The sequence below is a fragment of the Halobacillus seohaensis genome (assembly GCF_042663045.1).
In the GTDB taxonomy this organism is placed as follows: domain Bacteria; phylum Bacillota; class Bacilli; order Bacillales; family Halobacillaceae; genus Halobacillus_A; species Halobacillus_A seohaensis.
Genome location: NZ_JBHSZV010000013.1, coordinates 230,686 through 288,356 on the forward strand (window position 1 = coordinate 230,686; position 57,671 = coordinate 288,356).

The 57,671-nt window shown below is 37.2% G+C and carries 56 protein-coding genes and 1 pseudogene (2 of these 57 only partly in view); 17 read left to right on the forward strand and 40 right to left on the reverse strand.

Annotation, left to right across the window (positions count from 1 at the left end):
* From coxB to glsA, 6 genes are all read right to left on the reverse strand, one after another.
* Positions 1 to 939, reverse strand: partial view of a cytochrome c oxidase subunit II gene (gene coxB / locus ACFQIC_RS05620; RefSeq protein ID WP_204707935.1) — the 5' portion only. The gene continues 129 nt to the left of window position 1, outside the view; only the first 939 of its 1,068 coding nucleotides appear in the window; its start codon is at positions 937 to 939; the stop codon falls past the left edge of the window.
* A gap of 77 nt (positions 940 to 1,016) precedes the next feature.
* A complete protein-coding gene (gene cyoE, locus ACFQIC_RS05625) occupies positions 1,017 to 1,946 on the reverse strand; it encodes a heme o synthase (RefSeq protein WP_204707936.1) in 930 nt (309 codons plus the stop codon).
* 453 nt (positions 1,947 to 2,399) lie between these two features.
* Positions 2,400 to 5,843, reverse strand: a complete 3,444-nt coding sequence (gene pyc / locus ACFQIC_RS05630) for a pyruvate carboxylase (RefSeq protein WP_204707937.1) — start codon at positions 5,841 to 5,843, stop codon at positions 2,400 to 2,402.
* Positions 5,840 to 7,036, reverse strand: a complete 1,197-nt coding sequence (gene ftsW, locus ACFQIC_RS05635; RefSeq protein WP_204707938.1) for a putative lipid II flippase FtsW — start codon at positions 7,034 to 7,036, stop codon at positions 5,840 to 5,842. Before ftsW ends, pyc begins: the two co-directional genes overlap by 4 nt.
* Positions 7,037 to 7,193: 157 nt before the next feature.
* The gene (locus ACFQIC_RS05640; RefSeq protein WP_373868064.1) at positions 7,194 to 7,475 is read right to left on the reverse strand and encodes an Fpa/YlaN family protein; all 282 of its coding nucleotides are present in this window, start codon (positions 7,473 to 7,475) and stop codon (positions 7,194 to 7,196) included.
* A gap of 85 nt (positions 7,476 to 7,560) precedes the next feature.
* The gene (gene glsA / locus ACFQIC_RS05645) at positions 7,561 to 8,493 is read right to left on the reverse strand and encodes a glutaminase A (RefSeq protein ID WP_204707939.1); all 933 of its coding nucleotides are present in this window, start codon (positions 8,491 to 8,493) and stop codon (positions 7,561 to 7,563) included.
* Between the two features lie 80 nt (positions 8,494 to 8,573).
* Between glsA and ACFQIC_RS05650 the strand changes: the two genes are divergently transcribed.
* Both ACFQIC_RS05650 and ACFQIC_RS05655 read left to right on the forward strand, forming a co-directional pair.
* Positions 8,574 to 9,074: a hypothetical protein gene (locus tag ACFQIC_RS05650; RefSeq protein WP_204707940.1), complete on the forward strand. Its 501-nt coding sequence runs from the start codon at positions 8,574 to 8,576 to the stop codon at positions 9,072 to 9,074.
* Between the two features lie 193 nt (positions 9,075 to 9,267).
* A complete protein-coding gene (locus tag ACFQIC_RS05655) occupies positions 9,268 to 9,852 on the forward strand; it encodes a YhcN/YlaJ family sporulation lipoprotein (protein ID WP_204707941.1) in 585 nt (194 codons plus the stop codon).
* Positions 9,853 to 9,880: 28 nt separating this feature from the next.
* On the opposite strand, the gene ACFQIC_RS05660 is transcribed toward ACFQIC_RS05655, so the two are convergent.
* Positions 9,881 to 10,165 (reverse strand): hypothetical protein, encoded by a 285-nt coding sequence (locus tag ACFQIC_RS05660; RefSeq protein WP_204707942.1) that lies wholly within the window; start codon positions 10,163 to 10,165, stop codon positions 9,881 to 9,883.
* 123 nt (positions 10,166 to 10,288) lie between these two features.
* On the opposite strand from ACFQIC_RS05660, the gene ACFQIC_RS05665 reads away from it, so the two are divergent.
* Positions 10,289 to 10,492 (forward strand): YlaI family protein, encoded by a 204-nt coding sequence (locus tag ACFQIC_RS05665; RefSeq protein ID WP_204707943.1) that lies wholly within the window; start codon positions 10,289 to 10,291, stop codon positions 10,490 to 10,492.
* A gap of 68 nt (positions 10,493 to 10,560) precedes the next feature.
* Here the strand turns inward: ACFQIC_RS05665 and ACFQIC_RS05670 are convergent, their stop codons facing one another.
* Positions 10,561 to 10,941, reverse strand: coding sequence for a YlaH-like family protein (locus ACFQIC_RS05670; RefSeq protein WP_204707944.1), 381 nt, complete (start codon positions 10,939 to 10,941; stop codon positions 10,561 to 10,563).
* 149 nt (positions 10,942 to 11,090) lie between these two features.
* Here ACFQIC_RS05670 and ACFQIC_RS05675 point away from each other — a divergent pair, with 149 nt between their 5' ends.
* Complete coding sequence (locus ACFQIC_RS05675) at positions 11,091 to 11,267, forward strand: DUF5325 family protein (protein WP_204707945.1); 177 nt, start codon at positions 11,091 to 11,093, stop codon at positions 11,265 to 11,267.
* A gap of 36 nt (positions 11,268 to 11,303) precedes the next feature.
* Here ACFQIC_RS05675 and ACFQIC_RS05680 read toward each other — a convergent pair whose 3' ends face one another.
* Both ACFQIC_RS05680 and ACFQIC_RS05685 read right to left on the reverse strand, forming a co-directional pair.
* The gene (locus ACFQIC_RS05680; protein WP_204707946.1) at positions 11,304 to 12,113 is read right to left on the reverse strand and encodes an inositol monophosphatase family protein; all 810 of its coding nucleotides are present in this window, start codon (positions 12,111 to 12,113) and stop codon (positions 11,304 to 11,306) included.
* Positions 12,114 to 12,488: 375 nt separating this feature from the next.
* Entirely contained in the window at positions 12,489 to 12,677 is a 189-nt protein-coding gene (locus tag ACFQIC_RS05685; RefSeq protein ID WP_204707947.1) for a hypothetical protein, read from the reverse strand.
* 179 nt (positions 12,678 to 12,856) lie between these two features.
* Here ACFQIC_RS05685 and ACFQIC_RS05690 point away from each other — a divergent pair, with 179 nt between their 5' ends.
* Positions 12,857 to 13,483: a YktB family protein gene (locus ACFQIC_RS05690; protein WP_204707948.1), complete on the forward strand. Its 627-nt coding sequence runs from the start codon at positions 12,857 to 12,859 to the stop codon at positions 13,481 to 13,483.
* 22 nt (positions 13,484 to 13,505) lie between these two features.
* On the opposite strand, the gene ACFQIC_RS05695 is transcribed toward ACFQIC_RS05690, so the two are convergent.
* Both ACFQIC_RS05695 and ACFQIC_RS05700 read right to left on the reverse strand, forming a co-directional pair.
* Positions 13,506 to 13,784 carry a UPF0223 family protein gene (locus ACFQIC_RS05695; RefSeq protein WP_204707949.1) on the reverse strand — a complete coding sequence of 93 codons (279 nt, stop codon included), beginning with the start codon at positions 13,782 to 13,784 and terminating at the stop codon, positions 13,506 to 13,508.
* 15 nt (positions 13,785 to 13,799) lie between these two features.
* Positions 13,800 to 14,759, reverse strand: coding sequence for an NAD(P)H-dependent flavin oxidoreductase (locus ACFQIC_RS05700; RefSeq protein WP_204707950.1), 960 nt, complete (start codon positions 14,757 to 14,759; stop codon positions 13,800 to 13,802).
* A gap of 157 nt (positions 14,760 to 14,916) precedes the next feature.
* On the opposite strand from ACFQIC_RS05700, the gene ACFQIC_RS05705 reads away from it, so the two are divergent.
* Positions 14,917 to 16,386: an aminotransferase class I/II-fold pyridoxal phosphate-dependent enzyme gene (locus ACFQIC_RS05705; RefSeq protein ID WP_204707951.1), complete on the forward strand. Its 1,470-nt coding sequence runs from the start codon at positions 14,917 to 14,919 to the stop codon at positions 16,384 to 16,386.
* A gap of 58 nt (positions 16,387 to 16,444) precedes the next feature.
* Here the strand turns inward: ACFQIC_RS05705 and ACFQIC_RS05710 are convergent, their stop codons facing one another.
* Both ACFQIC_RS05710 and ACFQIC_RS05715 read right to left on the reverse strand, forming a co-directional pair.
* Positions 16,445 to 16,555 carry a GapA-binding peptide SR1P gene (locus ACFQIC_RS05710; RefSeq protein ID WP_204707952.1) on the reverse strand — a complete coding sequence of 37 codons (111 nt, stop codon included), beginning with the start codon at positions 16,553 to 16,555 and terminating at the stop codon, positions 16,445 to 16,447.
* Positions 16,556 to 17,189: 634 nt separating this feature from the next.
* Complete coding sequence (locus ACFQIC_RS05715) at positions 17,190 to 18,011, reverse strand: polysaccharide deacetylase family protein (RefSeq protein WP_204707953.1); 822 nt, start codon at positions 18,009 to 18,011, stop codon at positions 17,190 to 17,192.
* 631 nt (positions 18,012 to 18,642) lie between these two features.
* On the opposite strand from ACFQIC_RS05715, the gene ACFQIC_RS05720 reads away from it, so the two are divergent.
* Together ACFQIC_RS05720 and ACFQIC_RS05725 are read left to right on the forward strand one after the other, a co-directional pair.
* Positions 18,643 to 20,172 carry a glycine betaine uptake BCCT transporter gene (locus ACFQIC_RS05720; protein WP_204707954.1) on the forward strand — a complete coding sequence of 510 codons (1,530 nt, stop codon included), beginning with the start codon at positions 18,643 to 18,645 and terminating at the stop codon, positions 20,170 to 20,172.
* A 176-nt stretch (positions 20,173 to 20,348) separates the two neighbouring features.
* Complete coding sequence (locus tag ACFQIC_RS05725; protein WP_204707955.1) at positions 20,349 to 20,750, forward strand: hypothetical protein; 402 nt, start codon at positions 20,349 to 20,351, stop codon at positions 20,748 to 20,750.
* 46 nt (positions 20,751 to 20,796) lie between these two features.
* Here ACFQIC_RS05725 and lpdA read toward each other — a convergent pair whose 3' ends face one another.
* The 5 genes from lpdA to ACFQIC_RS05750 all read right to left on the reverse strand — a co-directional run bounded on the left by lpdA (position 20,797) and on the right by ACFQIC_RS05750 (position 27,180).
* Positions 20,797 to 22,206, reverse strand: a complete 1,410-nt coding sequence (gene lpdA / locus ACFQIC_RS05730) for a dihydrolipoyl dehydrogenase (RefSeq protein ID WP_204707956.1) — start codon at positions 22,204 to 22,206, stop codon at positions 20,797 to 20,799.
* A gap of 3 nt (positions 22,207 to 22,209) precedes the next feature.
* Positions 22,210 to 23,508, reverse strand: a complete 1,299-nt coding sequence (locus ACFQIC_RS05735; RefSeq protein ID WP_204707957.1) for a dihydrolipoamide acetyltransferase family protein — start codon at positions 23,506 to 23,508, stop codon at positions 22,210 to 22,212.
* A gap of 28 nt (positions 23,509 to 23,536) precedes the next feature.
* The gene (locus tag ACFQIC_RS05740) at positions 23,537 to 24,514 is read right to left on the reverse strand and encodes an alpha-ketoacid dehydrogenase subunit beta (RefSeq protein WP_204707958.1); all 978 of its coding nucleotides are present in this window, start codon (positions 24,512 to 24,514) and stop codon (positions 23,537 to 23,539) included.
* 3 nt (positions 24,515 to 24,517) lie between these two features.
* Positions 24,518 to 25,561 carry a pyruvate dehydrogenase (acetyl-transferring) E1 component subunit alpha gene (pdhA, locus tag ACFQIC_RS05745; RefSeq protein WP_204708029.1) on the reverse strand — a complete coding sequence of 348 codons (1,044 nt, stop codon included), beginning with the start codon at positions 25,559 to 25,561 and terminating at the stop codon, positions 24,518 to 24,520.
* A 956-nt stretch (positions 25,562 to 26,517) separates the two neighbouring features.
* Positions 26,518 to 27,180, reverse strand: a complete 663-nt coding sequence (locus tag ACFQIC_RS05750; RefSeq protein WP_390216979.1) for a YkyA family protein — start codon at positions 27,178 to 27,180, stop codon at positions 26,518 to 26,520.
* A 185-nt stretch (positions 27,181 to 27,365) separates the two neighbouring features.
* Between ACFQIC_RS05750 and def the strand changes: the two genes are divergently transcribed.
* Positions 27,366 to 27,920, forward strand: coding sequence for a peptide deformylase (def, locus tag ACFQIC_RS05755; protein WP_204707959.1), 555 nt, complete (start codon positions 27,366 to 27,368; stop codon positions 27,918 to 27,920).
* A 615-nt stretch (positions 27,921 to 28,535) separates the two neighbouring features.
* Here the strand turns inward: def and ACFQIC_RS05760 are convergent.
* The gene (locus tag ACFQIC_RS05760) at positions 28,536 to 29,309 is read right to left on the reverse strand and encodes a Cof-type HAD-IIB family hydrolase (RefSeq protein WP_204707960.1); all 774 of its coding nucleotides are present in this window, start codon (positions 29,307 to 29,309) and stop codon (positions 28,536 to 28,538) included.
* A gap of 419 nt (positions 29,310 to 29,728) precedes the next feature.
* On the opposite strand from ACFQIC_RS05760, the gene ACFQIC_RS05765 reads away from it, so the two are divergent.
* Entirely contained in the window at positions 29,729 to 29,938 is a 210-nt protein-coding gene (locus tag ACFQIC_RS05765) for a DNA-dependent RNA polymerase subunit epsilon (protein WP_204707961.1), read from the forward strand.
* Between the two features lie 3 nt (positions 29,939 to 29,941).
* Positions 29,942 to 31,609 carry a ribonuclease J1 gene (rnjA, locus tag ACFQIC_RS05770; protein WP_204707962.1) on the forward strand — a complete coding sequence of 556 codons (1,668 nt, stop codon included), beginning with the start codon at positions 29,942 to 29,944 and terminating at the stop codon, positions 31,607 to 31,609.
* A 38-nt stretch (positions 31,610 to 31,647) separates the two neighbouring features.
* Here rnjA and ACFQIC_RS05775 read toward each other — a convergent pair whose 3' ends face one another.
* From ACFQIC_RS05775 to ACFQIC_RS05810, 8 genes are all read right to left on the reverse strand, one after another.
* Positions 31,648 to 33,369 (reverse strand): pyruvate oxidase, encoded by a 1,722-nt coding sequence (locus ACFQIC_RS05775; RefSeq protein WP_204707963.1) that lies wholly within the window; start codon positions 33,367 to 33,369, stop codon positions 31,648 to 31,650.
* Between the two features lie 110 nt (positions 33,370 to 33,479).
* On the reverse strand, positions 33,480 to 34,145 hold the full coding sequence (locus ACFQIC_RS05780; protein WP_204707964.1) for a potassium channel family protein: 666 nt from the start codon (positions 34,143 to 34,145) through the stop codon (positions 33,480 to 33,482).
* 104 nt (positions 34,146 to 34,249) lie between these two features.
* On the reverse strand, positions 34,250 to 35,263 hold the full coding sequence (locus ACFQIC_RS05785; protein ID WP_204707965.1) for a cytochrome d ubiquinol oxidase subunit II: 1,014 nt from the start codon (positions 35,261 to 35,263) through the stop codon (positions 34,250 to 34,252).
* 3 nt (positions 35,264 to 35,266) lie between these two features.
* Positions 35,267 to 36,622 carry a cytochrome ubiquinol oxidase subunit I gene (locus ACFQIC_RS05790; RefSeq protein WP_204707966.1) on the reverse strand — a complete coding sequence of 452 codons (1,356 nt, stop codon included), beginning with the start codon at positions 36,620 to 36,622 and terminating at the stop codon, positions 35,267 to 35,269.
* A 285-nt stretch (positions 36,623 to 36,907) separates the two neighbouring features.
* The gene (locus ACFQIC_RS05795) at positions 36,908 to 38,740 is read right to left on the reverse strand and encodes an ABC transporter ATP-binding protein (protein WP_204707967.1); all 1,833 of its coding nucleotides are present in this window, start codon (positions 38,738 to 38,740) and stop codon (positions 36,908 to 36,910) included.
* Between the two features lie 13 nt (positions 38,741 to 38,753).
* Positions 38,754 to 40,511 (reverse strand): ABC transporter ATP-binding protein, encoded by a 1,758-nt coding sequence (locus ACFQIC_RS05800; protein ID WP_204707968.1) that lies wholly within the window; start codon positions 40,509 to 40,511, stop codon positions 38,754 to 38,756.
* A 324-nt stretch (positions 40,512 to 40,835) separates the two neighbouring features.
* On the reverse strand, positions 40,836 to 41,288 hold the full coding sequence (locus tag ACFQIC_RS05805) for a TlpA disulfide reductase family protein (protein ID WP_204707969.1): 453 nt from the start codon (positions 41,286 to 41,288) through the stop codon (positions 40,836 to 40,838).
* Positions 41,289 to 41,366: 78 nt separating this feature from the next.
* Positions 41,367 to 41,909: a peroxiredoxin gene (locus ACFQIC_RS05810; protein ID WP_204707970.1), complete on the reverse strand. Its 543-nt coding sequence runs from the start codon at positions 41,907 to 41,909 to the stop codon at positions 41,367 to 41,369.
* Between the two features lie 307 nt (positions 41,910 to 42,216).
* On the opposite strand from ACFQIC_RS05810, the gene ACFQIC_RS05815 reads away from it, so the two are divergent.
* Entirely contained in the window at positions 42,217 to 43,059 is an 843-nt protein-coding gene (locus tag ACFQIC_RS05815) for a mechanosensitive ion channel family protein (RefSeq protein ID WP_204707971.1), read from the forward strand.
* 33 nt (positions 43,060 to 43,092) lie between these two features.
* On the opposite strand, the gene ACFQIC_RS05820 is transcribed toward ACFQIC_RS05815, so the two are convergent.
* The 5 genes from ACFQIC_RS05820 to cbpB form a co-directional block, all read right to left on the reverse strand.
* Entirely contained in the window at positions 43,093 to 44,373 is a 1,281-nt protein-coding gene (locus ACFQIC_RS05820; protein ID WP_204707972.1) for a hemolysin family protein, read from the reverse strand.
* Positions 44,374 to 44,509: 136 nt separating this feature from the next.
* Complete coding sequence (locus ACFQIC_RS05825) at positions 44,510 to 45,625, reverse strand: N-acetyldiaminopimelate deacetylase (protein WP_204707973.1); 1,116 nt, start codon at positions 45,623 to 45,625, stop codon at positions 44,510 to 44,512.
* 54 nt (positions 45,626 to 45,679) lie between these two features.
* Positions 45,680 to 46,399: a 2,3,4,5-tetrahydropyridine-2,6-dicarboxylate N-acetyltransferase gene (dapD, locus tag ACFQIC_RS05830; RefSeq protein WP_204707974.1), complete on the reverse strand. Its 720-nt coding sequence runs from the start codon at positions 46,397 to 46,399 to the stop codon at positions 45,680 to 45,682.
* A 77-nt stretch (positions 46,400 to 46,476) separates the two neighbouring features.
* On the reverse strand, positions 46,477 to 47,901 hold the full coding sequence (locus tag ACFQIC_RS05835) for an MDR family MFS transporter (protein WP_390216993.1): 1,425 nt from the start codon (positions 47,899 to 47,901) through the stop codon (positions 46,477 to 46,479).
* A gap of 136 nt (positions 47,902 to 48,037) precedes the next feature.
* Positions 48,038 to 48,487, reverse strand: coding sequence for a cyclic-di-AMP-binding protein CbpB (gene cbpB, locus ACFQIC_RS05840; RefSeq protein ID WP_204707976.1), 450 nt, complete (start codon positions 48,485 to 48,487; stop codon positions 48,038 to 48,040).
* Between the two features lie 255 nt (positions 48,488 to 48,742).
* Here cbpB and trhA point away from each other — a divergent pair, with 255 nt between their 5' ends.
* A complete protein-coding gene (gene trhA, locus ACFQIC_RS05845) occupies positions 48,743 to 49,378 on the forward strand; it encodes a PAQR family membrane homeostasis protein TrhA (RefSeq protein ID WP_204707977.1) in 636 nt (211 codons plus the stop codon).
* Between the two features lie 625 nt (positions 49,379 to 50,003).
* Here trhA and ACFQIC_RS05850 read toward each other — a convergent pair.
* Both ACFQIC_RS05850 and fadH read right to left on the reverse strand, forming a co-directional pair.
* A pseudogene (locus tag ACFQIC_RS05850) lies at positions 50,004 to 50,206 on the reverse strand (IS4-like element ISHaha1 family transposase); the annotation flags it as partial.
* Between the two features lie 664 nt (positions 50,207 to 50,870).
* Positions 50,871 to 51,638, reverse strand: coding sequence for a 2,4-dienoyl-CoA reductase (gene fadH, locus ACFQIC_RS05855; RefSeq protein ID WP_204707978.1), 768 nt, complete (start codon positions 51,636 to 51,638; stop codon positions 50,871 to 50,873).
* 143 nt (positions 51,639 to 51,781) lie between these two features.
* Between fadH and ACFQIC_RS05860 the strand changes: the two genes are divergently transcribed.
* The 3 genes from ACFQIC_RS05860 (at position 51,782) to ACFQIC_RS05870 (ending at position 53,837) form a co-directional block, all read left to right on the forward strand.
* Positions 51,782 to 52,639 (forward strand): metallophosphoesterase, encoded by an 858-nt coding sequence (locus tag ACFQIC_RS05860; RefSeq protein WP_390216980.1) that lies wholly within the window; start codon positions 51,782 to 51,784, stop codon positions 52,637 to 52,639.
* 84 nt (positions 52,640 to 52,723) lie between these two features.
* On the forward strand, positions 52,724 to 53,296 hold the full coding sequence (locus ACFQIC_RS05865; protein WP_204707979.1) for an SCO family protein: 573 nt from the start codon (positions 52,724 to 52,726) through the stop codon (positions 53,294 to 53,296).
* Positions 53,297 to 53,369: 73 nt separating this feature from the next.
* A complete protein-coding gene (locus tag ACFQIC_RS05870; RefSeq protein ID WP_204707980.1) occupies positions 53,370 to 53,837 on the forward strand; it encodes a YkyB family protein in 468 nt (155 codons plus the stop codon).
* Between the two features lie 258 nt (positions 53,838 to 54,095).
* On the opposite strand, the gene ACFQIC_RS05875 is transcribed toward ACFQIC_RS05870, so the two are convergent.
* The 5 genes from ACFQIC_RS05875 to ACFQIC_RS05895 all read right to left on the reverse strand — a co-directional run bounded on the left by ACFQIC_RS05875 (position 54,096) and on the right by ACFQIC_RS05895 (position 57,211).
* Complete coding sequence (locus tag ACFQIC_RS05875) at positions 54,096 to 55,001, reverse strand: chemotaxis protein (RefSeq protein ID WP_204707981.1); 906 nt, start codon at positions 54,999 to 55,001, stop codon at positions 54,096 to 54,098.
* Positions 55,002 to 55,199: 198 nt separating this feature from the next.
* Entirely contained in the window at positions 55,200 to 55,403 is a 204-nt protein-coding gene (locus tag ACFQIC_RS05880; RefSeq protein WP_204707982.1) for a hypothetical protein, read from the reverse strand.
* 51 nt (positions 55,404 to 55,454) lie between these two features.
* The gene (locus ACFQIC_RS05885; RefSeq protein ID WP_204707983.1) at positions 55,455 to 55,847 is read right to left on the reverse strand and encodes a hypothetical protein; all 393 of its coding nucleotides are present in this window, start codon (positions 55,845 to 55,847) and stop codon (positions 55,455 to 55,457) included.
* Between the two features lie 276 nt (positions 55,848 to 56,123).
* The gene (locus ACFQIC_RS05890) at positions 56,124 to 56,984 is read right to left on the reverse strand and encodes a patatin-like phospholipase family protein (protein WP_204707984.1); all 861 of its coding nucleotides are present in this window, start codon (positions 56,982 to 56,984) and stop codon (positions 56,124 to 56,126) included.
* An 80-nt stretch (positions 56,985 to 57,064) separates the two neighbouring features.
* On the reverse strand, positions 57,065 to 57,211 hold the full coding sequence (locus ACFQIC_RS05895; RefSeq protein ID WP_390216981.1) for an FbpB family small basic protein: 147 nt from the start codon (positions 57,209 to 57,211) through the stop codon (positions 57,065 to 57,067).
* Between the two features lie 107 nt (positions 57,212 to 57,318).
* Here ACFQIC_RS05895 and ACFQIC_RS05900 point away from each other — a divergent pair, with 107 nt between their 5' ends.
* A protein-coding gene (locus ACFQIC_RS05900; protein ID WP_204707985.1) for an aminotransferase A crosses the window boundary here: on the forward strand, positions 57,319 to 57,671 show its 5' end (the start). The gene runs 799 nt beyond the window's last position; 353 of the gene's 1,152 nt are visible here — the first part of the coding sequence; the start codon lies at positions 57,319 to 57,321; its stop codon lies beyond the right edge, outside the window.

A 57,671-nucleotide genomic window follows, 5' to 3' on the forward strand; every position in this document is an offset into this window, starting at 1 on the left:
CTTCACTTCTTCAGGATTAACAATCCAATCTACTAAATTCTCTTTCGAAGGTTCTAAAATACCTGCAATTTTTGTGCGATTGGCAAAGTTCGTCAAGTTAGGTCCTTGACCTGCTGCTCCATCTCCAATTGCATGACAACCCATACAGCTGTTTTCAAATAGCTCTTTTCCTTCTTGTGCTTCAGCAGTTTCTGGTTCTGCTTCAGGATCAACATTTTGCATGTCTTCCTTCCACTGGTCATATTCTTCAGGGCTGACAGCGATAACACGGAAGTCCATCAATGAATGTGATTCTCCGCAAAGTTCAGCACATTTACCCCAATAAACGCCTTCTTCATAGGCTTCTAAGTACATCGTGTTATCATTATCTCCAGGGTTTGTATCCATTTTACCTGCAATAGAAGGTACCCAAAAGGAGTGTATGACATCACTCGATTTCATATCTAAGTATACTCTTTCTCCAGTAGGAATATAGAGATCTTGACTCGTAGATATTTCATCATCAATATAACTAAAGTGCCACCAGAACTGATTTCCTGTGACTTCAATGCTAGTCACATTGTCATCGCCCTTCGTAGATTCATCTGCTAAATCGAAGGTCGCTTGTACCGTTGGAACGGCAAGCACAAGTAGTAAGATGATTGGTATAACAGTCCAAATCACTTCCAATGCTTTATTACCTTCTGTTTGTTTAGGTATAAAATCTTCTTGACCTTTCTTTTGACGATACCGAATAAGTACATATGTGTAAATTGCCATAACAATTACAAATACAAATAACATTATTGCGATACTAATCATCATTAGATCAAATATTAGTTCCGAGCCATATCCTTTAGGCTTTAGTGCACTAAGGTTTTCAACCCCACACCCTGATAGAATAAGGGTAAGTGCCCCAAACAAGAAGAATGACCGAAATTTTTTCATCCAACCTCTCATTGAGTGATACCTCTCTTTCTCTTTTAAATGATGCTTTTTTTATATTGGAACTAGCTCATAAGTATGAGCTAGTTTCATTAATAAGGAAAAGGTAACGTAACTAAAACCATCGTTACAAATAGGATGGTCAAGTAGTTTAAAGAATAAACAAACATCCATGTAGCCCATTTGTAATCATCTTTCATAAAAAAGCCTGCAATTCCTAAGATCAGCCATCCTAAGGATAATGTAAAGGCTATCACCAAAAATACACTTCCAAGTGAAGCTAAATAAATTGGTAGCGGTAGTAAACAAGCTACATAAATCACTATTTGTCGTTTTGTCATTTGAAAACCATGAACAACAGGCAACATAGGAACACCTGCGGCTTTGTAATCATCCTTCTTTTTCATAGCTAAAGCTAAAAAGTGAGGAGTTTGCCAAATGAACATAATCATAAATAACATTAAAGCCTCTAATTGTAGACTTGGATCAACAGCAGCCCAACCTATTAAAGGTGGAACAGCGCCGGAAAAGCTTCCAACAACGGTATTTATGGTATATTTTCTTTTTGACCACATTGTATATAATATAACATATACAAACCATCCAAACGCACCAAAGATGGCTGCTGGTATTGTGGTAAATGAAAGAATAATAATTCCTATCACGGAGACACTTATACCCATCCATTTAATCACATTTATGGGTATGGATCCGGTTACTGTTGGTCGATTATCAGTTCGAGACATTAAAGGATCAATATCTCTATCATACCAGTTATTTATTATACATCCACCAGCGATTACGAATGCAGTTCCAAACATAGTCAATAAGAAGGTAACCCACTGAAAGCTGGATCCAGTAAAATAAACAGCTAACCAGAACCCTGTAAAGGTAGTGATTAAATTGGAGTTTATAATCCCGACCTTAATTAAGCTTTTTATATCAGCTAGTAGTGAAGTTTCATTGACAGTCGAATTTATTACTTGTGTAGCAGGCGTATCAACTGTTCTAGGATTGTCCATCGAAATATCTTCCCTCCTTCTCCTACTTCACACCCGTAGTGGCTATCAAGCAGTCATCAACTCCTGTAAAATTGTAACTTCCACAAGAAACATCAAAATAATTGTATCACGGAATAACTGTTCTATCTATTTCTACATTACAATTTTATTTTTTTGTGACAAATTTGTGAAAGCGTGTCGAGTTTTTAATACACACTTATATATTACTAGCAAAATCTCCCTTGAATTGCAAGGTTTTTATTATAAGTAATAGGAACAATTTTATGTACTGAATGACTCCATACTAGATTATTAAGGGCTACAGATGTAGAGGTGAAATTTTTAAGAGGTCCAAATTAATTTCCATAAACTACCTTCAGATTTTATTAAAACTTGGTACAAAGTACTCTTCCTGGAGAAGTTTGATTGTCGAAAATCAAAAGCAAAACCTGGCTGTTAGCCAGGTTTTTACTATTATTCAAATTCGATTAACAGATCCCCCACATGGATGGCTTCATTATTTTTGATATAGATTTCCTTAATTACACCATCAAACGGAGCCTGTACAGTGGTTTCCATCTTCATAGCTTCTGTGATCATTAGGTGATCACCCTTTTTCACCTTTTCACCTTTTTCAGAAATCACTTTAATAACGGTTCCAGGCATACTAGCACCTATATGCTTTTCATTCGCTTTATCAACCTTAGGTCTTTCTTCAACTGTAGATGTTACATTTAAATCTTTCATTACTACTTCACGAGGTTGACCATTTAATTCGAAATATACGGTTCTCGTCCCATCATCTTTTGCTTCACCAACGGAAACTAGTTTGACAATTAACGTTTTCCCTTGCTCGATCTCCACCTCAATTTCTTCACCAAGTCTCATACCATAGAAAAAAGTAGGTGTATCCAGTACCGACATATCACCATATTGTTCAGTGAAATTTTGGTAGTCCATAAACACTTTAGGATACAAGGCATGGCTGATCGTATCAAAGCTTGTAACTTGTCTCCCCAACTTATGAAATAACATTTCCTGCAATTCTTTAAAGTCTACTGGATCAAGAAGTTCCCCGGGTCTTACCTTAATCGGCTCTCTTCCTCTTAGAATGATGCGTTGCAACTCTGCCGGAAACCCTTCATAAGGTTGACCCAAATATCCTTGGAATAATTCTACTACACTATCAGGAAAGGCTAATGAATCGCCTTTTTCATAGATATCATCTTCATTTAAATCATTTTGCACCATAAACAGTGCCATGTCACCGACAACTTTAGATGAAGGTGTAACTTTAACAATATCTCCAAACATATCATTGACTCTACGATACATCCTTTTCACTTCATCCCATTTATGGGAAAGACCGACAGCACGGGCTTGCTGCTGTAGATTACTATATTGCCCTCCTGGCATTTCATGATGGTAAACCTCTGTATGAGGAGCCATCATCCCACTTTCAAAATCACTGTAAAACTTCCTCGTATCTTCCCAATAATGACCTAACTGTTCATATGCTGAAATATCCATTCTAGGTCTGCGTTCATTGCCTTCCATTGCATAATAAAGGCTATTTGCACTAGGTTGAGACGTCAGTCCTGCCATAGATCCCGTCGCCACATCGACGACATCTACTCCAGCTTCAATCGCACGTGCGTAAGTAAAAATTCCATTACCACTTGTATCATGAGTGTGCAAATGTATAGGAATATCAATTGTTTCTTTCAATGTTGAAATAAGTTGATAAGCTGCTTCAGGTTTCAGCAGTCCTGCCATATCTTTAATGCCAAGGATGTGTGCCCCAGCATCCTGCAATTCTTTTGCAACATTTTGATAATACTCTAGATCATATTTAGGTCTTGATGAATCTAAAATATCCCCCGTATAACAAACAGCCGCTTCTGCAACTTTACCATTCTCTCTAACAGCATCAATTGTAAGTTTCATGCCTTCGACCCAATTTAAACTGTCAAAGATTCTGAACACATCAATCCCGGCATTTGAACTTTTTTCAACAAACTCACGAATGAGGTTATCCGGATAATTTTTATATCCAACCGCGTTTGAAGATCTTAAAAGCATTTGAAATAACACATTAGGAGCCTTGTCCCTCAATTTAAGGAGTCGTTCCCATGGATCCTCATTTAAGAACCGATAAGAAACATCAAACGTTGCTCCGCCCCACATTTCTAAAGAAAATAAATCTGGTAGAAGTCTAGCAGTTGGCTCTGCAATCGTTTGTAAATCTTTAGTTCTTACCCTCGTAGCTAATAGGGATTGGTGTGCATCTCTAAAGGTCGTATCTGTCAAAAGTACTTCCTTTTGGTCTTTTAACCAGTTAGCTAGCCCTTCAGGTCCCCGTTTATCTAAAATTTGTTTCGTACCATGCGGAATATCTTCTGAATATTTAACATTTGGAATTCGCGGATTAGGAATCGTAGGTTTTTTACGGTTTCCGGTTCCTTCAAAGCCATTAATGGTACGATCAGCTATATATGTGAGCATTTTTGTTCCACGGTCTTTTCGTTTCGGAAAAACAAACAGTTCAGGTGAACGATCAATAAATGTTGTGTTATATTCACCAGATTGAAAGTTCTTATGTTGAATAACGTTTTGAAGAAAAGGTATATTAGTTTTGATACCTCGAATTCGAAACTCTTTTAAATTCCTAATCATTTTGTTGGCAGCTTGATCAAAGCTTAAAGCCCAAGTCGATACTTTAACGAGCAAAGAATCATAAAAAGGAGAGATGACTGCACCTTGGAATCCATTTCCTGCATCTAGTCGGACTCCAAAACCTCCACCAGTACGATAAGCCATAATTTTACCTGTATCTGGCATAAAATTATTTAAAGGATCTTCTGTTGTAACCCTTGACTGAATGGCATACCCATGAGTCTTTATCTCACTTTGTCTCGGAATCGATATAGGTGGGTCGTAAAGGTTATATCCTTCCGCAATCATAATTTGTGACTGAACGATATCGACACCTGTAATTAGTTCGGTAATGGTATGTTCTACCTGAACTCGTGGATTTACTTCGATAAAGAAAAACTCATCACCTGTAACTAAAAATTCGACCGTCCCTGCATTAACATATTTAATGTTATCCATCAATTTAACAGCTGCATTACAAATGTCTTGCCTCAACGTGTCACTTAAGGAAACACTCGGTGCCACTTCAACTACTTTCTGATGTCGCCTCTGAACCGAACAGTCTCTTTCATATAAATGAATAATATTCCCTTGAAAATCACCTAGGATTTGCACTTCGACATGTTTAGGTTCCTCAATCAACTTCTCAACATATACTTCATCACTACCAAAAGCTGCCATTGCCTCTGAACGCGCACGATCATACCCATCTTCTAAGGTCTCTGCACTTCGGACAATTCTCATTCCTCGACCGCCGCCGCCCATAGACGCTTTAATCATAACAGGATAGCCATTTTCATTTCCAAATTGTCTTATTTCATCTAAACCGCCAACGGGTCCATCACTTCCTGGAATGATTGGAATGTCTGCAGCAACAGCTTGTTCTCTGGCTTTAACTTTATCACCAAACATGTCCAGCTGATTACTCGTTGGTCCGATAAAGGTAATTCCTTCTTCTTCACAGCGCCTAGCAAAATGAATATTTTCTGACAAAAATCCATATCCAGGATGTACCGCGTCGACACCAACACTTTTAGCAATTTCAATAATACCCTCAATATCTAAGTATGCATCGATTGGTTTTTTTCCTTCTCCTACTAAATATGCTTCATCAGCTTTATATCTATGATAGGAACCTGTATCTTCTTGTGAATATACAGCAACAGTACGTATATTCAACTCGGTACATGCACGAAAAACACGTATAGCAATTTCTCCACGATTTGCCACGAGAACTTTGTTAATTTTCTTTAACTCTGTCATGATTTCACTCCTTGTTTAATTGTGCGATCATTATTTGTGCTATGAACGGGTTGCCTTAATGGTTCATACGTTTCTTGTCTTTCTGATTCTTTCACTTTTACAGTTCTTGCTATATTATTCAATATACCTAATGCCAACATCATGATGAGTAAGGAAGAGCCTCCATAGCTGACAAGTGGAAGAGGTACCCCAGTTATAGGAAGCAAGCCACTCATAGCCCCCAAGTTAATAAATGTCTGAATGGCAAACATCGAAGAAATACCTAACGCTAACAATGCTCCAAAAGGATCTTTACACCGCCAAGATATGTATAATCCTCTCAGGATAATTAGGCTCAATAGTCCGATTGTTATAACCACACCTAAGAAGCCAAGTTCTTCAGCGATTACAGCCATAATAAAATCCGTATGAGGTTCTGGAAGATATCCAAGTTTCTGAACTCCTTGCCCCAAACCTTCCCCGAACAAACCACCTGTTCCTATTGCTACATAGGATTGAATTAATTGATATCCCTCTCGATCTGGAGAATCGAAAGGCTCATAGGCTCCCGTAAACCTCTCGATCCTTTCATCTGTAATCATTTGACTTCCTGCTAAGCCTATAACTGCAGTTGAAAATACGGCTAATAGTAAAATGTGTTTACCTTTAATCCCTGAACACATAATAACAACCGTTGCGATCATACCGATAACAGCTGCTGAACCTATATCAGGCTGTCTAATAATCATAGCTAAAATTGCTACTGTGATTACTAGTGGTGGTAAAACTGCTTTAGCAAAATCTCCAATATATTTTTGCTTGTTTGCATAAACAGAAGACAGATAAATAATTAAGCCCAATTTAACAAACTCTGCAGGCTGAAAATTCATAAGTCCCAGATCATACCAAGACTGAGCATTATTTTTTGTTTCGCCAAAAAAGAATAACCCTGCTAAAGAAAGGATCATAAATAATACAGCAAGCTTGGCTAAACGCTTTAAATGTCGATAGGGTAAGATAGTGGCTATGAACATTAAGATGACTCCTATTGAACCCCACTGTAGCTGCTTAATTAAAAAGTGATTGCTTTCATAACCATAACGAACCGGACCATAAACCATACTAGCGCTATAAACCATGACTGTTCCAAATGCCACTAAAGCAAGGGGAGCGAACAATAAGGTGAAGTCATAAGTTTTCAAACGTTTCAACATAATATTCATCCCTACTAACATATTAATTTCTTGATCTTCTTCTTAAATTCCTGCTTTTTTTGTCAAATTTTTTATGTAATTTTTTGTTCAGATCACAATTATTGGTACAAAAAAACTCAAATCACAACATAAAATGTCGCAATTTGAGTTTGCCTTCTCACGAATTCTGAGCAGCTTCATGTAAGACATTAAGTTGCTTTTCTAAGTTATCAAGAATTGACTTACCCTCTTCTTCACTGATTAAATCAAGACGAACCGCGAAATGAATTTCACGTGATAGTCCAAACATCTGTGTATCCAAAACTTCTTCATATAATGGACATTGAGGCATAGTTAAATTGTCCATTTGTACCTTTATTAATCGCAATATTTTATCAGCATCAGCTTTTAGAAGGGCATAGGCCTTTTCTCGGTGATCCACAGCCACATCAGACAACATAAAGATCCCCCTCCATTTACAATCTATCTTCTTATAATAGTATCGTCTTGGATAAGAAATTGCAACAAGGGAATCGACTAATTAGTTAAAATATTGATAGGTCATAACGATTCGACAAAACCTCTAATAATTTTAAACCAACTACACTGTTTCCCTTTTCATCTAAGGATGGTCCGTACACAGCAATACCCCCAAAACTATTTAAAGATGCTACTACTCCACCGGATACCCCGCTTTTAGCTGGAATACCAACTTTAATAGCAAAAGAACCCGAAGCGTCATACATGCCGCAGGTGACCATGAATGTTTTACAAATCCTTGCAAAGTGTTTTGGAATGATCTGTCTTCCTGACTGTAGATTTTTTCCTTCATTAGCAAATAATGCTCCAATTTTTGAAAGTTGCTGTACGTTTACATCAATAGAGCACTGTTTTGTGTATACATCCAATGTTTCTTCAACACTTCCTATAATTACACCATCTTGTTTTAAATAATAGAGTAATGAACGGTTTAAGAACGCAGATTTAAACTCTGACAAAGCAACTTCTTGATTCACTTCTATAGATTGATCTCCTGTCATTTCGTGAATAAAACTTAATAATCTGCCTACTCTTTCATCCGGTGTACTTCCTTTTATCATATTTGAAACAGCTAGCGCCCCTGCATTGATCATAGGATTTAATGGCCTGGAAGGTTCATTTTGTTCTAACCTGTAAATGGAGTGAAAAGGATCTCCTGAAGGTTCCATTCCAACTTTGCCAAAAACAAACTCTTCCCCATTGTCTATTAAAGCAAGGGCTAAAGCGATGACTTTCGATATACTCTGTAACGTAAAGCACTTTTCCACCTTACCTGCATGGATACAGTCTCCATCTAAATAATAGATCGAGACAGCTAAATCTTCAGGGTTTTGTTTAGACAATGCAGGGATATAATCGGCGACTTTTCCATCAAGGGCATATTGTCGTAAATTTTCAAGGCAACTTTCCAAAACTCTACTTGTTATTTTTTCTTTCATAAGAACCTCCTAGTGAAATCGACTTCATTTTTTGCTATGCTTTGTAATGTAGTTATTTAATTAGAAAGGTGGCCGTTCTCTTGATCGTACAGATACTCGGAAATGTAAGATACCCTATTACATTAGACCCCACGGTTTGGATCTTTGATGATCGTAAACTTACTTATGATGAGGTATTTAATCCTTCAGCTGTTTCTGAAACAGAAGTTGAAGATAGTGAAGATGAAATAAAAAGAAAATCGTTGCGCTTTGACAGGGAAATTTATCAACAAAAAATTAACCCACCCGTAAATAAGAGCATTAACCGTTATGAAAAAGAGCGCATTTTAAAAGAAACTTTTTTAATGCCTATAAAACCATTTATTCATTCAAGTGAACCTGAAGCTAACGTTGAAGAAGTATTACTTGTTACTAATAATGGAGAACACACATTAAATGCTGACCGTTTTGCAGACGGACTATTATTATTCTCTAAAAACGGAAAACCATTAAAAGAGGATGGTCCAGTCCATTTATATTTTTCAGATGAGACTGAACAACAAAGTCCAATTACAGGGATTACAAAAATCATTCTTCAATGAAATGCGTAATATCATTGGATAGGTAATAGTGAAATTATTAAAATAAGCTAACCACCTATAAAAAATAGGTGGTTAGCTTATTTTAATATGAAATAATTTATTCAACAGCTTCCTGATTCCTGATTCCAGTTTTCATTTTTGAATAATATTTGTAATAAATCACAAACTATACAAAAAGAAGCGAGGGGTCAAAATGAAATTCATTTTCATAATTATAGGATGCTTACTCTTTTTAATGGGATGTCAGCAACAGGAAGAAGACTCTCTATTACAAGAGAAAAGCAACACTAATACTAATATGCAATATGTAACAAACTCAGATCCGGTGACTCCTGAGAAAAAATCAAACCAGGAAACAGCAAGATATCTAGCTAAATTAGCGGCTAAAGTACCTGATGTTCAAGATGCGACAGCTCTCGTAGTAGGAAATTACGCAACCATTGGAATTGATGTAGATAAAGACCTAGACCGCTCGCGTGTAGGTATAGTTAAATATTCAGTTGCCGAAGCAGTCAAGGATGACCAGTATGGAAAAGATGCCTTAATTATTGCCGATGCTGATGGAGTTGAGCGAATTAGGGATTTAGGCGATAAAATGGCAAAAGGACATCCTATTGAAGCAGTTACAGATGAATTGAGTCAAATAGTAGCCAGATATTTACCTGAAGGTCCTGTAGAAGAATCACCATCAGAAGAAGATCAAAACAAAGAATCCGTACCGCAAGAAGAGCAAAAACAAATCGAAGATATTCAGAAAGAACAATCTACTGAACATTAAAAAAGCAACAGCTAAATCCTTAAAGGATTTAGCTGTTGCTTTTTTCAAGAATTTCTCTTTCTTTTTCAGTCAAATCATTATAGTATTGAACACCAAACTGAGATCCTTCAGAAACCATCTTAGAATTCTCCGGATTGGATACTTCCGGCTGCCCAGCTTCTTCAATCGGCAGGTCATCACCGTTGTTAAAGTTTCCCTGAATTGATTTCGCTTTATCTACGACTTTTTGGCGTTTTGATTCATCCTTCATTAAGTAAGCTGTAGCACCACCAGCAGCTGCTCCGATTGCTGTAAAAATCCAACGTTTTCTCACACTATCACCCTTCCCTAAATTTCTTTATGTTAAAGTATTCCCCGAAACATTTTATTTAAAACATCAAATGCGTGTCACTATAAATCATGTTATGATAAAAGATAAATGAAAGAGGTGATCAATATGCGTGTTAAATGTGTGCTATGTGATTCAATTAACACTATTGATAGTTATTGCTTACAGGCTAAAAGATTACGTAACCGCAGGATCACCACGTATATGTGCCCAACTTGTGACGAAAGAATTCGTGTGAATACAGAGAAACGTGTGAATTCAGGTCATTTCCGATTTAATCGTGAAAAAAAACAAGAAAAACATTTATCATAAGATATACGTGGACGAGTTATTTCAACTTTATAAACGAATCCCCCCGAACTACGAGTTCGGGGGGATTCCTATGACTGCTCGCTTTGTTTACGTCCTCCACGTTCTTTATGCAATCGAATACGATAGATCCCAAGTATTAAAGCAGCTACAAACATGCTTTCAGCGAGCGGCAAATTCAACCCTAAGATTAATGTTAATATAAATGTACCTATAATCAGCACAGCATAGACAATAATATTTTTCATCAGGGGTAATTTTTTAGCAAACCCTAGCTTAAACGTAATAATTGTCAATATTAATATTACTAAATACAATAGAAAAAATGAGCGAACTAGCATAGCCATTTCACTCTCATCATTAAAATTCACTTCGCTGCCCATACCATTAAAAAACAAATCTGCTACCGGCCATAAATCAGTTGGTACTTCTACTGTAGACATCTCTGTCATCGTGCCCCCCCCCTTACTACCCACTTTCAATGCTCTTCATATCATACTAAATCATAGCATTTTTTTCTACCTCGTCAATCATTGAAAAATACTACAACCGTTTTCAACTTTGAAATATTGATTTATAATATAAAAATAGGAGTGAAAATATGAAAAATATAAACTGGAACTCAATACTACTGGCAAGTTTTGTCATAATAGCTTTTATTTCAGTAGGGTTCGCCCTTGGTCAAGAAGTCTTCTGGCTTGCCGGACTTTTCTTATTCTTAGGATTTGCTATTATGGGATTTGGAATCTCTAAAAAGAAAAAACAAAATGCCCATTAAAAAACGCTGCCCAAGGGCAGCGTTTTTTTAATTAAATCATTTTTTTAATTCAACAAAATTTCGGATGACTTCTGAGTGGATTCGAGGATGACTAGCCAACATTGTTGTACGATTAAGCATGTCTATATCTTTACCATCAGCTGTCGTTACAAGTCCACCGACTTCATTCACAATAATTTTCCCAGCAGCCACATCCCAAGGCATTAAGCTCATCGTTAAGTAGCCATCCATAACACCTTCTGCTATGTACGCTAATTCCAATGCGGCAGAACCGTAAGATCTTGTACTTCTTATTTTTTTAACTAGATCTAGTAATTTATTATGGTTTACATATGGATTTTCAGGAATTAACCATGTAGTATTTAATCCAATTATGGATTGTACAAGCAACCTTTGGTTAGTAAGTTCGGCTAGCTTGACCTCATTTTTATAAGCACCTTCCCCACGTACAGCTGTATAAAGAACATCTTGCATGACATCATAAATAATGCCTATTTCTCCAACCCCATCTGCATATACTCCAACTGAAATAGCGAAGTTTCTTTTTTGGTGAACAAAGTTCATCGTGCCATCAATCGGATCTACTATCCAAACAACACCATTTAAATCCTTGATATCATGGCCAAAACCTTCTTCTCCAAATAACTTATGCTCAGGAAACTCGTCCCTAATACTTTCAGCGAAAAATTCTTCTGTTTTTTGGTCCATTTCAGTAACTAAATCATTTGCGTTTGATTTAGTTTCTATCGTTCTTGGATGATCGATTTTTTCTCTAATTTGTTGACCTGCTTCGTTTACAAACGCTTTCGCTTTTTCAAATACCAGTTCTCTTTCTTTCTTATCCATAAACAAGATCGGCTCCTTCATAATAAAGGTTATCTATTAATCATATCAGAAAAAGTGAATTTAAGATAAAAGTGTACTTCTTCTGTGAATTATTGTGAAAGTGTGGACCCGTGGAAAGCAAGCTTTTTTCTGCCATCTCAAACTCCATAAAGTAAGCGGACCGTCTACTTATCCAACAACCAGAGGCGTTAGTTAAGAAATGAAAAATAATTATTAGCCATAAGATGCTATTATTTTAACTGATCATTATAGATAAATGCTGGTTACAACAATAAAAAAAGGTATGCGAATTTAATAAAGAATTTGCATACCTTTTAGGTTGCGATTTACTTTTTGTACTGAAACTGACCTACTCACTACTTACGTTGCTCTTCTTTACTCTGACCATTCAACAAGTTGCTTATGAAGGTTTAGTAACCTTTTTTTACATTTTTCTATTTGCTCTTTGTCCTCAGCTTTCATAGCATCGTGTAATGAAACCAATTCATAATCAATTTCTATACGGATTACGGGGAGCCTCTCCTCAGCTTCTCTTTTTCGTAGTGCCTCCATAACATGTTTCACTTGCCTTTCCTCCCTTTTTTCATCCTTATTTATATATATGTCCTTAACCTTTCGAAGTTTCGATAAGATTACTTATTTATAACCTATTTTCTCGATCATAAAACTTTTAAAACACATTATTTAATGGATCGTTCTTTCATGTGGTAAACTCTTGAGTAGATTAAATAGGAGTTGAGCAGATGAGTGAATTTAAAGGATTTACACAAAATGATTTTGACATTTTCAACATACCTGGACTCGAGGATCGCATGGAGAAGTTAAGAGAAAATATTTCTCCTAAATTAGAAGCGATTGCTACAGAATTAGCTCCAGATGTTACTGCAATGACGGGGGATGAAATGTTTGTTCACGTGGCTAGGCATGCCCGGCGAAAAACGAACCCTCCTAATGATACATGGGCGGCAATAGCATCTAATAAACGTGGGTACAAGAAACTTCCTCACTTTCAAATAGGACTTTGGGGGACTCATGTTTTTATATGGTTCGCGGTGATTTACGAAAGTCCCATTAAGGAAGATTATGCTAAAAAGTTACTCCGAGATAAAGAAGAAGTTCTTTCTTTAGTACCGGAGAATTTTGTTTGGTCTATTGACCATACGAAGCCTGAAGCAATAAACCACTCAGAGGTTTCTAACGAAAAATTCATTAAAATGCTTGAGAGACTTGAACAAGTGAAGAAAGCTGAATTACTTTGTGGCCTCAACATATATCGTGATGATGACCGATTAAAAGATCCAGACCAATTCCTACAACTATGCCGTGACACTTTTCAGACATTAGAACCTCTTTATAGATATGCAAAATAAATGAGCCTCCCTATTAGGGGGCTCATTTGCTCATTTTTATTCTTCCATTATCTTGAGATTCTCGTGCCTTTTTAACCGTTTGATAACAAGAATAACTTGATTCCTTTTCAAATTCCCCACACAATTTTTTTTCTTCGCTTTTTGAGGGAACAACTTGTTTAAACCTCGTATAAGCTAACAGTATCTCTTCTTTTTTTACACTCGATTCATATGCTTGCTCCACCATTGAATAAAAACTAACAACATCAATAATCTCTTCTTTTGACCAAAAAACTTCATCAATTGGATAACTATAACTCATTTTCCATCTCCTTATTTACGATTGCCATGAAGTACGTATAGCTTCTGCTTCTTTAATGATTCTATCAAATAATTGATTTACTGTTGGGATATCACGAATTCTGCCAGATACTTGTCCAGCCCATGCAAATCCTTTATTATCTGCTCCCCCACTAATATATCTTTTATTTGCTTCTCCACTTATATACGGTTGGAGAGCTTCGTACCCTGGATGGCTTTTCTCCATTTCAACTATTTGTTCCGTCCAAGTATTCTTTAACGCTCTAGCTGGAGCCCCAAGGGAACGTTTTATTACTATTGTAGAGTTCTCATCTGCATGAACTAGGGCTTGCTTATATTGATCATGTGCATGAATACATTCTTCCGTAGCAATAAAGCGTGTTCCCATTTCAATTCCTTCAGCACCTAAAGCTAAAGCAGCCATTAACCCCTTTCCATCGCCTATACCACCAGATGCAATAACAGGTATGTTCACAGCTTCAACTACTTGAGGGGTTAACACGAAGGTACTCACATCATCTCTACCTATATGCCCCCCTCCTTCCTGTCCCACTACCATAACTGCATCAGCGCCTAGTTGTTCAGCTTTAACTGCTTGACGCTTTGCAGCTACCAGTACAAGTGTTTTTATATTGGTCCCTCTAATCATTTCAAAAATAGGCTGGGGATTCCCACCTGTAATTGATAATACAGGAACATCTTCATCGATTGCCACCTGTACCATTGATTGAAAAGGGCGACCATGTTGACCAATCGCAAAATTGACACCGAATGTGTTAGAAGTTAGTCCTCTCATTTTATGTATCTCATCCCGCAAATCTTGCTCGCTATCCATACTCATAGCTGTGATTTGACCTAGTCCTCCAGCATTGGAAACAGCTGAAGCTAACTCCGAATAAGCTAAGTGAGCAAGACCTCCTTGAACGATCGGATACTTTATAGCTAAAGCATCAGTTATTCTCGTCTTCCAGTTCATAATGACAACCTCCTTTTTATTTAGTTTATCACGAAGTATTATCTATTAAAAAAACTAGCCACAATCATATAACTTTGCTATAATTCACTTGCTTTTATCACGTATTAACAGACAAGTGAAATTTTCACTATGCTAATATTAAGAGGTGTTTTTACTTATGGACCAAAATCACACGCCCTTATTTACGGGCCTAAAAAAACATGCATCAAATAAACCTGTCCAATTTCATATACCTGGTCACAAACAAGGGAAAGGTATGGATGATGAGTTTTCAGCTTTCATAGGAGATCAGGCGTTATCCATCGATTTAATTAACATCGAACCATTAGACGACCTCCATCGTCCTCACGGAATAATTAAAGAAGCACAAGAGTTAGCCGCAGAAGCTTTCGGGGCTGATTACACCTTTTTTTCTATACAAGGAACCTCTGGAGCAATAATGACTATGGTCATGAGCGTATGTCACCCTGGTGAAAAAATAATTGTACCACGGAATGTTCATAAATCTGTGACTTCAGCAATCATTTTCTCAGGTGCCGTACCCATTTTCATACATCCCGAGCTAGATGATCGTTTAGGGATCTCGCACGGAATAACTCCTGAATCAGTTCAAAAAGCCTGTGATGCCCATCCTGATGCGAAAGCCGTACTCGTGATTAACCCTACTTATTTCGGTGTGACCGCTGACCTTAATCAAATCGTGGAAATATCCCACGAATATAATATCCCTGTATTAGTAGATGAGGCTCATGGGGTACATATCCACTTTCATAACAGACTACCCACGTCCGCCATGCAGTCCGGAGCAGATTTAGCTGCAACAAGCGTCCATAAATTAGGAGGTGCCTTAACACAAAGTTCTGTTCTTAATTTAAAAGAAGGATTGGTTTCCCGTGAACGTGTGCAGGCTGTGTTGTCTATGCTTACAACTACTTCAACTTCCTACATCTTACTTGCTTCTTTAGATGCAGCTAGAAGACACCTAGCGATTCGCGGATACGAGATACTCGAATCCACTCTGAAACTCGCCGATTATGCTAGAAGTGAAATTAATACACTAGAAACTCTTTACTGTGTAGGCGAAGAATTATTAGGGAGTCCTGCTACTTTTGATTATGACCCAACGAAATTAATTATATCGGTTAAAAACTTAGGAATAACGGGTTATGATGCTGAAGTTTGGCTTAGAAATAACTATAATATAGAGGTGGAATTATCTGACCTTTACAATATTTTGTGTATTGTGACTCCAGGGGACTCCACTACAGAAATTAATTGTTTAATTTCCGCACTTAGTCACTTAACAGCTGAAGTTAGTAATAAACAGGCTATAGAAGATTTTCCGGTTAGTGTACCGGAAATTCCTAGTTTGGCTATAACACCTCGAGAGGCTTTCTATTCAGAGACTGAAATTGTTCAATTTACAGAATCGGTAGGTCGGATTAGTGCCGAATTTATTATGATTTACCCACCAGGCATTCCTATCTTTATTCCAGGTGAAATCATTACTATGGAGAATATAAACTATATTAAGGAAAATGTTGCTGCAGGGCTTCCAGTACAAGGTCCTGAAGATGATAGCCTGCAAACAATTCAAGTAATCAAGGAACATCGTGCTTTTCAATAAAATCAGCGATGAACATAAAAAGGGTGGCCAAAATCATTATTTGGCCACCCTTTTTCATTTATTTATTCGGTTGGTTGCAAGTCGGACATTTACTGTATAAAGTTGCTACTTTCTCATTATCAAAATGTTCAATCACTTTTTGACACTCTTGGCAAACAATAGTACCCATTTTGTCATCCCATCCTTTTATTCAGAATTTGTAATCGCTTTCAACATAACTTTATTTTAATATGTCACATTGAAAAAATCAACCCTTTTAGTATAACTTTTTTATTAATGTGACATACTAATAGTTCGTTCTTTTAAAATATATGAGATTAAGTTAAAAGGCTTGTTAAACGTTAATGTTGGTATTCACCTGATTTGAGAAAGAATTTTTTTCAACCAACAAGCAGTTATGTGGAATAAAAGTTAGGAACAGCATCATGGTTCCGTCGTTAGAAACAGAGAAAGGGCTCTGGGAAACGATTCGCTTTCTGCGGACAAACTAGTCAGGTCTCCTCACTTCGCTATGGGGGATAGACCTGTGTGCTTTTCCCGAGGGAGTCTCACCCCCTCCCCTTCTTATCATTGATATGAATGCAACCGCACTATAAGTACTTGTATACAACCCTCCCATTCTTATGAAAGCAATGCATATTAAAGTAGCCAGTTAAAGAATATTAAGAAGAAAAATGGCTTGGAATCTCCAAGCCATTTTTTACTGTGTATTTTAATAGTGAAAATTTTGTGCTTATAGGTGAGATTAAACTTGCGATTCATTGTTCTACATATTACTAAACACATTAGTATGCTTTCCGTTCTTAATCCACCTTTATTAGCGAAGGATCAAGCAGTTTATAACCTTTATTTTTAAAACCTTCTACAATATCTGGAATTGCCTTTGCTGTCCAGTCACGATCATGCATAAGCAAATTAGCTCCAGGAACAAGCAATTCCGTATTCACCATAATATCAGCCAATTTTTCTGCATCCTGATACTCTGCTTCCCAATCATAACCGTACGTCCAATTCATTAAGAGCATTCCCTCTTCTTCAGCCAACTTTTTACTAAAATCTGTATTTTGACCAAATGGGGCTCTAAAGAATCTTGGTCTCTCTCCAATAATACCTTCTATTTGATCATTTAATGCAACAATTTCTTTACGCTGTTCTTCTTCAGAAATGTTCTGTAAGGATGCATGAGTCATTGTGTGATTTCCAATAGGAAAACCCATCTCATGAATCTCCCTCAAAATATCTTTTTTTTCAGAGGTGTTAATAAAATGTCCATTAACAAAGAAGATTGCTGGAGCGTTTAGTTCAACTAATTTTTCTGCCATTTGCAATGCATTCTCATCAGGTGCATCATCAAAAGTTAAGAGTACTACTTTTTCCTCTGCGTCATCTATGGGCTCAAATCCCCAAACGTTATTCATTGTATACTGAGGCTCAGCTGGTTTCTCTGCCACAACTTCTCCCACCTCATCTTCTTTCGTTTCCTCCTCGTTCTCTTTATCATCTTTTTCTTCAATCTGTTCCTCTTGTTCCTCTTCCTTAAGTACATCATCTACCTTTTGCGCCTCACTGTCACTGCATGCTACTAACAAAAAAAACATCAAAAGTACACTGAAACTATATTTCATTATTCTTCCCCCAAATATTGTATATGTATGTTTTTATTATAAATGCAAATCAATAAATTTTACTATCGTTTTTTAAACTTTTCATTTATAATGACAAAATGTGACTTATGGACCATGTGAAAAAATTTACGTACAATCCGAAAAGTTGACATCTGATCGAAAAGAGTTTTATCCTGTTAGAGGTCTATAAATATAGGCTTTTGTTGAATTCTCGTACATCAATCAAGAATTCTATTCTCGAGTAACACATTTTTTACTCTACATTTTTCGACGTTCCTTGTTTCGGGAATTAATTAGAGGGTACTATACTTATTATATATCTCAATTCATGAAATTTTTCTCTACTTACTACCCTATGAGTGACGAACTATGTATATCCCCATTATATAAATGAATTAGGTGCATGAAAGAAATTGAGTTACAGATAATAAAGCATCAGACCATAATGATATTAATTTGAGAAGAAAAAGATAAAGAGTTTCTCGCATTCGGTTACCTTCACAAGAATTGAGATGATGAAAGCCACTTTTATATAATGGGATGTTAATACTTTTTACCGAGAAGATGAATGTATTGCTGGACAGCTTATAACCGAATGAGGGCTCGTAATAAAACGGAAAGGATGTTTGGTATGCAACAAGTTACAAAAGTATTCTACATTTCTGTTGTTGTAGCAATTTTGTTTATAATATGGGGAACATTGCCTGAGTCATTGCTACAATCAGCAAACCTTTCAAATGTAACTACAAATGTACAAGGGTTCATAACAGATAAGTTTGGATGGTTTTATTTATTAACCGCAACAGGCTTTCTCATTTTTGCTATATATTTAGTTTTTTCTAAATACGGAAAGCTCAAGTTAGGAAAAGAGGATGATGAACCTGAGTACCCTTATATCACCTGGTTCGCCATGCTATTTAGCGCTGGTATGGGGATAGGACTTGTCTTTTGGGGGGCAGGTGAACCTTTATCCCACTTCCATTCACCACCTGGTGTTACTACAGATCCTACAAGTGAAATAGCTGCACAGGAAGCAATGAAATACAGCTTTTTCCACTGGGGTCTTCACCCCTGGGCGATTTATGCTATTCTTGCCCTCGCTCTTGCTTACTTTAAGTTTAGAAAAGGAGCTCCTGGTGTTATTAGTGCCGTTCTTGTACCTCTTCTAGGCGAAAAAAGAATTAAAGGCTGGATAGGTACCACTATTGATTTCATTGCGGTATTTGCAACCATCTTTGGTGTCGCTACATCACTAGGACTTGGTGCATTGCAAATTGCTAGTGGCTTATCTTTCACATTTGATGGAATAGAAAATTCATTTGCTTTACAGTTAATCATTATTGTAATCGTAACGATCCTATTTATGACATCAGCTATGACTGGTTTAAACAAAGGAATTAAATACTTGAGTAATACAAACATTGTTCTAGCGCTACTACTCTTGCTTTTCCTATTGTTTGCAGGTCCAACGAACTTCATAATGGATTATTTCACGTCTACGTTCGGTTCATATATTCGCGATCTCCCTTATATGAGCTTTAGAATGACACCATTTGCCGAGGACAGCACATGGGTTTCCGACTGGACGATTTTCTATTGGGCTTGGTGGATATCTTGGGCACCATTTGTAGGTACGTTTATTGCCCGTGTTTCTAAAGGTCGTACGATCCGAGAATTTATTACTGGTGTATTACTTGTACCAACCATCTTTGGAGCTCTATGGTTCTCCGTATTTGGAGGTACCGCCATTAATCTTGAGTTCTTTGAAGGAATAGATATATACTCTGATGTGAGCGAATTAGGATCTGAAGTTGCTCTATTCTCAACCTTGCAGCACATTCCTCTAGGTGGAGTCATGTCTATTATAGCCTTGTTGCTCATTAGTACTTTCTTTATTACTTCTGCTGACTCAGCTACATTTGTATTAGGAATGCAGACTACGAATGGTAGTTTAAATCCTAATATAAAGGTTAAGTTCGTTTGGGGTATCATTCAAGCTGGAGCTGCCGCAATCTTACTGTGGCAAGGTGGTCTAAGCTCATTACAGACCGCTGCCATTATCGCAGCCTTTCCATTTACTTTTATTATGATCCTTATGTGCTTTTCCCTATTTAAAGAATTTCAACAAGAAGGTAAAAAAGTTAATTTGAAGAAAAAATAATTAAGATAAAAGGATACTCTCACTTGTGAGAGTATCCTTTTTCATATTGCATTATAGAATGACAACCTTATTAAGAAGAAAACAACGTTCTTTCATTATAATGACAATTGTATAACATGACCACTTTCTTCTTATTTTTTTGTTAAGGTTTTAATTGAGAAGAAGGAGTGGTATTTATGGTCAGAGTAGTAACTTCAATACTTATATGCAGTTTCTTTGTATTCACTTTATCAGGATGCGATACACACGGTGAAATAGTAAAAGTTATAAGTGCACAGCCTTCTGATTACGATATAAGCTTATACGGTCATCCAGATAATAAAGATCAAATGAATGATTATATGTCTGCCCTGTTAAATTGGAAGACAAAACAAGAAGATGAACGGTTTCTTTCCTTTAAACAGTCAACCATGAATACTGAGGATATCAATCTATCAACTGATCAACTGCCAGCATTAGTTATATCAAAAGAGGGAAAGCCCATTCAAACTATAACTGGCGAAGTTAGCGATCGTAATGATATTTTAAATAAATTAGAGAGCACTATTGCTCTTTCTGGTAACCAAAAAAACTCCTAAGCCTGATTTATAGGCTTAGGAGTTTTTATTAACTCTAACATCTGCTTTATTTAACTATATGAATGGGTTGACCCATTGCTACTTCAGCAGCTTCCATTGTAATCTCACCAAGCGTCGGATGAGCATGAATAGTTAAAGCTAAGTCTTCTGCTGTCATCCCTGATTCAATCGCAAGGCCAAGCTCTGCGATCATATCACTAGCGTTTGGACCAGCAATTTGAGCACCGATCACCAAACCATCTTCTTTACGAGTAATAAGCTTTAAGAAGCCTTCACTGTCGTTAAGAGATAAGGCACGACCGTTGGCACCAAATGGGAATTTAGAAGCTTTCACTTCATATCCCTCATCCTTAGCTCCTTGCTCTGTATAACCAACAGAAGCTAGTTCTGGATCAGAGAAGACGACTGCAGGAATGCCTAGATAATCAATTTCTGATTTCTCGCCTGCAATAACCTCGGCAGCAATCTTCCCTTCATAAGAAGCTTTATGAGCAAGTGGAGGTCCATCAACAATATCACCGATCGCATAAATGTTGTCAAAGTTTGTACGACACTGTTTATCGGTCTGAATTACTCCTTTTTCACTTATCTCAACACCGAGCTCTTCCAATCCAATTTCATCCGTATTCGGACGTCGACCGACAGTTACTAGAACATAATCCGCATCAACTGTTTTTTCTTCACCTTTTACTTCATACTTAACAGTAACTCCGTCTTTGGATTCTTCAACGCCTTTAGCCATAGCGTTTGTAACAACGTTTACACCCTTTTTCTTCAGACGCTTTTTAACAAGAGAAGACATTTGCTTCTCGAAACCACCAAGAATATCTTTAGTACCTTCAAGGATTGTTACTTCTGTATCAAAGTTGGCATAAGCCGTACCTAGTTCTGTACCAATATATCCTCCACCGATAACGACCATTTTTTTAGGGATTTCCGGTAAATCAAGAGCACCTGTAGAATCGATAACACGATCAGAGAACTTGAAAGAAGGAATTTCGATTGGACGTGAACCCGTCGCAATAATACAGTTATTATAAGTATAGGTTTGAGAATTTTTCTCGTCCATTACACGTACTGTATTTTTATCTACAAAGTAAACTTCACCTTTAACAATGTCCACTTTATTTCCTTTAAGAAGGCCTTCTACACCGCCAGTCAGTTTATTTACAACACCGCTTTTCCATTCTTGAACTTTAGAAAAATCTACTGTTGTATTTTCAGACTGGATCCCCATATCTTCTGATCCTTTTGCATGTTCAAATCGGTGACTAGCTTGAATAAGTGCTTTAGATGGCACGCAACCCACGTTTAAGCATACTCCTCCAAGATTTCCTTTATCTACAATTGTCACCTTTTGACCCGTTTGGGCAGCACGAATGGCAGCTACATAGCCACCAGGTCCTGCTCCAACTACTAATGTGTCTAACTCAATTGGAAAGTCTCCTACTACCATACTTTACGCCTCCATCATAATTAGTTGTGGATCGTTTAGTAAACGCTTGATGTTATTCATTGCATGTTGAGCTGTCGCACCATCAATCATCCGGTGGTCAAAGCTTAATGAAATTGCAAGAACTGGCGCTACAACTATTTCCCCGTCACGAACAACTGGTTTTTCAGCAATACGGCCGATACCTAGGATAGCTACTTCAGGATGGTTAATTACTGGAGTAAACCACTGTCCACCAGCAGAACCGATATTCGTAATTGTCGTTGAAGCACCCTTCATTTCTTCAGATGTTAGTTTACCATCACGAGCTTTTACAGCCAATTCATTGACCTCACTAGAAATTGAGAAAATTGACTTGCGATCTGCATCTTTAACAACTGGTACAAGAAGTCCTTTATCTGTATCAGCTGCAATACCAATATTATAGTAGTGTTTCTGAACGATTTCATCCGTATTGTCATCTAAAGTCGTATTTAATACTGGATATTTCTTCAGCGTTGATACAAGGGATTTCACTACATAAGGAAGATAAGTTAATTTAATATCTTGCTCAGCAGCTACTGCTTTAAACTTCTTACGGTGAGAAACTAATTCGGAAACGTCTACCTCGTCCATTAGTGTAACATGTGGAGCTGTATGTTTTGAATTCACCATAGCTTTTGCGATAGCTTTCCGCATTCCACTCATTTTCTCGCGAGTTTCTGGGTAAGCTTCTCCTGCTGCAGGAGCTGGTTTTGCAGATGCAGCTTCTGCTGTTTCTTCTGATTTGCCCTCAGAAGTTTCCTCTTGTGATGCTTCTGTTTGATCTCCACTTAAGAACTTGTCAATATCTTCTTTTAGTACACGACCATTTTTACCTGACGCTTGTACTTTGCGGATATCTACTTCGTTATCGCGAGCATATTTTCTTACAGAAGGCATTGCAATAACACGTTTGTCATCATCTACATCGTCAGACTGCGCTGCAGGCTGCGCTTCTTTGGACTCTTCTTCTTTTGGAGCTTCTTTCTTTTCATCTTTAGGTTCTTCTTTGGATTCTTCTTGCGTTTCTTCACTAGAATCTTCAGAACCATCATCTATTGTAATAATTACTGTACCTACTGTTGTTGTCTCGCCTTCATCAACATGGACTTGTTTCACAGTACCATCCACTTGAGAGGGAATTTCTACAACAGCTTTATCATTTTGCACTTCACAAAGTACATCATCTTCTTTTATTTCATCGCCAGGTTTAACGAACCACTTTGCGATTTCACCTTCGTGGATACCTTCACCGATATCAGGCAGTTTAAATTCGAACGCCACGGTTATTACCTCCTATTGTTAGAGATTATTAAAAATTGATTACCTTATTTGCTTTTTCAACGATGTCATTATGGTTTGGAAGCCATATTTCTTCAGCTTGTGTAAATGCATATACGGTGTCTGGAGCAGTAACGCGCAGAACAGGTGCTTCAAGGTGAAGAATTGCTTTTTCTTGAATTTCAGAAACAACATTTGAAGCAATTCCTGCTTGTTTTTGAGCTTCTTGTACCATTACTGCGCGATTCGTTTTCTCAACAGACTTTAGAATCGTTTCATAATCTACTGGGCTTACAGTGCGCAAGTCAATAACTTCAGCACTTACTCCGTTTTCTTCAAGTTCGTCGGCTGCTTTTAAGCAAGAGTGTACCATTGCACCATAAGCAATCAACGTCACATCTGTACCTTCACGCTTAACTTTAGCTTTACCAAGTTCAACTGTGTATTCCTCTTCAGGAACCTCTTCACGGAAAGAACGATACAGTTTCATATGTTCTAGGAAGATAACCGGGTCATTATCACGAATGGACTGAATAAGAAGTCCTTTAGCATCATATGGATTAGAAGGAATAACAACTTTAAGTCCTGGTTGTTGAGCCATTAGACCTTCTAGACTATCTGCGTGAAGTTCAGGCGTATGAACCCCGCCGCCAAATGGTGAGCGAATTGTGATCGGCATATTTTTTGTGTTGCCTGTACGATAACGGTAACGAGCCATTTGTCCATTAATCGCGTCCATTGTCTCATAAACGAAACCAAAGAACTGAATTTCAGGAACAGGACGGAAATCTGTTAAAGCAAGACCGATGGACAAACCACCGATTCCTGACTCGGCTAGTGGTGTATCGAATACACGATCTTCTCCGAATTCATCTTGAAGACCTTCGGTTGCACGGAAAACGCCGCCATTTTGGCCAACGTCTTCACCAAATACGAGCACATTTTCGTCATTCTTAAGTTCCGTGTGCATCGCGTTTGTGATAGCTTGAATCATTGTCATTTGTGCCATGATCTACTTCGACTCCTTTTCCTTGTATTCTTCCATTTGTTCTTGAAGATTTGGCGGAAGTTCTTCATACATATTGTCAATAAGATCAGTTACTTTTTGTTTTGGAGTATTATCTGCTTCTTTAATTGCAGCTTTAATCTCTTCTTTTGCTTTTTCGATTACCTTGTTTTCTTCTTCTTCAGACCAAAGATCTTTAGCCTCAAGGAACGTACGGAAGCGCACGATTGGATCTTGTTTTTCCCATTCGTCATCCATCTCTTCAGTACGATAGCGAGTAGGGTCATCCCCAGCCATAGTGTGAGGACCATAGCGATATGTTAGTGTTTCAATTAAAGTCGGACCTTCTCCATCTATTGCTCGTTTTCGAGCCTCTTTAGTTGCTGCATATACAGCAAGTACATCCATGCCATCTACTTGAATACCTTCAATACCAGCTGCAACAGATTTTTGAGCAATAGTTTGGGCAGCAGACTGTTCTTCTACAGGCACTGAAATGGCAAATTGGTTGTTCTGAACAACAAAGATTGTTTGAGCACCAAATGCACCAGCAAAGTTTATTCCTTCATAGAAATCACCTTGGGAGGCCCCGCCATCCCCAGTGTAAGTAATTGCAACGGCATCTTTTCCGCGCTTTTTATATCCTAGTCCAACACCGGCAGCTTGCGTAATCTGAGCACCGATAATAATTTGAGGACTAACAGCATTAACCCCTTCAGGCATTTGATTCCCTTTAAAATGTCCACGAGAGAAAAGAAATGCTTTAGTTAAAGGCAAACCATGCCAGATTAATTGTGGTACATCACGATATGCCGGCAGGATAAAGTCCGCTTTTTCTAGTGCAAAATGGCTTCCTAGTTGCGAAGCTTCTTGTCCAGCTGTTGGAGCATAGAAACCAAGACGCCCCTGTCTGTTTAATGCAATTGAACGTTGGTCTAAAATTCTTGTATAAACCATACGTTTCATAATTTCTTTTAAATCTTCATCTGAAAGATCTGGCATTGCGTCTTCATTGACGACTTCGCCTTTTTCATTAAGGATTTGAAACATTTCAAACTGATTTTCGATATTCTCGAGAACTCGTTTCAAAGTGATTCACCTCTTCCTTCCTACTTTTAAATTGGATGATGAATTTAGCCTTCCCAAAACTGCAAAAAAAACTGTACCTATTTTCTCTTCTTAAATTTACCCTTAACAGATCCAAATTAATCATTGATGAATTCCAAGTTCAAACTGTTACAATTTCAGCAAACTTTAAATTGGTACAATCTAATTTCCTACTGTAGTGTAGCTTAATCTCCATGCCCCGTCAATCACATTACAAATAAAATATCCCTTTAAATTATTGCTTGCTACAAAAATCAAGAACTGATATATAACTCAACTCCTTAGTTCAACACTGTACCAATCAATTATTTAGCCTGTATTAATTTTACGTTTTTTTAAATATAGATGCAAATAAAAAGTCGGCTGCAAATATTAAGTAGTTCATCGTGGAGAAAATTTTACACTCAGGTAAAATAACCTACTGCAACACAAGATGTTGGTTCTCTGTCAAATGTGGTGGAGAATGATCTCCATCACCCTTTTGAAGCCTGAATACATTTCGCTTTCCGCGGATGACCCGTGAGGCCTCCTTGAACTGTCGTTTAGGTCACTGAAAAACTGATATTTTAAGAGAACAAGAAAATCAAATCAATCAAAATATATAAAAAACAAGGGCACAACCTAGTTAGTAGGTGGTCCCCCTTCCTTTATTTAATATAAAGACTTTCTCAGTGGCTTCAGCGTTAGCTTAAGGAGGCTAATGGTTCATCCGAGGAGAGGAGAGTAAGTTCCTACTCCCATATTCTCCCGAAAGCGCAAGAACCTTATCATATATTCTTGTTCTAAATAATCGTGCTTTAGTTCAACAAGAAAATCTGATTACAAAAACGCTTGGGGTTATCCCAAGCGTTTTTGTAAACTATTTTTTAATTATCCTGATTTTTAGTGTTAACTGTGCTTTATTCAGATTCCTCATAATTCACTTCAAGTTCGGAAGCATCATAAAAGTCTTTTTTATTCTCATTGTATTCATTCGTAAATTCATTAAATACTTCATTGTTTTCAATCACTTCGTTGTAGCTTTCATTAATCTCATTGACTTTCGTCTGTAAATCTTCTTTCTTTAAATCCTCATCTTGCATCATTTCATATAGATCACTATCTAACCCAAGGGACACTTGATAAGAATCATACAATTCTTGATACGCCTCATAACGTTGATCCATAGTTTCGATCAACTCTTCAGCTGCTTCCTTTGTTTCATTACTTTCCAACTCTTCAACTAGTGGTTTAACATTGTCAAACTCTTCTTTTGCTTGGTCAATACTGTCCTTTTCATTATCAATCCGCTCCTGCCTCTTTTCAACAATCGAAGCAGCTTCAGAAGATAATTCTTGAATCTCACTAATCTCATCTGAATTCATTTCAATAATCTGATTGTAAATCTCTTCTTCTTGCTCTTCTAGTTCCTTTAAGGGCTCCTGCTGTTCCCGAAAGGACTCTTCTAATGAAACGGCTGCTTCCATGTGCTCGTACATTTCTTCCTCTGGTGATTGACTAGAACAAGCTACCATAAAAAAAGCCGTTGCAAATAGCAACGTCATTACTTTAAAATAACGCACCTTTTCTCCTCCTCTTGTCGTCTACAATAATATGTATTCTTTAATTCGTACCTTTAATAGTATAATAATTAGAAATAAATTGAAAGGATTGACTAAATTTTTTCAATTTATCGTTTAGTCAAGATTTGATACCTAAGATATGTTAAACTAACTTGGACTGTGTACTTATAGAAAGGATGTATGAAATGATTACGATGGATGATATCGTTCGTGAAGGTCACCCAGCTCTAAGAAAAGTAACGGACGATGTATCACTGCCTGCTTCAAAACAAGATAAAGAAACATTAGCTGATATGCAGCAATATTTACTAAATAGCCAAGATGAGCAAGTTGGCGAAAAATACGGCCTAAGACCTGGCGTAGGCCTTGCTGCTCCCCAAATCAATGTTAATAAGCGAATGTTAGCCGTTCATTTCTTTGACCTTAGTGATAAGCTTTACAGCTATGGCTTGTTCAACCCTAGAATTGTTAGTCACTCCGTTGAACTAACGTACTTGTCTACAGGTGAAGGCTGTCTATCCGTAGACCGTGAAGTTCCAGGGTACGTTCCTAGATACCGTAGAATCACTGTTAAAGCGACAGATTTGGAAGGAAATGATCTGAAACTTCGTTTAAAAAATTATGCTTCAATTGTATTCCAACATGAAATTGATCACCTTAATGGAGTTATGTTCTATGACCACATTAATTCTGAAGATCCTTTTAAAGCACCTGAAGGAGCTCAGCCCGTCGATCAATAAATAAAAGGACTTCCATCTATTTATAAGTAGTTGCGTTATAGTGGAGAAACATATGAAACAACTTACCAATCAGACTAAATTAATAATAATTTGGTCTCTTTTTATTCCTTTTAAATCAAATGATAAGTGGATTTTACATAGGAGATCGCTTGTTAGGAACAACGTTATGATTCCGCTATTAGAAAAAGAGGAATCATAACGTTCCCATCTAATCAACAAATCTAATTTACTTATCTTATTCCATTAAAGCCCCAGATTATTTAATAAAAGAATGGGGGTTCCGATGCTTTTTATCGGAGAATGGGGGATGGGAAACCACTCGCTTTCCGCAGGGACGACGGCAAGCCTCCTCGAGCTAAAGCGAGGCTACTGAAAAAGTGAATTTAATAAGAGAGTTAGCTCAACCAACAACTATATAAGCGAGTAATTTCTTCTTTAACATCAACATGTTGACTGTGATTATCTGCCCGTGTTAACTTCAAACACTTTTTCAGCGGCCTCGACGAAGTCCAAGGAGGCTCACCGTTCGCCCACGGAAAGCGAGTTATTTCCCCGACCTCCTTCTCCTCATGACGGAACAGCCACACAATCATCTAGGAATCGAGTCTTCCCCTTTTAAAGCAATTTCAATTCATAAATAGCCTTCACAAGTCCTTCTTCAGATACATCAGATGATACATAGTCGCTAACTTGTTTCGTCGCATCTACCGCATTTCCCATGGCTACGCCTGTCCCTACTTCTCGAATCATTTCAATATCATTAAGCCCATCTCCAAATGCATAAGTATCTTCCATAGTTAAACCCAATGCCTGAATCATTTTCCTAATACCTTCCGCCTTCGAACCGCCCTGTGGTAATACGTCACACGAAAGCTCGTGCCAACGGATATAATTAAATTCCTTATGTTTATCTCGATAATAATCAATTTCATTACCTTGACAGAAAAGTAATGATTGATAAATCTCTGTCTGTTTATAAAATTGATGATCTACCGGAGGATATTGAAAATGAAGAGAACTTAGACTCTCGTTTATAAACGACGATTCCTCAGTAGAGGCCCTCATCCCCTCCTGATTCATAAATACCATAGGATGATTATTTATGAATGCATCTTTATGTAGTTCATCTAAATGCTTATGCGAAAGAGGATTTTTGTAGATTGGTTCTCCTTCCAAAACAACATACTGCCCATTAAAACTGACATAGGAATCGATTCCAAGCGTATCTCTAATATGTTCGTACATAAAAGGAGCCCGCCCTGTAGCTATGGCACAGTAAACACCCTTCTTTTGCAAATCTTTAATTGCTTTAATTGTAGATGTAGGTAATTCTTTATCATGATTTAATAAAGTCCCATCAATATCGAAAAATGCAATTTTCTTATTCATAAAAACCCCTCCATATCATCTGTCCCCGTACACTAAAGTAGTGTAAAGTATATGACTACACTTTAGCATGAGTGGATATATTTGAGAAGTTTAACGAAGGATAATAACAAATAGATAAAACCTAATTGTTTCTTTCTAAGACAATCCGTATTATACTATAGGTAACAGGGATTGGGCGGTTTAACGTTTTTGTGTCTTTCTTCATCGGGTGAAAGGAGTTGGATGCACATGATGAAGCGTCTAAGAAGAAGACTTAGAAAGCGTTTTAAAAAAATCATGGAACGTAAGAGCTATGCTTAAATGTCATATAGCGGAATATGACATTTTCACCTAAAAATTCATTACTACTACAAAAAAACGTGCTATTATTACAATTAGAAAAAATGTGGAAATTATATCTAGTGAGGAGCGATTAAGGAATGATATTTAAAGTATTGTATCAGGAACTTTCTAAAGAAGTTCCTGTTCGCGAACGTACCAAGGCCATATACGTTGAAGCGAACAAAGAAAGAGAAGTACGCGAGAAATTGGCCGATAAACAACTTAATATTGAATATATTCAAGTGTTAAATGAGGAACATTTGGAATATGAAAAGCAGAATGAAGACTTTCAAGTGGAGAACGTATAACGTATGAAATTCGTAAAAAATGATCAAACTGCTGTTTTCGCCCTTGGCGGACTCGGTGAGATCGGAAAAAACACATACGCCGTTCAATTCCAAGATGAAATCATCCTCATTGATGCTGGGATTAAATTTCCCGAAGACGAATTATTAGGAATTGATTACGTAATCCCTGATTACACTTATATTATTCAGAATCAAGATAAAATTAAAGGACTATTTATAACACATGGTCACGAGGACCACATCGGTGGTATTCCTTACCTGTTACGTGAAGTCAATATTCCTATTTATGCAGGAAAGTTAGCTGTAGGTCTTTTGCGCAACAAATTAGACGAGCATGGCTTACTGCGCAGTACAAAAATGCACACAATTGAAGAAGATGATGTCATAAAATTCCGCAAAACATCTGTTTCTTTTTTCCGTACGACGCATAGTATCCCTGATTCTTTTGGAATCGTTGTTAAAACGCCTCCTGGTAATATCGTTCATACTGGAGACTTTAAGTTCGATTTCACCCCTGTTGGAGAACCAGCTAACCTTGCGCGCATGGCAGAAATTGGAAAAGAAGGAGTACTTGCACTATTATCTGATAGCACGAATAGTGAAGTACCAGGATTTACAAAGTCTGAACGAGTAGTAAGTCAAAGTATTGCCGACATATTCACCCGTGTTGAAGGCAGACTTATATTTGCTACTTTTGCATCGAATATTTATCGTTTACAGCAAGTGATCGAATCAGCAGTGAAATACAAACGTAAAGTTGCTGTCTTTGGTAGAAGCATGGAAAATTCTATTCGAATTGGGCAAGATTTAGGATATATTCGCGCACCAAAAGAAACGTTTATTGAGCCAAACCAGATCAACCGTTTCCCAGCTAATGAAGTTACCATTTTATGTACAGGGTCTCAGGGAGAACCTATGGCAGCTCTATCTAGAATTGCCAATGGTACTCACCGTCAAATTCAAATTCAGCCGAAAGACACAGTCGTGTTTTCCTCCTCCCCAATCCCTGGTAATACGATTAGTGTAAGCCGTACGATTAATAAACTTTATCGTGCTGGTGCTGATGTAATTCACGGACCTTTAAATGATATCCATACTTCTGGACATGGTAGTCAAGAAGAAATGAAACTCATGCTTCGACTTATTCAACCTAAGTATTTCATGCCAATTCACGGTGAATATCGTATGTTGAAAGAGCATGCTAAATTAAGTGAAGAAATTGGCATTAATCCTGAGAATAGTTTTGTAATGGATAATGGTGATGTACTTGCTTTAGGTAAAGAAGAAGCAATGATCGCAGGAAAAGTACCATCAGGATCTGTTTACGTGGATGGTAGTGGCATTGGTGATATTGGGAATATTGTGCTTAGAGACCGCCGTATCCTGTCTGAAGAAGGACTGGTTATCGTTGTAGTAAGTATCAATATGAAAGAGTTCAAAATCGCCTCAGGTCCAGACATCATTTCACGAGGGTTTGTTTATATGAGGGAATCAGAGGACTTAATTAAAGAAGCTCAGAAACTTGTTAGTACTCATGTAGATAAAGTGATGGAACGTAGAACGACTCAGTGGTCTGAAATCAAAAATGAGATTACGGACACAATTGCTCCTTTCTTATTTGAAAAGACGAAACGTCGTCCAATGATTTTACCTATTATTATGGAAGTTTGATCATGAAAAAACTCGCTCATTTATGAGCGAGTTTTTTTCTATTGTAATCTCTTTATAGATTTTTTTAAGTCTGGAATGTCTAAATCTCCATATTCAAAGAAATTCTTAATAATATATTTTGAGTAATTGGCAGCAGACTGATAATCAATATGCCCCGGAAGTGGAGGTTGTTCTTCAATGACCACATCAATTATTGCCGGTCTATCTGATAGAAAGGCTTGTTTCATTTTAGTGGCTAGGTCTTCATAGGACTCAATACGATATCCTTCTCCCCCACAAGATTCAGCAAATTTAGCAAAGTCCATTTCACTTAAATCTGTTTGAAAATTCAAATGTCCCATCTGCTCCTGTTCATATTTAATCATTGCGATTTTACTATTATTAAGTACAACCATTTTTATAGGTAATTGATAGTGAACAGCGGTTGCAAAATCTTGCATGACCATAGAAAAACCACCATCCCCACTTATACCAATCACTTGACGATCCGGATAAGCCATTTGGGCAGCAATCGCTCCTGGCAATCCGCTTCCCATAGTAGCCAACCATCCTGAAATGAGGAATCGTTGGTCAATAAACGGTAAGAATCTAGAAACCCATACTGTCACATTCCCTACATCAGCAGAAACCACTGCATTTGGCTTGATAACATCCTCCAGTTGGTACATCACTTGAGGAGCGTGAAGAGGGTTCTCAGTAGATCTTTTCTCTTCCTGTAGAGCGACACTCCACTTCTCCATCTTCTCTTGATATTTCTTCAAGTAACGATCATCCTTATTCTCATTTAACTTTTCCGTTAGGACCTTTAACGTTTCTTTTGCATCACCAGTTAAACCGAGTTGGATAGGATAATATTTTCCAAGATGTTCAGGTTTATTATCGATTTGTATGGCTGTTACACTATCAGGTAAAAAATCACGATAAGGAAATTGCGTGCCTATCAATAGTAATAGATCACACTCTTTCATGGCATGATAAGCAGGCTTTGTACCTATTTGTCCATGCTGACCTAAGCAATAAGGATGGTGATCAGGAAGAACGCCTTTGGCAAGCAAACTTAAAATGATAGGTGATTTTATTTTCTCTGCAAATGTCAGAAGTTCCTCTCGAGCAGAAATTGCCCCCTGCCCTGCTAAAATTAAAGGTCTCTCCGCTTGTTCAATAAGCTCTTTAGCTTGATTTAAATATTTATCCGTGGGAGAAATTTCAGGACGATAGTAGGTGCTGGATGTTAGTTTTATGTCTTTAGATTGTTTTTTGCTAAATAAATCATCAGGGACAATTAGTACTGACACCCCTTTATGTGCATATGCTTCTCGTATAGCCTGGTTTAATAGATCAGGTAATTGACTTTCAGTTTGAGCACGTTCATTGAAAACTGCCACATCATCAAACATTCTTTCCAAATTAATTTCTTGAAAAGCACCCGTTCCTACTTCTTCACTATTGACTTGACCTACGATCGCTAACACAGGTGCTTTATCTTCCTTTGCATCGTAGAGACCGTTTAATAAGTGAATCCCTCCTGGACCTGCGATGGACATACAAACACCGAGGTTCCCCGTTAGTTTAGCGTAAGATGCTGCAGCCAGTGCTCCTGTTTCTTCATGGCGAACTTGAATAAATCTAATGTCGTCTTGTCTTTTTCTTAAATCCTCAATTAGTTCATTTATCGAATCTCCAGGAAGACCATAAACATGGTCAACCCCCCAATTTATTAATAAATCTATGAGTACTTGTCCCGTTCTTTTATTGAGCATTGTCATCACCCTTTCCGATTATAGTCTATATCTCCTTTTTATCCTTAAAAGGAAAAAAGTAAACTAAATGATCGATTTTAACCAATAAAAAAAAAGCCCGATAAGGCTTTTTAGTCTTCAACTACTAGATTCTTTTCAAAGCGACTTATATCTTTATCTGCTCCAATTACGATCAATATATCACTTTCAAGAATTTGCTCGGTAGCCATAGGTGAAACAATGACCTCTTTTTTACGTTTAATCGCTACCACGTTACATCCATATTCTGCACGAATATCTAGATCAACAAGAGATTGACCACTCATTTTACTACCTGCTTTAACTTCAACAACACTATGATCATCTGAAAGTTCAATATAGTCAAGGATATTATTTGAGATAATATTATGAGCAATTCGTTTCCCCATATCTCTTTCAGGGTGAACGACATGATCCGCCCCAATTTTACTTAATATTTTTTCATGATAATCATTTTGTGCTTTTACCGTGATTGTTTTAATTCCTAATTCCTTTAGCATCAAAGTTGTTAACATGCTAGCTTGGATATTATCTCCGATCGCTACTATGACATGATCAATATTGCGAATTCCTAGTTCTTTAAGAACATTTTCATCGGTAGAATCTGCGATAACAGCATGTGCAGCAATATCTCTATATTCATTTACTTTATCTTCATCTAAATCGAGAGCTAATACTTCCATTCCTTCTCGACTTAACTCTCTACATATACTTCCTCCAAAACGACCTAGACCTATGACTGCAAATTCTTTTTTCATCAGTAATAGCCTCCAAAAACTCAATCAAATGTAACGTTATTTTATCACAGTTTCATAAAGTAAACATTAATAAAAAGTAGAGGAAAGAGGTTTTTATCCCTTTCCTACTTTTTACCTTTTACATAATCTGCGTTAAATAAGAACAAACGCATGAGCAAGATAAGTGATGGAACGAGTAAAAGTAAGCCAGCTATAAATGCGATAACAAGTGTGATTCCCATAGTTTCATTCGTCGCCCCGCTAGTTATAGTCACAAACGGCTGTAGTATATAGGGTAAATGAGACGCTCCGTATCCAAAGAAAGCAGAAAGGAATTGAAGCATAACAGCAATAAAGGCCCATCCATAAAATTTGCCCTGATATACTAGAAATAGGGCAACCATAAAGAAGAAGACTGATAACCCAAATACCCACCACAAACCGATTGCTTTTTCAAAATGTTCAGGATTATGCTGGCTAAGCGCAATAAAAGAAGTTAAGCTGGCTATGATCGTTGGCGAACTCCAAAACAGTGCATATTTTCGCACGAGTTCAAGTGCAGATTGATCATCTGCTCGATTCGCATAATACGTTAGGAACATCGAGCTAATATAAAGTACAGAGACAATCGCTAGAAAAACTACACTCCAAGAGTAAGGGCTCGTTAATAGTTCTGTATATAAAAGTTTTACTCCATTCGATGTTTCTTCTATAAAACCACCTTCAGAGATGGTCAAGGCCGTAGATAACGAAGCTGGAATAAGTAAGCCGGTCGCACCATAAAGAAACATGTATAGGTGATTATTTTTAAAGCCATAGCTCTCAAAAGCATAAAAAGAACCTCGAATGGCAATCAATACAATAGCAATACTTCCAGGTATTAATAGGGCCTGACCATAATAATAAGCAGCATCAGGAAAAAAACCTACAATCCCTACGAAGAAAAACACGAAAAATACATTGGTAACTTCCCAAACTGGTGAAAGATACCGAGAGATTAACTGATTTATAATATGATCTTTTTTAGTGATTTTAGCATAATAGGCAAAAAATCCAGCTCCAAAGTCAACTGAAGCAACGATTAAATAACCGTAGAGGAACAACCAGAGCACTGTAATTCCGATATATTCATAACCCATATGTTAGTCCTCCTCCTTCGTTGCTGCTACTTCAGGGTAACGCTCTTCAAATTCAGCCTCTGCTGGATTATTTTTAAACATTTTCCGAAGAACGAGCAAACACCCTGCCCCCAAAACAAAATAAAGACCACAAAAAAGAATAAACATTAGTCCAACATGATCGGACGTTGTAGCTCCTTCTGCAACCGTCATGATTCCTCTTAAAATCCAAGGTTGACGACCCTCTTCCGCAAAAATCCAGCCAAATTCAATGGCAAGCATAGAGAGAGGGCCTAAGGTTGCAATTCCCCATAACAATAACCTGTTTTCCTCATTCCATTTCTTAACCTTCCAGAATAGCAGAAATAACATCGAGATTCCCAAAACATAAAATCCGATCGAAACCATCAAATCAAACATATAATGAATCCATAGTGGCGGTTGTTCATCAGAAGGCACTTCATTCAAACCTTCTACTTCTGCATTAAAGTCACCGTAGGCCAAAAAGCTAAGCCCCTTCGGTATCGTTATCGCATTTTCAACTTCATTATCTTCATTTAGGGATCCAAAAAGAACGAGGTCGGCCCCAGCTTCTGTTTCAAAATGCCATTCTCCAGCGGCTAATTTCTCCGGCTGATGTTCCGCTAAGAATTTAGCAGACAAGTCACCGGCGATCGCTGTCGCTATAGCAAAAATAAAGGTTGCTGTTACCGTCAGTTTCAGAGCCTTTCTATGATACTCCGATCCTTTTTTCACTAAAATAATCACGGCGGCAATCGTTGCCAGGATAGCTGCCGAAGTTAAATAAGACGAAGCAACAACATGGAATACCTTGGTAGGTGTCGCAGGATTAAACATAGCTGCTAACGGACTGATTTCTGTAACCGTGTTTCCATCCATTTCAAATCCTTGGGGTGTGTTCATAAAAGCATTTACCGTTGTAATAAAGAACGCTGACAATGTCGAACCTATTACAATTGGAATGGATAACAACCAATGATACATAGGATTTTTAAATCGATCCCAAGTGTATAAGTAGATTCCTAGAAAAATAGCTTCAAAAAAGAAAGCAAAGACTTCCATAAAGAGAGGCAAACTAATGACATTACCTGCAACTTGCATAAAGCTAGGCCATAAAAGTGATAATTGCAAACCAATTGCGGTACCGGTTACAACACCGACAGCAATCGTAATCGTCATTCCACGTGTCCACCTTCGTGCAAGTAAAGTCAAATGTGAATCTTTCTTTTTAATACCAATAAATTCAGCTATTGAGATCATGATTGGAATTCCAACACCAACTGTAGCAAAAATAACATGAAATGCTAAAGTTAAAGAGGTGAGCAATCGACTCATGGTGACGCTATCTTCAAAAAACATATCTATTCCCCCTGGAACTTCTATAACTAATCCTTCTTCTCGTAGTATAAATTATGAAAGCGATTCATAGTTGGATGGTTGATGACTTTTTTGTGACAAACTTCACAAACAACTTGTATCTATATCTTACAAGACAACTATTCGTTTGTCTAAATTTTAGATTTTTTGTTAGTTAACAATACCCAATACTAATAAGTATTAGACATGTGCGGACAAAAAAGCACAATAATCACACATAAAAATGCCCGCATAACTAGTTCATTATGCGGGCATTCTATGCAAAATCTAAATAGCATCTAACATCTGAAACTGAGCTTTAACTAACTCAAAGTATTCACCCTTTTGATCCATTAATTCATCATGAGAACCATATTCCAAAATCTCGCCTTGTTCGAGAACATAAATCGTATCCGCTTCACGAATCGTTGATAATCTGTGAGCGATAATGATTGCTGTTCGTCCTTTTAATAAGCGACGAAGAGCTTCCTGGATTCTCATTTCCGTTTCAGTATCAATACTTGCTGTTGCTTCATCCAAAATAAGAATACGAGGATTTGCTAGAAGAGCTCTTGCGAACGAAAGCAGCTGTCGTTCGCCCGCTGAAAGGATATTGCCCCTCTCTTCTACTTCCGTTTGATATCCTTCTTTTAATCGCTTGATAAAGTCGTCGGCTCCGACAACTTTAGCCGATTCTATCACTTCTTCATCAGAAGCTGTTGGACGTCCAAATCGAATATTCTCCATGATTGTTCCTGAGAAAATAAATGTATCTTGGAGAACGACACTAATTTGCTGGCGAACACTATCAATGGTAGCATCTTGTAAATCCACGCCATCAATTTTCACCGCTCCCTTAGTCGGATCATAAAAACGACTGATTAAGTTGGCGATCGTTGATTTTCCTGATCCAGTATGACCCACGAGAGCCACGGTTTCTCCCTGTTTCATTTCTAATTGGATATCATGAAGAGCCATCCGTTTCTCATCATAGGCAAATTGGACGTGATCAAATTCGATATGTCCTCTCATATCTGTTAACTCGATCGCATCTTTACGTTCTTCAACATTTGGCTCTTCATCAAGAAACTCAAAAATTCGTTCTGAAGCTGCCATAGCCATGAGCAATTGATTATACATTTGGCCAAGCCTTGAAATAGGCTCCCAGAACATACCGAGGAAAAAGGCAAAAGATACAAAGGTACCGATCTCTATATCCCCTTGCAAAATGAGGAAAGCACCATAGGAAATCAGAATAACTGTACCTACAGCATTGCTCATTTCTACAAAAGGTCGGAACATGGCACTTTTGCGTGTCGCAACATTCCATGCTTCAAAATTATCTGAGTTCACGCCATCGAAATATTCAGCATTTTCGCGTTCTTGTGAGAAGGATTGGGTAATTCTTACACCTTGTAAGCTTTCATTTAAATGAGAATTTAATTTTGACTGTTGAATACGCACTTGCTGCCACGACCTTCTAATATTCTGACGCAATTTAGTTGAAATGTAGAACATCAACGGCATGATAATTAGAATGGCTAACGCAAGTTTCGTGTTTAAAGCAAACAAAATAACAATAATCCCTGTAAGCATCACAACATCCATAAGTAAGTTAATAATCCCATTTGTAAATAGTTCCTGAAGGGAATTGATATCATTCATAATTCGAACGAGAATCGACCCTGCTGAGCGGGAATCGAAAAACTTATGAGAAAGTCTTTGAACGTGGGAAAATAAATGCTGCCGCAAATCATAAATGACATTTTGTCCTAAGATGTTCACATATTTAATTCTTAACGCATTAGAGACATAACTTAATAAATACATGATCGCGATGCCGACAACTAACTGAATTAATAAATTTGTATTATCATTTTCTATGGCTATATCTATAGCTACCTTACCAATTAAGATAGGCACCACCAAACGCACAATTGTAGCAATGAGCATAGTTATAATTGATATCGGTAATAATGTTTTCCAGTAAGGTTTAACATATTTCAAAAGCCGAACCATTTGAGTCCAGTTAAACGGCTTTTCAATCGCCAGATCTTGCGTATATTTAAATCGATTTAAATGCTTGGTAGTTTCTGGTACGTGTTTTGGTTTACGGGCCATGAGTATCCCTCCTTTACAAGCTATTGGATGAATTCAAGATTTTTTCTTTATCTTGGTATTGAATATCGTAAATTCGTTGATAAGGTCCACCGTTAATCAGTAATTCATCATGCAAACCACGCTCGACTACCGCCCCATCTTCGAGCACTAAAATTTCATCCGCGTGTTTTAAGGATGAGATACGATGAGCAATTATAAATGTTGTTCTGCCTTTCATAACTTCTTGAAGAGCTTTTTGAATTTTAAACTCTGTTTCCATATCAACAGCTGAGGTAGCATCATCTAATACGAGAACAGCTGGGTCAATTAAAATAGCGCGCGCGATTGCAATTCTTTGTTTTTGCCCACCTGATAATCCCATTCCTCTTTCTCCAAGCAAAGTATCGTATCCTTCAGGCATATCCATAATAAAATCATGTGCCTGGGATCTCTTGGCTGCTGCTTGAACGTCCTCAAGAGTAGCATCAGGATTTCCGTATGAAATGTTCTCCTTAATAGAAGTTGAGAATAAAAACGATTCCTGTAAAACAAAACCAATGTTTTTTCTTAATGTTTTTAATCCGTATTGATCAACAGGTTTTCCATCAATTAATACACTCCCCTGTTCAGGTTCATAAAAGCGAGTGATCAATTGAGTAATACTCGTTTTTCCTGAGCCTGTAGAACCAATTAATCCTATCGTTTTCCCTGGAGGGGCATCAAAGCTAATATTCTTCAAGGCCGAATCGTCATCCTCCGTATAAGTTAATGTGACATCGTCAAATACGACATGACCTTCTAAACGGTCTTGTATGATAGCACCCTCTTTTTCCTGAATATCTTCGTGAGCTTCTAAGATTTCCAATAAACGTTCTCCTGAGGCTTTCGATTGAGAAAATAAATTGATAACAAATCCCAAGTTCATTAGAGGTCCAAGAATATACCAGACTAAACTAAAGAAAGCGACAAGTTCGCCTAGCTGTAAAGCATTGTTCATTACGAGGTATCCACCATAAGCTAAAAGTACAACCACTGATACATTACCGATAAACTCCATTAATGGAAAGTAACGTGACCAAATATTTGAAGTATCAATATAATTTTTTCGATAATTTTCACTTTTATCTAAGAAACGACCAACCTCAAAATCTTCACGGGAAAGAGATTTGACTGTATTCATACCACTAATATTCTCTTGCACTCTTGTATTTAATTTTCCAAATGACTTACGAATCTTACGGAACGCCGGGTGAACTTTCCGGTCGAACTTATAAACAACAATTGCTAAGAACGGCATAACCGCCATAGTAATGAGTGCTAGCGGAATTGAGTAATACATCATAACACTTAAACTAATCAAAATGAGAAGTACGATTCTAATCAACTCAGAAAAGCCCATAGCTAAAAAGAATCGAAAGCCTTCTACATCTGCTGTTAATCTAGACATGATATCGCCAGTTTTAGCATTATCATAGTACTTAAATGGCAGTCTTTGGAGCTTTTTGTAAAGTTCGTCTCGTAAAACATATACCGATTTTATCCCAAAGTACTCTCCAAAGTATTGATGGAAATATGTAGCGATGCCTTTTATGATCATAAGAAATATAAAAATGGCACTAATATATGGGATTAAATTATACCTTTCACCCGTTACAACCTCATCAATTGTAACTTGAAGAACCACTGGATAAACAACAGTAATACCTGTAACAAATAGTAATGAGAATAATGACCAAAAGAAAAAGGATTTAAATGGCCAATAAAACGGTTTCAACTTTTTAAAAACATCCAATATGTTTCCCTCCCTTAACTTTTCACGTATGTATTAATATATCGGGTATCGAAATAAATTTCCACCTATTTGACTGATTTTTTTAAAATTCAGGATATAAATGTAAGCGATTTAGTCACAGTTTTATTATGTAAAGCGATAAATTCATTTTATGAGCAGAGATTATAATATATCAGCATTCTTTTTATTTATTTAAAATTTTAAAAAGGTTTCTGATTGAATAAGTAGTTCAGAATAAAAAATAGTCCAGTTAAGGGGTACAAGTTGCGCTTTTGTACTCCAAAACTGAACTACTTATTGATTAATATTGTTTTTATTGTTCGTTTATTTTTGATTGACACCGAGCACGCGATTAACACGCTTACGAAGCATTTTCATGCCGCCGCCACCGGCTTGAAAGTGACGAAGATTACCCTCTTCATCAAATACATAATAGGCAGGTACATATTGATTTTCAAATGCATCTGTCAAAGCATGGTCATTATCAACATAAATAGGTTGGGTAATTCCATGTTCATCCGCTACCTCTTTAATTTGATCAAGGTCTAGATCTTTTTCAGAACGTGGCATATGAACAGCGATGACATTCAAATCATCACTATACTCATCTCTAAATTCATTAACGTTAGGCATTGCTTCTTTACATAGCCCACAACTTACTGACCAGAAGTGGATGAGTGTCGGTTTGCCACCAATAATATCATCTTTTGTAAGAGCATCACTATTGTACCATTTAGTTGCTTCCGGCAACTCTGGCATCGGTGTTCTTAGTTTCATCTGACTTTCCCCCTTTAAAATTACAGTACAATGGAAAAAAAGGTCTAACACAATGGTTAGACCAATTTAGATATAAACTTACAGTGTTTCTTGACCTGGCTTCCAGTTTGCTGGACAAAGTCCACCAGTTTGTAGTGCTTGAAGTACGCGTAGTGTTTCATCAACATCACGGCCAATGTTATTGTGGTTAACTACTTGATACTGTAGTTCACCTTCAGGGCTAACGATAAATAGGCCACGAAGAGCTACACCCTCATCCTCTACTAGCACACCATAGTCTGTTGCTACTTGGTGGTTCGTATCCGCAGCTAGTGAATACTCAAGATCCCCTAGCCCATTATCTTCACGAGACGTGTTGATCCAAGCTAAGTGCGTGTGAATAGTGTCTGTTGAAACACCAACAACTTCAGCATCTAGATCTTCGAATTCATCGAAACGATCGGATAGAGCAGTGATTTCAGTTGGACATACAAATGTGAAATCCATTGGATAAAAGAATAGCACGGTCCATTTATCATTTTTCATATTTTCTTCAAGTGAAACTTTTCCAAATTCCTTGTTAGGAAGCACCGCATCCATTTCAAAGCGCGGAGCTTGTTTTGCTACCATACGTTCTGCCATTAAGAATCCCTCCATATGTTTAGTAACATTGTTCAACAATCACAGACAATAGTATAACTAGAGATGAGATTGTAGTCAATATTTAATAACATTTAATATAATCTAGCTGAGATCTATGTTCAATAGAAAGATTTACATACTATTTAATATAGGCATCTCTACTGTTCATTAAACATGATTCAGTAGTTAATGTAAATTTATATGCTTTTTCATCCGACAAATACAGACAGTAAACCTCAATTCATTGAAAATGTATGTCAAATTCCGCTATGATAAATAAGAATACATTGCTGGAAGGAGTTTGTTTATGAATTTGTTTGAAGAAGGGTTTGAGTTCAACCCTTCTATATTGGTTGAATGGTTAATTACTGGAGGATTAAGAATCCTCGTTATTCTCGTAGCATTTTCTATTATTGGCCCTCTAGGTAAAAAAGCAATTCGTGTTGCCCTTCATAAAATGGGAAAACAGCGAAAATTATCAGAAGGGCGAACAAAAACTTTAGAAAAGTTATCTGTGAATGTATTTTCGTATGTAATGCTTTTTGTATTAATCATCATGTTGCTTAGTGCTGTGAATATTAATATAGGACCACTTCTTGCTGGTGCAGGTATTTTAGGATTAGCTATTGGTTTTGGTGCTCAAGGTTTAGTTTCAGACATTGTGACAGGCTTCTTTATCCTTCTTGAGCGTCAAGTTGAAGTAGATGATTATGTGACTGCAGGTGGTTATGGTGGAATTGTAGAAGAAGTTGGGATCAGAACAACCAAAATCAGAAGTTTTGATGGTACATTAAACTTCATACCAAATAGAAATATCGAAGGAATTAGCAACCATTCTCGAGGAAATATGCGAGCACTTGTTGATATCGGTATTGCTTATGACGAGAACATTGATCAGGCCTTAGAAGTTCTTAAAAGTGTTGCTGATGATTTTTCTGCGGACCCTCGCTTTAAAGAAGGCCCCGATGTCCTAGGAGTTCAAAGTTTAGAAAGTTCAGATGTTGTGATTAGAATTTTAGGTAAAACAGAAAATATGGAACAGTGGGGAGTCGAACGTGATCTAAGAAAAGCTATGAAAGAAGCTCTAGATGAAGCAGAGATTGAAATTCCTTTTCCCCACCAAGTATATATTGAGAAGAAAGAAAGTTAACAAACAGCCCGGATTTCATATTCCGGGCTGTTTTTATAGCCATGCTTCAACTTTGCGAATGGTACCTCTGTCCATATCGACCACCTTAAAGTTGATTTCATAATTTTCAATCACTGTTCCCTCTTTTGCATCGACATCATTCATATAGATCCATCCAGATATCGTATCTACATCATGATTAGACAACTTAAGATCAAAGTAGTCATTTAAGTCTTGAATCGAAGTCTTTCCTTCTATTAAAAAGTGGCCATTTTTCAAACGTTTAATTTCACGCTCTTCTTCGTGATCATACTCATCACGAATTTCTCCTACAATTTCCTCTAGTATGTCTTCAATCGTTACTAAACCAGAAGTTCCCCCATATTCATCAATTAAGATTGCTAAATGAGTTCGCTCTTTTTGCATTCGTACTAAAAGGTCCTGGATGGGTATATTTTCGAAAACCTTAACAACCGTTCGTATATAAGGTTTTAATACCCCAATTTTCTCTACATCATCATAGAAAAATTCTTTCATATGGATGACACCTAGCACATGATCTTTATCGTTATCAATCACAGGATACCTTGTGTAACGATTCTGTTTCATTGTACGCAAATTATTTTTCATAGAATCATTCGTATCAAGCGCTACCATTTCCGTTCTTGGAACCATGATTTCTTTTGCCAATCGATTATCAAATTCAAATATCCGATCGACATACGTATATTCATTGCGATTGATTTCCCCCTCTTTATAACTTTGATTCATGATATACCTTAATTCTTCTTCTGAATGAACTTCTCCAGCCTCTTTAGCTGTGGCTAAACCGAACATTCGGACAAGGGCATTGGCAGAACCATTAAGGACAAAGATGAAAGGATACATGACCTTATGAAAAAATATCAAGGGACGTGCGACTAGCAATGTTATTCCTACTGCTTTCTGTATGGCTACTGTTTTAGGTGCCAACTCACCTAAAACCACATGTAAAAATGTAATTATGGAAAAAGCTATAGCAAACGAAAGAGTGTGACTTATTGCACTAGGAAGCCCTAAATTTCCTATAACTGGCTGTAAAAGTCGATCAATCGTTGGCTCTCCTAACCATCCAAGTCCTAAGGCAGTTATCGTAATGCCTAATTGACATGCGGATAAATAGTCATCAAGGTTGTCAATTAACGATATAGCAACCTTTGCTTTTTTATCTCCACGATCTGCTTGTGCTTCAAGTTTACTGCGCCGAACTTTTACAATCGCAAATTCACTAGCAACAAAAAAAGCAGTCAATATAATTAAAGCTACAACAGCTAACAATTTAATAGTCGTTTCCATTGATTCACTCCCTGTGTCAGAGAAGTTCCCAAACGTATAGTAAAATCCTATAGTTTGTAACTATAGGATTTTGTCATTTATCGATTTGAAGTTATTATAAACTGATTCATCATAACTATACAGGAAGTAATGCGCTCTACAAATCTTTTAGCCCTTGAATGACGAGCTTTGAACCAACATCCAACGCTTCTTCATCGGGTGATAACTGGGACTGATGCAATCCTGCTTTCGAGTTTACCCCAAGCCAGAACATAAACCCGGGAATTTCTTTTAACATATAACCAAAGTCTTCTCCTGTCATCGCAGGGTTCGCTTCTCGATAATCAATATTCAACTTCTCAGTAATTTGTGAAAAATGCCGGACTAAATTCTCATCATTTTCAACTTGATAATAGTTTGATCCGTAATCAATAGAAACCTTGCAATCATTAGAAATTTCCATTCCACGTACAACTTTTTCGATTTCTTTTTTTACTTCAATCATTGCTTGGGGAGACATGGTTCGGATAGTCCCTTCCAACCTTGCTTGTTCAGCAATGATATTTTGTACAGTACCTCCCGTAATTTTCCCTATAGTAATAACAGCACTATCCAGTGGATCAACTCTTCTTGCTACGATTTGTTGAAACTGGGTCACTAAAGAACTAGCCGCCACTACCATATCCTTTGTATGATGAGGATAGGCAGCATGACCTCCTTTGCCAACAAGGTCAATAAATAACTCACTAGTGTTAGCAAATAACAATCCTGGTCTTGAGGATACGGTGCCAACAGGGAGATCTGGTGCCACGTGTAACGCAAATACAACATCTGGCTTCCAGTTCTTCATAACGTCCGATGCTAGCATCGGTTCAGCTCCGCCTGGACCTTCTTCCGCCGGTTGGAAAAGAAAAACTACATGATTGTCTGCTGGTTGGTGAGCTAAAGCCTCTAATGCTGCCAAAGCAATTGTCATATGAAAGTCATGGCCACATGCATGCATCTGCCCTTCATGTGTAGAAGAAAATGGCAGTCCCGTTGTTTCGGTCAAAGGAAGCCCATCCATATCAGCACGATAACCGACTGTTTTTTTCGGGTTCTGACCGGCTACGTGTACAAAAACCCCCGTTTTCCATGTTTCAAATGTTACATATTCCTGTGGTAATTGTTGAATAAAGTCAAGCAAATATTTTTGAGTCTTCACTTCCTTAAAACCTAATTCCGGGATTTGGTGGAGATCTCTTCTAATTTTAGTTAGTTGTTCAGTGTTCATACTTTTCCTCCATTGTAAATAAAGACCTTGCACAATAAGCAAGGTCTTCTAAAATTAATTATCAAGTTTTCTTAATTCTTGTCTAATTTCTGTTTTTGATTTAGTTTGGTCATCAATCTCTTTAATCACTCGTGCTGGAGTGCCAGCAACTAGTGTATTCGCTGGTACATCTTCTGTAACGATTGCTCCAGCTGCAACAACGGCCCCTTCACCTACAGTTACTCCTTCAAGGATAACTGCATTAGCACCAATGACTACGCCATCTTCCACAACGACTGGCTGAGCGGAAGGCGGTTCAATAACACCAGCTAGTACAGCACCTGCACCAATGTGGCAGTTTTTACCTACTGTTGCACGTCCGCCCATTACAACGTTCATGTCAATCATGGTACCTTCACCAACAACGGATCCGATATTAATGCTTGCACCTAGCATAATTACCGCACCATCACCAATTTCAACTTGATCACGGATAATGGCACCAGGTTCAATTCGTGCATTTACTTTCTTAAGGTCAAGCATTGGGATAGCAGAGTTTCTACGGTCATTTTCAAGTACATAATCTTCAATTTGTGTGCTGTACTTTTCAAGTAGGGGCTCAACAACCTTCCACTCACCAAAGATTACGCCAGTATTTCCAGTAATAAAGTCTTGAACTTGTTCACCAAAATCAATGGATGAAAGGTCCTCCCCCTTTATATAGACTTTTACAGGTGTAGACTTTTCACTATTTGAAATAAACGAGATAATCTCATTTGCATCCATTTGTTTCATATGTATCCTCCTTTGTATTGTTACTATTTCATTCTTTACTTTATCAAAGCATGTAATTTGTGACAAGAATTTTAAATTTAAGTTTTCTTAGGAAGTCTAATGATCAGCAATAAACTGACGATCGCCAACAATAATAAACTTATGTAAACAAAATTCAAACCACTTGTCAGACCATCCCTTAACACTTGTAATGTCTGTGGATTTAGTTCGGAGCGAGTGGTCTCTTTTAATAATAGGTTCATAGAATCAATGGTGAATTCTTCATCCATTCCCTGTTCTTCTAATGTAGATTGAATCGTAGTGTTTAAGATTCCACCCAAAATCGCAGCACCAAGAGCACTGCCCAACGTTCGCATAAACATATTCGTTGCTGTAGCAATTCCCCTCGACTTCCAATCTACAGAATTCTGAATGGAAACAATAAACGAAGTCGTCGTCAGTCCCATGCCAATACCGATAAGAAGCGATCCCATCGCAGCAAACAACGGTCCCTTTTCAGGTGATAATAATGAAAAAACGATGGCTCCAATAATAAGCGCACATCCACCTAGAATTGATGTGAATCGAGAACCTGTTTTTAAAAGTAAGCGGCCAGCCACAGTTGCAGCAATCGGCCAGCCAATCGACATCGTAGTTAATGTAAAACCAGCAACGGTAGCTGATTGCTCCATCACACCTTGTACAAATGCTGGTAAGTAACTAGAAACACCTATCAATATCATACCTGTCGTTAACGACGTCAAATTAGCATATTTAATTGATCGATTCTTCCAAATATGAAAAGGCATCATAGGAGCGTCTGCCTGTTTTTCAACAGAAATAAAAAGAAAGAAACTAATACTTGCAATTAAAGAAAGAACTAGCATTTCAACAGACAACCAAGGAAATCCTACGCCTCCCTCTACTAAAATTACCATAAGTAGACTCACAGATATCATGATAAACAAGGAACCTTTTACATCAAGTTTTTCTTTTTCCTTCGTTACATCTTCCCTAAAGAAAATAAGGATTCCACTTAATGCTAGTAACCCTAAAGGAATATTCATCCAAAATACAAAAGGCCAGCTTAGCACATCTACAAAAAATCCACCTAACAAAGGTCCAGAAACTGCAGAAATACCCCAGACACTAGATAAATACCCTTGTATTTTAGCTCGTTCTTCTTTTGAATAAATGTCACCAACTATAGTAGTGGCAATAGGCATTAATGCGCCAGCACCAAATCCTTGCACAAACCTGGCAATGATCAATATCATCATACTGTCAGCCAAGGCTGCGATTACAGAGCCTATTAGAAACAAACTAATTCCTAACACAAATATAGGTTTACGCCCATAAATATCTGATAATTTTCCAAACAATAGGACAGTAGAAGCATTCGTTAATAAATACGCGGAAAAAACCCAGCTGTATAAACTAAACCCACCTAAATCGGCTACAATAGTTGGCATCGCTGTAGACACAATGGTCGCTTCAATCGCTGCTAAAAACATAGCTAACATTATTGAAGCTAATACAAGTCCACGATTCACTCCCACACCTCCAATCAAAAGGAAAGCAATCTTAACTATTTTCACAAAATAAATGGCGCCCATATAGGCGCCGCTCATTCGTCTATCATTTACTTATTCGTCTCTATTATGCTCTCTTCAATGTCTCATGATAATGTTTGCTAAATTGTTTTAGAATCGTCCGTCTTGTGATGATTCCATCAAATTCTTCATCATCATTTGTCACACAAATAAATGGGTGATCAATTAGCTTGTGCAAAGCGTCAATCATCGTATGATCTTTTTTCAAACAAGGTACATTTTGGTTCATAGCTTGATCAACAGTCAGATCGTTTAGCTTATCTAACTCAAATTGCTCAATACCTAGGGTCTCTTCTAAGATCATCGTTTTGCTGATTACACCTTGGAACTTGTACGTTGAATCTAGTACGGGTACAGCAGAGTACCCTGTTTTAAGCAAAACGAGCAACGCATGATCTAACGGATTTCCGACTTGCACATGTGCCACTTTCTCTGACGGAATCATGAGCTCTTCTACCATTGGGAAATTCACTTCATTACTTTGTACACTTATCATAGTACATCCACACTCCTTTGATCTTCCTAACTGAAGGAGCAAAAGAAACGCTCTACACGTACAATATTATCCTAACATAAATTACTTCAACAAACGAATGAGATTTATACTTTTTCAAGAGAGATTTTAGTCCTATTTATGATTCTTCTCCCCTGATGTTTTGCACTTTCAAACACATCATAAGGTCTTTTCTTTATAAAAAGATAAATCAGGTTTATAATAAAACAAATGCCAAGTTTGGGGCTGATGTTTTCAATGATGACACACACATTTTCAAAACGAGAAGAGATTGCTAATGCGATTACACACGGAATAGGTGCGATCCTCAGTGTTGCTATGTTAGTTCTCCTCATCGTTTACGCAAGTTTACAAGGAAGTGCTTGGCATATAGTTGCTGCAAGTATTTATGGAGTTACAATGCTTTTGCTTTACGTATCCTCTACACTCGTTCACAGTTTTCCTCCTGGGAAGGCAAAGGACTTGTTTGAGATTTTTGATCACTCAGCTATTTACTTGTTCATTGCAGGTACTTACACCCCTATGCTTTTAATTCCACTCAGAGGTACTTTAGGCTGGACATTATTTGGCATTGTGTGGGGTATAGCCATTCTCGGTATTTTATTTAAGGTTTTCTTTGTGAAGCGTTTTGTTCTTTTATCAACCATCTTTTATTTACTCATGGGTTGGCTCATTATATTAGCATGGGGTCCTTTAACAGCTGAGATTCCTGCAGCAGGTATTACTTATCTCATAGTCGGAGGAGTCATGTACTCGATCGGATCGATTTTTTACGTATGGAGAAGTTTTACCTACCATCATATGGTTTGGCATCTATTTGTCCTCGGAGGCTCTATTTTTCACTTCTTCACAATTTTCTTTTACATCATATAGTAAAGAAGTCGCTTTTTTTGATAAGTAACAACACAGCAATGAATTAGTAGATCAAATCACATATGATTTGGTCTCTTATTTTCCCCTTATATATCAATGGTTATGGGATAATAACACTTGAGTTATCATACAAAAATCACCACCCAAATATCAGAATGACAATAGCTGATGTCAACGTGCTAATTACTATGTTACTAGGTATGAGACTCGATTCCGAGATCATGAGGGTTCGTTACCGTATAAGGGATAGGGGTGGCTTTGAAACAACTCGCTTTCCTGCGGGGGAACGGGCTAAGCCTCCTCGGTCGTTGACACTCCCTGTGGGGTCTCGCCTAGCTCCTTCTCGAGGCCACTGAAAAAGTCCGGTAAATTTTAAGAAAAGCAAATCCCTAAAAATTCCATCCCCACTTTCGGTTTATAAATTAGGGATAAATTGGACTTAATACTCCACTATTACTAGAAAAACAACGTGATTTTGGGATAGTGTTTTTCCAAAAAGTTCATTATTAATAGAAAAGGACTTTTTCAGTGGCCTCCTCCTTCTCCCGCGGGAGTCTCGTCGTTTCAAAGCCACCCCATTCGTCATGGAAATGAACGAACCACGGCAAAGGAGAATGCGTCTTACCAATGCTATAGAATTGAAATGTTCATGCAGAGCTTGTTTAGAGATCGAGGTCTTGAATTGATAGGATATAGCGCTATATAAATGATGTAAGCTTTTCCTCCCCGGAGTCTTTTAACAGTGTACAGAGACTTCAGAACGTTTCAGGCTTGAATATTACTGGAATGCTTCAAAAAGCCGGTTTCTTTAGCTGTTTGCCTTACAAAATTCCGGCCAAATGTGTTGCTTTTGATTCATAAAATCATCCTTCTCTAGAAATTTCTTCAGTGAAGGATAACGTTTATAAAAAGGATTGCGAAAATGTTGAGCTTATCTTGACGGGTATGCGTCATTTCCCCGCCCCCCTTCATGAAAAAGAAGTACGGAACATCAACGAATCTTAGAAGTCTGCACGTAGCCATGATATAACAGCATGTTTATCCTCTGTTTTCATTATGGAGGAAAGCCTCCTATTAGGGTCCGTTCATGAAAAATAAAGCAGGGAGGGCAGGGAAAACAGGGAGACTCCTGCGGGAAAAGCGGACTAGACGAGACCCCGTAGAGGAAGCTCGGAGGCTTGGCGTCTGCCCGCGGAAAGCGAGCTGTTTTCCCTCCCCTCCCAAACTCCATACGGCAAACGGACCTTCTTGTTATTAAACAATCGGGGGGGGTTAGTTTAATAACAAGAACGCTTGGGCATTAAAAATCCAAGCGTTTTTGTTTGTTATTTGTACTGTTATTTATCGTACTAAACGTAGTGAGTTTTAGTATGTTACTTCACCTGTTATTTTAGAAGTTCTCCACAGTAACGGAACTACTTATTTTTTGAGCGACTTCTTTTATTTTTAGGTTACCTTTCTCTTTTTCCGATATTTAACAATACTTGATTATTTAAAAAGGAAATTGATTCAACCACTGTCCTCCATCTAACGTGACAACTTCACCGTTCATATAAGCCGCTTCTTCAGATAAGATAAATCGGGCCAAACCAGCAATTTCTTCTGGTGTACCCAGTCGTCCAAGAGGTACTGACTGGAGAGTGCGTTTAGCAGCTTGTTCAGATTCAAACAATTTGTCAGCCCCGCCTGTTCGTTCTATAGGTCCAGGGGCAATAGCGTTCACTCGAATTCCATACTTTGCTCCCCATTCTACAGCTAACGTTCTTGTCATAGCGAGCACCCCAGCTTTTGCTGATGCAGAGTGAATCACCCCAGCTCCAGCATTCCAAGCATAGGTAGCCACCATATTTAGAATCGAACCTTTTATATTGTTTTCTATCCAGTACTTTCCTACGGTTTGGCTACAGTAAAATGTCCCGTTCAGCACTATATTTATAACTGAATTCCACCCATTGGCTGAAAGTTTTTCTGCAGGAGATATAAAGTTTCCTGCTGCATTATTTACTAAATGATCAATTCTGCCAAAGGCTTCAACCGTTTCATCTACCATCCTTTCTACATCTTCTATTTTTCGAACATCCATTTCAATTAAAAGCATTCGTTCTTCGTTACCCTTCGCAATTTGATCTTTTGCTTTTTGAAGACGTTCTAAATTTCTACCTGTAATTGCTATCTTAGCTCCTTCATCAAAAAAACGTTGAGCCATATAAAGGCCCATACCACTGGACCCACCTGTTACAATTATCACTTGATCTTTCATTCAAACATCCCTCCGTCTCTAATACATTCCATATAAAAAAATGAATTCCTGTTCATTTCATAAAAAAAGATAAATTTAATTTTATCTATCATGTACAGTAGAAGTGATATAATATCGAAAGTATAGAATTGGAGGTGTCTATTGTGTTTCTTACACGTCGCAGCTTTATTAAAAAAATGCTGTACAGCGGTTTAGGTCTACTCGGTTTGAGTGGTGGAGGATATTACTATGCTCACTATATCGAGCCTGAAATGCTCTCAAAAAAAATTCATACATTAACTCACTCAAATATTCCAAGGTCTTTTAATAATATTAAAGTTATTCAATTTTCTGATATTCACTTAGGTTTTCACTATACAGTTGATCAATTCCAAACACTTGTACAAAATATACAAGCTGAAAAACCTGACCTCATACTTTTTACTGGAGATCTAGTTGACAAACCACATCGCTATTCTTTCAATTCAGATATTCCAAATATACTTAACCAGTTGAATGCCCCTTTAGGTAAATATTGGATATACGGTAACCATGATCATGGAGGATATGGCACTGAAAAACTCGAAGCCGTTATGTCAAATGGTGGTTTCACCCTTTTAAAAAACGAGTCCACTCAGATTTCATATAACGGAGAGTCGTTTACACTTGCAGGATTAGACGATGTCATGCTCGGTAAACCAGATCTTGAAGGTACGCTCGGCATTATCAGTGAACAGTCATTTACAATACTGCTTGTCCATGAGCCTGATATTGCGGATACCGTTAAAAATTATCCTATCGACGTTCAACTCTCTGGGCATAGTCATGGCGGACAAATACGCATTCCTTTATTAGGTGCGATGGTTACTCCTCCATATGCAGAAAAATATGTGGATGGGAAACATACAATTAGTGATCAGTTAACTCTCTATGTAAGTCGTGGTATTGGGACAACTCGTATGCCTTATCGCTTTCTGTGTAAACCGGAGTATTCAATATTCACTTTACAGTCGAACCAATAACATTTTTGTGACATTTTAAGTAAAGGAATTTTTTAATATTAAAGCGTGATAAACTAGAGTTATTGACCAAATTGGAGGAAGATTATGAAATACTTTGCTTTACCCTTGCTTATTTGCTTACTAACTTTCTTAACCGCCTGCGGTTCTCCTATAGAGGAAAATATGTCTCGTGACATTGAAGAATTTCAGGGCACCACTCAAGATGGGGATACGATACAGTTGCCAGATGATCAAATTGGAGAATACTGGGTGGCGAATTTCATTTTCACCCGTTGTGATACGGTATGTCCACCTATGACAAGTAATATGTCTAGATTACAACAACAATTAAAAGATGCTGATTTAGAAATTTCCTTAGTTTCTTTTTCAGTTGACCCTGAATATGATACAAAGGAAAGACTCAAGGATTTTGCAAACAATTATAATGCTGACTTCGAAAGTTGGGACTTTGTAACAAACTACTCCTTCCAGGCAGTTAAAGAATTGTCTATCAAGTCCTTTCAATCTCCGTTGAGCATGATGGAGGATACAGATCAAGTTGCTCATGGTACTAGTTTCTTTTTAGTGAATCCTAAGGGAGAAGTCATTAAAAGGTATGATGGTACAAAAGCAAGTGAAATGGAAAACATTGCGAATGATCTAAAAGAAGCCCAATAATTTCATGTGTATGTTTTGCAAACATTGACGTTATTCGTTAAGATGGAAGATAATTGAAGAAAGGAGGACATTTATGGAATATTCGAAAGTCTCAAGCCGAGAGTTAGCCGAGTCTTTATTTATTGTTAACCGTCATGCCAAAACAGCTCCTCAGCCTAAACACTTATACGAGATTAAGAAAAGAGCCATTACACAATTGCTTAATGAAAAAAGAGCAAAAAAAATAGGCTTGCATTTCTCTGAACATCCTAAATATAGTAAACAACACTCAACGCTTCTAATCGAAGTAGGAGGATACTATTTTCACATTCCGGCTGAGAAAAAAGATTTTGATCAATTGCAACACCTTGGCAACCTTGATCAATCTTACAGAAATCCAAAACCAAAATTATCATTATCAAGAGCCAAACGTAACCTATATAATTACTTAGGTTGGAATCAGATGAAGGTCAACTCTGTTACTACTTCTTACCAAACTCCTCCATCCTTGTTAGGCCAACAAAACATCACCCCTTGGAATCAAAGACAAAAACGCAAATAGAGTAGCCAACTAACATTAAAATAATTCCGATTTGAGATCAAAGCTATCAAAATTCCCCTGTAAAATGAGCATCGAATAGATATATTCTGGTGCTCATTTTTCAAAAGGAAGGTTTTATCTGGATTTTTCTATTTCCTAAATCAATTAAATCTCTCCAACGAAATGTTTTCGAAAAGGCCTAGTACGTTATTTAATATTTTTCACTCGAAAACCGAACCCCGTTATAGCGAATTACTTAGTTAGAATACAATTTTTTCTTTATTTAATAAAATGATCAATGGTTTGAATTAAATCAACAATCTCCGGTTTAGAAATTTGAGCATCAGCACCAACTATTTCACCCTTATGCTTTAAATCACTCGTAATAAGAGAAGAGAAAATTAACACAGGTAACTTTTGAAGTTCTGTATTATCTTTAATAAGTTTCGTTAAATGATGTCCATCCATTCTTGGCATTTCGATATCCGTAATGACGAGCTGATATTCTTCGAGTATATCCTTTCCCTCATCTGAAAAAGTAATAAGATGTTCGAACGCTTCTTTTCCATCTTCAAAGAAAACCGTTTGGCCATAACCTGCTTCCTCTAGCGTTTCTTGCAAAAGAGACCTCAATAATCCGGAGTCTTCTGCAATAAGAATTTTTTTATTGGAACGCTCTCGTTCCCCGAGTGTTTGTATTTGTTTAGCATGAACACTCGATTCTGGATTGATATCTGCTACTACCTTTTCAAAGTCTAATAGCAAAAGCATATCATCATCTTTTTTAATAACGCCTGTTATTTGAGTTTCTAATCCCTGATACATTTTTCCAGGTTTCTCAATCGACTCCCAGGATATCCGATGAATTTGTGTAACTGTGTGTACATGGAAAACAATTTTTGTCTGATTAAATTCAGCAAGGATAAACTTATCTTGTTTAGGATGATCAGAGGGATCGAATCCTAAAGCGTGAGCTACATCGACAACAGGTACAACGTCTCCTCTAATTTCAATAATACCTTCTACCGATGAATGAGAATGAGGAACTTTCGTAACGGGTGACGGATTTAGTATCTCCTTTACCTTAATGACATTAATTCCAAAACGATTGTTACCGATACTAAACTCTACAATTTCTAACTCATTTGTACCACTTTCTAATAGAATCCCTTGATCGCTTTGCATATGTATAACTTCCTCTCTCTATAACTTTCTTTTCCCGATAAACGGGTAGTAAGACCCCCACGAATGGGTATTTTACTATGTATAGAACATAACATATTTTTCTATTCTATAGTACTAAAGAGAGAGGGAATTTGTCACAAAAAAAACAAATATTTATTATTCATTAAAGCGCGTCAAAACACAGTTAAACTATCCTAATCAATAATCATTACGAATAATCACATATACAATTAAACCTACAATGGGAAAGAAAAGCGTCCCTAATAACACGACTAAGGAGAAACTTTGTCCTTTCCCCTTTTTTTGAGAATCACGATAAGCCCATACACTTGTAAATATATTAATCAATAAAAGTGCTAAACCAAACATTAAAAAAATAATAACCATCATTCCAAACTCCATATTAAGCACCCCCACAACTTTTTACGTGTGAACGGTTACGAATGTTTCAAATTAAGCTACTTTGTTTTTATTTTTCTTCATTATTTTAGCGGCAACTTTTCTTATGCTTTTCACAAGTACTACACAAGCACCATATGTACTCATTGCTAATAAACTAATCGACCAGAAATAATGGGGTAACATTGATCCCTCTGTCCCCATAGCATAGCGATCAATAAGTTGTAAAAATAAAAATCCTATTAACAAACTATTTATATAACTAAGCAAGATTAGCCAATTTTTTGCAAGCACCCATTCCAGAACGGGTTTTATAACCCACATACAACCTGTAACCAATAAAAACACTAGTCCGAATAGAACATGCCAAGGTTTGACGCCAAAAATTTGTAACAAATCTGCATCAAGCCACTGAAAGATAGATTCAATAATGGAAAAGTTGAACATAAATAGCACGTCCCTTCATTCACTTTCCATCATTTTGGACACTCGCTTGCTATTTTATACAGGAGTATATAAACCTTTTTGTTTCACCACTTTAAACCTTCTCGTTTACTTAATGGTTGTAAATTATGTGTATTGATAAATCCAATTACAGTATATTATTTCGCTTAGGTGTTTTAACTACGCAAAAGGAGAAACCTCTATTGGTGCTCACTGTTTTCATTCAGATTAATTAACAGTAGTTATAATTTCTTTGTATAGATTTTCGCTTCTTGTCACTTACTTTCCTCTTCCCTGAATAAAGTTCACAAGCTCATCGTATCTACTTCTAATATCATCATATCCCTGAATATATAACTGGTGTAACTTCTCTGTATTTCTCTCAATTCGACTTACTTTAAGCCGTTCAAGCGGACGAATAACAAAAGCTTCATGATTACTTTCTAACTTTTGAATTGTTTGTAACGTCTTATTGTAGATCTGATGACGCTTTTTCAAAGCATCCGCGAACTTCGGAAATTTTTTATATTTTCTTTGGAAATACCAATCGCCCCTCATCTTAGATTTAATATATCCTTCGTTTCGAGTAAGCACAATTACGTGCTTTTTATTACCTGACTGAATCGATTGTTTTATAGGTATAGGGTCGGATATGCTACCATCCATTAACTCGTTTCCAAGATAGGTAATACTAGGGGCAATTAAAGGCAAGGAACTAGCTGCGCGCATTACTTGCAATAAGCTTGAACGATCTGGAAATTCCTGATGATATAAAGGTTTCCCTGATACCATGTCTGTCGTACCAACAACGAAGGTCGTGGACCGATTCATAAATGCTTCATAATCAAAGGGAACAAGTGAGTTGGGTAAAGTATCAAATATGAAGTCCATTCCAAATAACTGTTTTCCTGTTAACATTCTTTTGTAAGATATGTACTCTGGATGATCACCATACTCAACCATTGCTTTATAGTTTCTTTCTCTTTGCCTAGCAACATACGAACCACCATTACACGCACCAGCAGATGTCCCCACAACATAAGGAAAATGAAGGTTTTTATCTAGGAAAAAATCTAGAACTCCCGCAGTATATGCCCCACGCATACCTCCGCCTTCTAAGACTAAACCTGTTTGTTCCAATACATAACCACCTTTCTCTTTAAATATAGTAACACGAAAAAGCAACCGCATTATGCGGTTGCTTTTTTCGTATGATATGATCAGTTTATCGATTTATTTTCATCTGTACTTTTTAATCTTTTTTCGTCAAGAAGGTCGTCAATTTCATCTAAAGCTTGCTGATCCTTTAGTAACTTTTGTTTATTTTGATCAACGAGCTCTTCAAATGAGATCCTGTTTGTTCTCATAATCAAAACTCCTTTCTTACGTCTTTCAATTTTATTGTAACAGAAAATATTAACTAATAAATCTAAATTATTTGAACATTTTGTTAACAATGTATGGAGGTTTAATAATGAAAAATAATATTAATAAGAATTTATCTAGCATTCAAATTTCAGGTATACGACAATTTTTCAATATGATTGGTCAATATGACAACGTTGTTTCCCTTACCATCGGACAACCAGATTTCCCGACACCTGAACACGTCAAGCAAGCAACGATTCATGCTATTAACGAAAACAAAACCACCTATACTCACAATGCAGGGATTATTGAATTAAGAGAGGCCATCAGTAACTATGTTCATGATAGTTATCAGCTAACTTATGATCCATCAAATGAAATGATTGTGACTGTAGGTGCTTCACAAGCCATTGATATCACACTTCGTACCATTATTGAACCTGGAGATGAAGTCATTAT

Excerpts from the sequence above, each read along its gene's own strand:
- fadH (WP_204707978.1), bottom strand. The coding sequence starts at position 51,638 with ATGAAAGATCAAGTGATAATTGTAACAGGTGGGTCCAGTGGTATGGGC.
- ACFQIC_RS05790 (WP_204707966.1), bottom strand. The coding sequence starts at position 36,622 with ATGTTTTTTGAAGATAGCGTCACCATGAGTCGATTGCTCACCTCTTTA.
- ACFQIC_RS05665 (WP_204707943.1), top strand. The coding sequence starts at position 10,289 with ATGCGTGTTAAATGTGTGCTATGTGATTCAATTAACACTATTGATAGT.
- ACFQIC_RS05655 (WP_204707941.1), top strand. The coding sequence starts at position 9,268 with ATGAAATTCATTTTCATAATTATAGGATGCTTACTCTTTTTAATGGGA.
- ACFQIC_RS05715 (WP_204707953.1), bottom strand. The coding sequence starts at position 18,011 with ATGAAATATAGTTTCAGTGTACTTTTGATGTTTTTTTTGTTAGTAGCA.
- ACFQIC_RS05675 (WP_204707945.1), top strand. The coding sequence starts at position 11,091 with ATGAAAAATATAAACTGGAACTCAATACTACTGGCAAGTTTTGTCATA.
- ACFQIC_RS05870 (WP_204707980.1), top strand. The coding sequence starts at position 53,370 with ATGGAATATTCGAAAGTCTCAAGCCGAGAGTTAGCCGAGTCTTTATTT.
- ACFQIC_RS05705 (WP_204707951.1), top strand. The coding sequence starts at position 14,917 with ATGGACCAAAATCACACGCCCTTATTTACGGGCCTAAAAAAACATGCA.
- pyc (WP_204707937.1), bottom strand. The coding sequence starts at position 5,843 with ATGACAGAGTTAAAGAAAATTAACAAAGTTCTCGTGGCAAATCGTGGA.
- ACFQIC_RS05795 (WP_204707967.1), bottom strand. The coding sequence starts at position 38,740 with ATGGCCCGTAAACCAAAACACGTACCAGAAACTACCAAGCATTTAAAT.
- rnjA (WP_204707962.1), top strand. The coding sequence starts at position 29,942 with ATGAAATTCGTAAAAAATGATCAAACTGCTGTTTTCGCCCTTGGCGGA.
- ACFQIC_RS05780 (WP_204707964.1), bottom strand. The coding sequence starts at position 34,145 with ATGAAAAAAGAATTTGCAGTCATAGGTCTAGGTCGTTTTGGAGGAAGT.
- ACFQIC_RS05805 (WP_204707969.1), bottom strand. The coding sequence starts at position 41,288 with ATGAAACTAAGAACACCGATGCCAGAGTTGCCGGAAGCAACTAAATGG.
- ACFQIC_RS05820 (WP_204707972.1), bottom strand. The coding sequence starts at position 44,373 with ATGGAAACGACTATTAAATTGTTAGCTGTTGTAGCTTTAATTATATTG.
- ACFQIC_RS05885 (WP_204707983.1), bottom strand. The coding sequence starts at position 55,847 with ATGTTCAACTTTTCCATTATTGAATCTATCTTTCAGTGGCTTGATGCA.
- ACFQIC_RS05815 (WP_204707971.1), top strand. The coding sequence starts at position 42,217 with ATGAATTTGTTTGAAGAAGGGTTTGAGTTCAACCCTTCTATATTGGTT.
- ACFQIC_RS05670 (WP_204707944.1), bottom strand. The coding sequence starts at position 10,941 with ATGACAGAGATGTCTACAGTAGAAGTACCAACTGATTTATGGCCGGTA.
- pdhA (WP_204708029.1), bottom strand. The coding sequence starts at position 25,561 with ATGTTTCAAATCCTTAATGAAAAAGGCGAAGTCGTCAATGAAGACGCA.
- trhA (WP_204707977.1), top strand. The coding sequence starts at position 48,743 with ATGATGACACACACATTTTCAAAACGAGAAGAGATTGCTAATGCGATT.
- ACFQIC_RS05880 (WP_204707982.1), bottom strand. The coding sequence starts at position 55,403 with ATGGAGTTTGGAATGATGGTTATTATTTTTTTAATGTTTGGTTTAGCA.
- ACFQIC_RS05680 (WP_204707946.1), bottom strand. The coding sequence starts at position 12,113 with ATGGATAAGAAAGAAAGAGAACTGGTATTTGAAAAAGCGAAAGCGTTT.
- ACFQIC_RS05875 (WP_204707981.1), bottom strand. The coding sequence starts at position 55,001 with ATGCAAAGCGATCAAGGGATTCTATTAGAAAGTGGTACAAATGAGTTA.
- cbpB (WP_204707976.1), bottom strand. The coding sequence starts at position 48,487 with ATGATAAGTGTACAAAGTAATGAAGTGAATTTCCCAATGGTAGAAGAG.
- ACFQIC_RS05865 (WP_204707979.1), top strand. The coding sequence starts at position 52,724 with ATGAAATACTTTGCTTTACCCTTGCTTATTTGCTTACTAACTTTCTTA.
- def (WP_204707959.1), top strand. The coding sequence starts at position 27,366 with ATGATTACGATGGATGATATCGTTCGTGAAGGTCACCCAGCTCTAAGA.
- ACFQIC_RS05765 (WP_204707961.1), top strand. The coding sequence starts at position 29,729 with ATGATATTTAAAGTATTGTATCAGGAACTTTCTAAAGAAGTTCCTGTT.
- ACFQIC_RS05720 (WP_204707954.1), top strand. The coding sequence starts at position 18,643 with ATGCAACAAGTTACAAAAGTATTCTACATTTCTGTTGTTGTAGCAATT.
- ACFQIC_RS05825 (WP_204707973.1), bottom strand. The coding sequence starts at position 45,625 with ATGAACACTGAACAACTAACTAAAATTAGAAGAGATCTCCACCAAATC.
- ACFQIC_RS05760 (WP_204707960.1), bottom strand. The coding sequence starts at position 29,309 with ATGAATAAGAAAATTGCATTTTTCGATATTGATGGGACTTTATTAAAT.
- cyoE (WP_204707936.1), bottom strand. The coding sequence starts at position 1,946 with ATGGACAATCCTAGAACAGTTGATACGCCTGCTACACAAGTAATAAAT.
- ACFQIC_RS05640 (WP_373868064.1), bottom strand. The coding sequence starts at position 7,475 with ATGTTGTCTGATGTGGCTGTGGATCACCGAGAAAAGGCCTATGCCCTT.
- ACFQIC_RS05810 (WP_204707970.1), bottom strand. The coding sequence starts at position 41,909 with ATGGCAGAACGTATGGTAGCAAAACAAGCTCCGCGCTTTGAAATGGAT.
- ACFQIC_RS05700 (WP_204707950.1), bottom strand. The coding sequence starts at position 14,759 with ATGAACTGGAAGACGAGAATAACTGATGCTTTAGCTATAAAGTATCCG.
- ACFQIC_RS05725 (WP_204707955.1), top strand. The coding sequence starts at position 20,349 with ATGGTCAGAGTAGTAACTTCAATACTTATATGCAGTTTCTTTGTATTC.
- dapD (WP_204707974.1), bottom strand. The coding sequence starts at position 46,399 with ATGAAACAAATGGATGCAAATGAGATTATCTCGTTTATTTCAAATAGT.
- ACFQIC_RS05690 (WP_204707948.1), top strand. The coding sequence starts at position 12,857 with ATGAGTGAATTTAAAGGATTTACACAAAATGATTTTGACATTTTCAAC.
- ACFQIC_RS05710 (WP_204707952.1), bottom strand. The coding sequence starts at position 16,555 with ATGGGTACTATTGTTTGCCAAGAGTGTCAAAAAGTGATTGAACATTTT.
- ftsW (WP_204707938.1), bottom strand. The coding sequence starts at position 7,036 with ATGTTGAAACGTTTGAAAACTTATGACTTCACCTTATTGTTCGCTCCC.
- ACFQIC_RS05895 (WP_390216981.1), bottom strand. The coding sequence starts at position 57,211 with ATGAGAACAAACAGGATCTCATTTGAAGAGCTCGTTGATCAAAATAAA.
- ACFQIC_RS05695 (WP_204707949.1), bottom strand. The coding sequence starts at position 13,784 with ATGAGTTATAGTTATCCAATTGATGAAGTTTTTTGGTCAAAAGAAGAG.
- lpdA (WP_204707956.1), bottom strand. The coding sequence starts at position 22,206 with ATGGTAGTAGGAGACTTTCCAATTGAGTTAGACACATTAGTAGTTGGA.
- ACFQIC_RS05740 (WP_204707958.1), bottom strand. The coding sequence starts at position 24,514 with ATGGCACAAATGACAATGATTCAAGCTATCACAAACGCGATGCACACG.
- ACFQIC_RS05835 (WP_390216993.1), bottom strand. The coding sequence starts at position 47,901 with ATGTTAGCTATGTTTTTAGCAGCGATTGAAGCGACCATTGTGTCTACA.
- glsA (WP_204707939.1), bottom strand. The coding sequence starts at position 8,493 with ATGAAAGAAAAAATAACAAGTAGAGTTTTGGAAAGTTGCCTTGAAAAT.
- ACFQIC_RS05785 (WP_204707965.1), bottom strand. The coding sequence starts at position 35,263 with ATGGGTTATGAATATATCGGAATTACAGTGCTCTGGTTGTTCCTCTAC.
- ACFQIC_RS05775 (WP_204707963.1), bottom strand. The coding sequence starts at position 33,369 with ATGCTCAATAAAAGAACGGGACAAGTACTCATAGATTTATTAATAAAT.